The following is a 47,527-nucleotide window of genomic DNA, read 5'->3' as shown; positions in this document are numbered from 1 at the left end:
GGCCAGCATCGCCGACACCCGCTCGGCCGGGTAGGACGGGTCCAGCGGAACGTAGGCCGCGCCCGCCTTCCACACACCCAGCAACACCGCCACCAAGTCCGGGCCACGGTCGAGCTGGACACCCACCGCCGACTCCGGCCCCACACCCAAACTCTGGAGATGACGCGCGAAACGATTCGCCCGCCCATCCAACTCCGCATAAGTGAGGCAACCTTCGTCCCAGACGACGGCGGTCGCGTCGGGAGTACGTGACACCTGCTCCTCGAACAGGTCGCGCACCGACACCGGCGGCACCGCCGCCGACGTCCGGTTCCACTCCGCCACGAGCAGTTCGCGCTCGCCCTCGGGCAGGTAGACGGCCTGGGCGTCGCCGTCCGGGTCGGCGGCCATCGACTCCAGGACCGCCCGGTACATGGCCGCGAGGCGGTCGGCGTTCTCGCGGGTGAGGTTCGGGGTGTTGCAGGACAGGATGAGGTACCCGACCCGCGCGGAGACCGCGAACGCGAACTCGGTGGGGCTCTCGTCGATGCTGGCGAGGTAGTCGATGAGGTCGGTATCGACCTGGTGGAAGTCCTGGTAGCTGAAGCTGGTCTCGATGAGCCGGTCACCGCCGGCGAGCCGCTGGATCTCGGGCATGGGGAAGCGGCGGTGCGGCCACAGCTCGACCTCGCGGGCGAACACCTGCCGCAGCAGGTCCCGCCAGGTGCGGGCGCCGCGCTCGTGCGCGAACGGCAGCGTGTTGAGGTACATCCCGTACACGCGGTCGGCGCCGGTGACCTCCGGGCGCGCGTTGCAGACGAGACCGGTGAAGAACGAGTCCTCGGCGGTCAGCGTGCTCAGCACCTTCAGGTGCGCCGAGAGCAGGACGCTCTTGAGCGACACCTCCGTCCGGCGGGCGAGGGCGCGCAGGTCCTCCACGAGGTCGTAGAACATGACGGGGACGACGTAGCCGTCGCGGGGCGCGTCCGGGCCCTCACCCCAGTTCCGGGGCCAGGGGAACGCGGCGTGGTCGCGGACGATGTCCCTCCAGTAGGAGCGGTCCTCGTCCGACTGGAGCGCCTGCCGTTCGGCGGCGATGAAGTCGGCGTACCGCACCGGCGGTGCGTCGTGCGGCTCGGGTTCGCCACCGTCGCGGATCCGCCGGTAGGCGTCCAGGAGTTCCATCAGCAGCGTGTGATGGCTCCAGCCCTCCAGGATCGGGTGGCACTCGGTGGTCGAGAGCCACCACACGTCGTTGTCACAGACGTAGGCGAACAGCCGCAGCAGCGGCGGCGCGCCGAGGTCGAACAGGTCGGCGCGGTTGCGGGCGGTGTAGTCGTGCAGCGCCTCCCGCTGCTCCTCCTCGTCCCGGCCGCGCAGGTCCGCCATGCCGACCGGCATCTCGGCCTCGGCGTGGACGAGCTGGAGGGGTTCGGAGTAGGAGTCCAGGTCGAACGAGGTCCGCAGCACCTCGTGCCGGTCCACGACGAGGGCGACGGCCCGCCGGAAGGCGTCCAGGTCGAACGGCGCGTCGTCGCGGATCCGGAAGGACGTCACGTTGTGGTACTTGTTCGCGCCGTCCCCGGCCAGCATCTCGACGATCATGCCGAGCTGCACGCGCGACAGCGGGTAGGCGTCGGCGACGCCGTCCGGGAGGGCCGCCCGGTCCGCCGCGGAGATCTGCTCGAACGGCGCGACCGCGGCCGCGGGCGCGGCGCCGCCGGCCGCGTCCTCGGGCAGGTCGGCGAGGGCCTCGCACAGCGCGGCGACGGTGCGGTGGTCGAAGACGTCGCGGACGGTGACGGCGAAACCGGCCTCCTTCAGCGCGCCGACGAGCGCGACCGCGCGGATCGAGTCTCCGCCGAGGTCGAAGAACCCGTCGTGCACCCCGACGCCGTCCACGCCGAGCACGTCCGCCCAGATCGCGGCGACCCGCTCCTCGACCGGGGTGCGCGGCGCCGCGAACTCCCGCCCCGATCCGAGCGCGGCGCGGTCCGGTGCGGGCAGCGCCGCACGGTCCACCTTCCCGTTGGACGTCAGCGGGACCGCGCCGATCGGCACGTAGGCGGCGGGCACCATGTAGTCGGGCAGCGCCGCCCCGCAGTGCGCGTCGAGGTCGGCGCGGGACGGCAGGTCGCCGGCGGCCGGCACGCAGTAGGCGACCAGCCGGGCGCCGCCGTCGCCCGCACCGCCGCCTCCGCCCTCACCCGCGCCGTCGACCAGGACGACCGCGTCCCGCAGTCCGGGGTGGCGGGCCAGCACCGAGCGGATCTCGCCCGGCTCGATCCGGTAGCCGCGGATCTTGACCTGGTCGTCGACGCGGCCGGCGAACTCCACGTCGCCGGCGGCCGTGGCGCGGCCGAGGTCGCCGGTGCGGTACAGCCGCGCGCCGGGCGGCCCGAACGGGTCGGGGACGTAGCGGTCGGCGGTCAGGTCCGGGCGGTTCACGTAGCCGCGGGTGACGCCGGCGCCGCCGATGTAGATCTCGCCGACCACCCCGGCGGGCACCGGCTGCATCAGCGCGTCCAGCACGTACATCGTCGTCCCGGGGATGGGGACGCCGATCGAGACCAGTTCGGCGCGGGTGCCGCCGGCGACCTCCAGCCCAGAGTTGCCGACGGTGATCTCGGTCGGGCCGTACTCGGCGGCGAGCCGGGTGCCGTCCGGGCCCGCCAGCTCCCGCCACCGGTCGGCGAGCCGGGCGGTGAACGCGTCGCCCGCCGCGATCGCCAGGCCCGCGAGCCCCGCCAGCCGCCCGGCGTCCAGCTGCTCGGCGAGCAGCGCGAGGTGGCCGGGGGTGACCTTGACGAACGCGTACGGGGCCCGCTCCGCGAGCAGGTCCCCCAGGTCGGTGATCTCGAACTCCTGCGGCAGCAGGTGCACGGGCTGCCCGGCCATGAGCGGCGTGTAGAGGTCGGGGACGCCGAGGTCGAACGCGATCGAGGAGAACAGCGGTGCCCCGCCCGTCCCCGCCGACGCGTACGCGGTGAGCGTCCAGTCGAGGTAGCCCGCGAGGCCGCGGTGCGGGACGAGCACGCCCTTGGGGCGGCCGGTGGAGCCCGAGGTGTAGATGACGTAGGCGAGGGTGTCGAGGTCGGCCGCGGGCTCGACCGGCTCGTCGGCGGACGCGCCGTCCAGTCCGCCGCCGTCCACCAGGAGGCGGTCGCCGCTGTAGGCGGCGTCCAGGAGGGGTTCGTGCCGGGTCTCGGTCACGACCAGGCGCACGCCGGTGTCGCCGAGGATGTAGCCGAGCCGCTCGGCCGGGTAGGACGGGTCGAGCGGCACGTAGGCGCCGCCGGCCCGCCAGATCCCGAGCAGGCAGGCCACCAGGTCCGGGCCGCGGTCCAGCAGGACCCCGACGAGGGTCTCGGCGCCCACGCCGAGGCTCCGCAGCCGCCGCGCGAACAGGTCGGCCCGCGCGTCCAGCTCCGCGAACGACGTCTCGGCGCCCCGGGTCGTGACGGCGACGGCGTCCGGGGTCCGGGCCGCCCATTCGGCGATCACCTGCTGGACGGGACGCGGCGGCGCGGCCGGCTCCGGCCCGGCACCGGCGGCGAGCAGCCCGTCGCGCTCGGCGGCCGGCAGCAGGTCGACGGCCGAGGCCCGCGCGTCCGGGTCGGCGACGACGTTCTCCAGCAGCCGGACCAGGTGCCCGGTGAGCCGCCGCGCGGTCGCCGCGTCGAACAGCGCCGTCGCGTACTCCAGGCGGCCGCTCATGCCGCCGTCCGGCCCCGCCTCGATCTGCAGCGTCAGGTCGAAGCGGGCGGTGCGGGACGCCGCCTCGACCGGCACGGCCTCGACCCCCGGCAGGTCGAGCAGCGCGGCGCGCGGCTCCACCAGGTCGAACACGACCTGGAACAGCGGGGTGCGGGACTGGTCGCGGTCCGGACGCAGCTCGTCCACCAGGCGGGCGAAGGGGACGTCCCGGTGGTCGAAGGCGTCCAGCGTCAGCGCGCGGCCCCGCGCCAGCAGCTCGGCGAACGTCGGATCGTCGTCCCAGCGGGCCCGCAGCACCAGGCTGTTGATGCCGTAGCCGATGAGCCGCTGCAGCTCGGGCCGCTCGCGCCCGGACACGGCCGTGCCGACGGCGACGTCCGTCGTCCCGCTGTAGCGGGCGAGCAGGAGCTGGAAGCCGGTGAGCAGCACCACGAACGGGGTCACGCCGTGCCGCGCCGCCAGCTCGCACACCCCTTCGGCGAGGCCCGCCGGGAGGTCGAACGCGACGAGCGCGCCCGCGCGGTCCCGGACGGCCGAACGCGGCCGGTCGGTCGGCAGTTCGAGGGGGTTCAGGCCCGCCAGCCGGTCCCGCCAGTACCCGAGGTGCCGCTCCAGCGTCTGCCCCGACATCCGGCCCCGCTCCCACGCGGCGAAGTCGGCGTACTGGACGGGGAGCGGTTCGAACGACGGCTCGCGGCCCGCGGTGAACGCCCGGTACGCCGTGCTCAGCTCCGCGCCGAGCACGCCGGTCGACCAGGCGTCGCAGGCGATGTGGTGGAACACCAGGACCAGCAGGTGGTCGTCGGCGGCGAGCCGCACCAGCCGGGCGCGGGCCGGCCACTGGCGCTCCAAGTCGAACCCGGTGGCCGCCTCCCGCTCGGCCAGCGCGAACGCCTCGTCCCACCGCGCGTCCGCGGGGACGGAGGCGAGGTCGGTCAGCGGCACGTCGGCGGGCCCGGCCGGATCGATCACCTGGACGGGCTCGTCACCGGCCATGGCGTAGCGGGTGCGCAGCACCTCGTGCCGCCCGACGACCGTGTTCCAGGCGCGGGCGAACGCCGGGACGTCCAGCGGGCCGCGCAGCCGCAGCACCATCGGGACGAGGTATTCGGTGCCGTCCGGATCGAGCCGGTCGAGGAACCACATCTGCTGCTGCCCGAACGACAGCGGCAGCCGCCCCGAGCGGTCCGCCGGCGGGATCGCCCGGCGGCCGCCGCCCCGCCCCCGGCCTTCGAGCCGCCTGCGCAGCTCCGCCCGGCGCTGCGCGGAGTCCGACGTCACGATCTCGCCCGTGCTCATGCCTCTCCCTCGATGTCGGCCCTGACCTGCTCCTCGATCGCCGCGGCCTGGCCGGCGACGGTCGGCCGCTCGAAGATCGTCCGGACCCGCAGCTCGACCTCGAACGCCTCCTGCAGCGCGGAGATCAACCGGATGGCCAGGATCGAGTTCCCGCCGATCTTGAAGAAGTCGTGGTGGACGCCCACCCGGGCGCCCAGCACTTCCGTCCACAGCTCCGCGACCCGCTCCTCGACGACGTTGCGCGGCTCCGCGAACCCGGCCCCGGCCGGGTCCGCCTCCGGGTCGGGCAGCGCGGTGCGGTCGAGCTTGCCGTTGGCGTTGAGCGGGATTTCTTGCAGCCGGATGAAGACGGCGGGGACCATGTAGTCCGGGAGGTGCCGCGCGCAGTACGCGGCGAGGTCGGGGACGTCCTGGACGGCGGTGTAGTACCCGACCAGCCGTTCATCGCCGGCGACGACGGCCGCGTCGTGGACGGCGTCGTGCCCGGCCAGCACGGCGCGGACCTCGCCCGGCTCGACCCGGTACCCGCGGATCTTGACCTGGTCATCGACCCGCCCGACGAACTCCACATTCCCGTCCGGCGCGCGGCGCACCAGATCACCCGTGCGGTACAGGCGCGCCCCGGGCGGGCCGAACGGGTCGGGGACGAACCGGTCGGCGGTCAGATCCGGGCGCCCCGCATACCCGCGCGCCACCCCCGCACCACCGACGTACAGCTCACCGACCACACCCAGCGGGGCAGGACGCATGGTCGCGTCCAGCACGTACATGGTCATGTTCGGCAGCGGCAACCCGATCGGCACCACCTCCCCCTCGCCGTCACGCGGAACCGGGAAGGTACAGGTGCCCACGGTCGCCTCGGTCGGCCCGTACTCGTTGACCACCGGACCGGTGAACCCCAGCCCACGGACCCGCTCCACCGTCCGCCAGTGCAGCGGCTCCCCCGCCACCAGCAGCATCCCGGCCAGCCCCGACGCATCGGCCAACCGCTCGGTCACCACATCCAGCTGACCCGGCGTCAACTTCAAGAAACTGAACGGGCCCGCCTGGGCCAGCGCCCCACCGAGGTCGGCCAGATCCAGATCCTGCGGAAAGATCCGCACCGGCTGACCGCAGACCAACGGGGCCCACAGGTTCGGCACCGGCAGGTCGAACGCGACCGACGAGAACAACGCCCCGCCACCAGACCCGCGCGAGACCAGCTCATCGGCCGCCCACCGCACATGGTTCACCAAACCCCGGTGAGTCACCTGGACGCCCTTGGGACGACCGGTCGAACCAGAAGTGAAGATGACATACGCCAAGCCGTCGAGGTCCACCGCCACATCCAGCGGGCCATCATCAAGCCCGGCCAGTGACTCCCAATCCACCGACGTCACCATCGACTCGGCGCCGGCATCGGCCAGCATCACCGATACCCGCCCCGCCGGATACGACGGGTCCAAGGGAACGTAGGCCGCGCCCGCCTTCCACACACCCAGCAACACCACCACCAGATCCGGGCCACGGTCCAACTGCACACCCACCGCCGACTCCGGCCCCACACCCAAGCTCTGGAGATGACGCGCGAAACGATTCGCCCGCCCATCCAACTCCGCATAGGTGAGGCAACCTTCGTCCCAGACGACGGCGGTCGCGTCGGGAGTACGTGACACCTGCTCCTCGAACAACCCGCACACCGACACCGGCGGCACCACCGCCGACGTCCGGTTCCAACCCGACACCAGCAGTTCGCGCTCGTCGGCGGTGAGGAAATCGACGTCGTCCACCCCGGCGTCGGGGTCGGTGGTGACGGCGTCGAGCAGGCGCACGAAGTGCCGAGCGAGCCGCTCCACCGTGGCGGCGTCGAACAGCGCGGTGGCGTACTCGAAGGCGCCGACCATGGAGCCGTCCGGGCGGCGCCGCATGAAGAGGGTGACGTCGGTCTTCGCGACGTGCCAGCTCTGCTGGTAGGTGTCGAGGTCGGTCAGGTCGGCGCCGCCGCTGGTCAGCCGCTCGTCGTGCAGGTCGAAGGCGACCTGGTAGAGCGGCGTGCGGGACAGGTCGCGCTCGGGCTGCAGCTCGTCCACCAGGTGTTCGAACGGGAGTTCCTGGTGGGTGAAGGCGGCCAGGCAGGTGGCTCGGGTGCGGGCCAGGACGTCGCGGAAGGACGGGCCGCCCGCCAGGTCGCAGCGCAGCACCAGCGAGTTGAGGAAGAACCCGGCGACGTCCTGTACCTCGGGCACGCTCCGCCCGGCGACGGGCGTGCCGATCGTGACGTCCCGCTGCCCCGCGTACCGGCCCATCAGGACGGAGAAGGCCGCCAGCAGCGTCATGAACGGCGTGGTTCCGGCGGACCGGCCGAGCGAGTCGAGGGCGCCGGCGAGCGGCGCCGGCACGGTGAAGGACACGACGGCGCCGTGCGCGTCGCGCTCGGCGGGGCGCGGCCGGTCGGTCGGGAGCCGCAGCGGCGTGAGACCGGCGAGCGCCGTCCGCCAGAACGCCAGCGCGCGTTCGAGCCGTCCGGGTGTCAGCCAGTCGCGCTGCCAGGCGGCGAAGTCCGCGTACTGCACGGCGGGCTGGGCCGGTTCCGGGGTGCGTCCCGCCGCGCGGGCGGCGCACAGTTCCCGCACGTCGCGTTCCAGCAGCGCCGCCGACCAGCCGTCGCAGGCGATGTGGTGGATCGTCAGCAGCAGCAGCGGCGGTTCCCCGTCGGGCCGTGCCAGCACCGCGCGCCACACCGGGCCCGCCTCCAGGTCGAGGCCCCGCTCGAACTCGGTCCGGAAGATCTTGGCGAGGCCGGCCCGGTCGGTGTCGAGGACGGTCAGGTCGGGGTCGACGCGCGCGTCGACGATCTGCCGCGGTTCGCCCGCCTCCTCGGTGTAGCGGGTCCGCAGGATCTCGTGCCGGTCGGCGAGGTCGGCCAGGGCCCGGCGGACGGTGTCCGGGCCGGTGCCCCGGTCGAGCCGGACGAAGACCGGGGCGAGCCATTCGGCGCTGCCGGGCCGCATCCGGTCCAGGAACCACAGCCTGCGCTGCCCGAACGAGACGGGCAGGGTGCCCGCGGCGGGGCGCGGCACGGGCCGCACCGGCGGCGGCTGCTCCCCGGCGCCGCCGAGCAGCCGGGCCTGCTCGGCGACGGTCGGGGCGCCGAACAGGCCGCGCAGCCGGTCCCGGCCGCCGAGCGCGGTCCGCAGCCGGCCGGCGAGCCGGGTGAGCATCAGGGAGGTGCCGCCGAGCTGGAAGAAGTCGTCGTGCGCGCCGACCCGGTCGACCTTCAGCAGCTCGGCCCACAGCTGCGCGATCAGTTCCTCGACGGGATCGCGGGGAGCGGTGTAGGGCGGGCGGCCGGGGTGGCCGGCCAGGTCGGGGACGGGCAGCGCGGCCCGGTCCACCTTGCCGTTCGCGGTCAGCGGGAGCGCGTCCATCCGGACGAGCACCGACGGGACGAACGGCTCGGGCAGGCGATCGCGCAGATACCCGCGCAGCATGTCCGCGGACGTGCCGTCCGCGCCGGCGACGTAGCCGACGAGGCGGTCGGTGCCGTCGGGCGCGGGCGCCGTGTCCACCACAGCGCCCCGCACCCCCGGATGGGCCAGCAGCGCCGACTCGACCTCGCCGGGCTCGATCCGGACACCGTTGATCTTGACTTGGCGGTCGAGGCGGCCGAGGTACTCCAGCGTCCCGCCGGGACTCCACCGCACCCGGTCGCCGGTCCGGTAGAGGCGGGACCCCGGCGGCCCGTACGGGTCGGGCACGAAGCGCGCGGCCGTCAGGTCGGCCCGGCCGAGGTAGCCGCGGGCGAGGCCGGGGCCGCCCGCGCACAGCTCGCCGGGCAGGCCGGGCGGCACGGGCGAGCCGTCCGGGTCGAGCACCACGACGCGGGTGCCGTCGATCGGGCGGCCGATCGGCACCGGCCCGGTCTCCTGCGCGGGATCGAACCGGTGCGCGGTCACGTCGATCGAGCATTCGGTGGGGCCGTAGGTGTTCCAGATCTCCACGTCCGGGACGAGCCGGCGGAACTCCTGGCACAGCTCGGCGTGCAGGGGCTCCCCGGCGGAGAACAGCAGCCGCAGCGAGCGGCACTCCGCCCAGCCCGGTTCGCGGACGAGCATCCGCAGCACAGACGGGACGACCTGCAGCACGGTGATCCCGTGCCGCGCGACCGCCTCGACCATGGCGGCCGTGTCGCGCTCGGCGCCGACGGGCGCCATGACGACGGTTCCGCCGCCGGTCAGCGGGCCGAAGAACTCCCAGCAGGCCGCGTCGAAGCCGAGCGACGTCTTCTGCAGCACCCGGTCCCGCTCGCCCAGGCCGTGGGTGCGGACCGTCCAGGCCACCCGGTTCGCGATGCCCTCGTGGGTGATCACGACGCCCTTGGGGGTGCCGGTCGAGCCCGAGGTGAACACGACGTACGCGGCGTCGGCGGGGCCCGGTCCGCCGTCCGGCGGGGTGCCGGGCTGCTCCGCGAGCATCGGCTCGGCGTCGGCGCACACCGCCTCGGCGCCGGTCCCGGCGAGGTCGCCGGCGAGCGCCCGCTGCGTCACGACCGGCGGGCCGCCGGTCGCGGCGAGGATCCGGCGCAGCCGCTCGGCGGGGTGCCCGGGGTCGAGCGGGACGTACGCGGCGCCCGCCCGCCACACGCCGAGCAGCGCGACGGCCAGCTCGGTGCCGCGGTGCATGCGGACGCCGACCAGGGATCCGGGTCCGGCGCCGCGGGCGCGCAGCAGGTGCGCGAGCCGGTTGGCGCGGCGGTCGAGGTCGGCGTAGCCGAGGCGGTCGCGGCCGGCGACGACCGCGACCGCCTCCGGCGACCGCTCGGCCCGCCGGGCGACCATGTCGGGAAGCAGGCGCTCGGTCATGGGTCAGCCCGCGCTCTGCCCGGCCATGCGGCGGCGCAGGCTCAGCGGGCGCAGGTCCGTCCAGATCCCGGCGATGTGCGCCAGGCACTCCTCGCGGGTCCCCTCGGTGCCCTCGGCGTGCCAGCCCGCGGGCAGCGGCCGGTCGGCCCACCACACCGAGTACTGCTCCTCGTCGTTGCGCACCACGCGGTGGCGGACGTCGTTCTGCTGCTGGTCAGCCACGTGAGCTCCAGTCGTTCGTCGCGGTCTGCCGCGGCCGGTGCCGGTCCGCGGGGGCGGCGGCCCCGTCCACGGGGTCGTCCTTCCAGAGGTGGAACACCTCGCCGAAACGGGCGCGCACCCAGTCGTCGGAGTAGACGGTGCCGAGGTAGCGGTCACCGCCGTCGGGGAAGATCAGGACGCAGGTGGCGCCCGGTTCCAGTTCGGGGGCGAGCCTGGCCAGGGCGGCGACGGTCGCGCCGGACGAGCCGCCCGCGAGGATCGCCTCCCGGCCGATGAGCCGCCGGCAGCCCGCGACGCACTCCAGGTCCGCCACGTGCACGACCCGGTCCGCGAGCTCGGGCGCGGCGAGCGCGGGCCGGATCGAGGCGCCGTGCCCGGGGATCAGCCGGGGCGCGGGCGCGCCGCCGAACAGGACGCTGCCGACGGCGTCCACGCCGACGACGGTGGTGTCCATGCCGTGCGCCCGGATGTAGGCGGCGCAGCCGCGCAGCGTCCCGAAGGTGCTGGTGGCGCAGAACAGGTAGTCGACCCCGCCGTCCAGCGCGTCGGCGATCTCGCCCATGGTGCGCTCGTGCGCCCGGGGGTTCAGCGGGTTGGAGTACTGGTCCGGCCAGAACGCGTGCGGGGTGCCTTCGACGATCTCGCGGACCCGCGCCAGGCGGACGGGCAGGTACTCGCCGGACTCGGGGTCGGGTTCGGTGACGACCTCGACCTCGGCCTGGTAGGCGCGCAGGATCGCCAGGTTCTGCTCGGTGGTCTTCGCGTCCACCACGCAGATGAACCGCAGCCCGAGGTACCGGCAGATCTGCGCGATGCCGATCGCCAGGTTCCCCGAGCTGGACTCCACCACCACCGACCGGCCCGGCACCAGCTCGCCGGAGCGGAGCCCGCCGAGCAGCAGGCTGAGCGCGGACCGGTCCTTGATGCTGCCGCCCGGGTTGAACCGTTCGAGCTTGGCGAAGACCCGTCCGGGGAAGCCGGGCAGCAGCTTCGCCAGCTCGACGAGCGGCGTGCCGCCGATCGTCGAGAGCACTCCCGCCGCCGTCATGTCGTCCACGACATCCCTTTCCGGTATTTCCGCGCGTTCGAACATCCGATTCGCGTGCCCTGTTCTTCCATGGTGCGAAGTCCCGCTATACGGCAGCTATATGTGCGCCTATACGAGCGTCAGGCCAGGACGTTGCCGTTCCCGGCGCGCAGGGCGCGGGAGCGCCGGTGGTCGAGGTGGACGAACGTGCGGTACAGCCACCGGTCGTTGCCGTCGTAGCGGGGCGTGAAGGCGGTCCGGCCGTGGATCGTCAGCCGGTTGTCGAGCAGCGCCAGCTCGCCCGTCCGCAGCACGAGCGTCCGCGTGACCTCGGCGAACGCGTCCTGCAGCGCCCGCATCGCCGCGCGTGCGCCCTCGTCCTGCGGGTGGGTGCTGAGGAAGTCCACCCGCACGTCCGGGTCGTCCCAGGCGCCGGTCAGCACCGCGTGCGGGACGGCCGCCCCCGCCATGTCCCCGAACGAGGGGGGCGGCTCGGTCACGAACCGCTCCTCCGACAGCACCTTCCGGTCGTCGTCGGACAGCAGCGCCGCCGCCCGGCGGATGGAGCCGACCTGGAGGCCGGCCTGGTCCTCGTGGTCGTTGCGCAGGCAGAACAGCGCGACGAAGTCGGGCCGGTGCGGGTGGAAGGCGTTCTCGATGTGCATCTCCAGCACCTCGGCGCCGGAGTTGCTCTGCGACGCCTCCCGGCCCGGCACCGGCACCACGTTCTGCACCAGCGCGCCGGCCTTCTCGTTCCGGAACGCGATGATCTCCCCGAGGTGCAGGGTGAGCAGCGCCTGCACGGCGGCGGCCGCGGTCGCGGTCCGCTCCACCGACTCCGGGACGGTCGGGGTCGGCGGCAGCGCCGCCGGGTCCACCGGAAGCCCCGACACCAGCAGCAGCCCGTCGGTGCCCGGATCGTTGCGGAAGGCGCGCAGCCGCTCGCGCAGCCGCCGCGGCACCGCGCAGGACAGCGCCCGCGCCCGGTCCACCCACGGACGCTCGTCCACGCGCTGCGGCTCCGTCCCCGCCAGCCGGTCGGCGAGGCCGCGCAGCTCGTCCCGTTCGGCGACGGTGAGCGTCAGCCTTTCCATGTCCCTCGGTGTCATGCCTGGTCCCCGTTCCTTCCATGGCTGTGGTCGCCCGACGGTGCTGTGATCACGGTGCCGTCGCGCCCTGGCCGAGCCGGAGCAGCCCGCGCAGCTCGTCCTCGGTCATCAGGGGGACGGCGCCGATCCGGGCACCGGGATCTTCTGCGGCGGCCCGCGACAGCAGCACGAAATGCTCGCCGAGCCGCTCGATGGTCGTGCTCTCGAACAAGTCGGTGTTGTAGCGCAGCACGGCGGTCAGTGAGTTCGGGCTCTGCCGCAGTTCCACGTTCAGGTCGAGCTGGCCCTCCATGTGCGCGACGTCCACGATCGACAGCCGCAGGCCGCCGTACTCCAGCTCCGCCGACGCGTCGTCCGCCAGCAGGTCCAGCAGCGGTTCCCGGTTGCCGGCGGCCACCATCGTGACGGCGATCTGGAAGACCGGCGGCCGGTCCTCCGCACGCGGGAGGTCCAGGGCCTTCGGCACCAGCGGGAACGGGTAGCGCGCGGCGCCGAGCGCGTCCCGCAGCTGCCGCCGCGCGGACGCCACCGCCTGCGCGAACGTCGTGCCGGGCGGAAACGCGGCGCGCAGCGCGACCGTGTTGACGAGGTAGCCGACGACGTCGCGCATCGCGCCGCCGAACCGGGTGGCGACCGGGCAGCCGAGCACGAACTCCGGCTGCCCCCCGTACCGGTGGAGCAGCGCCTCGAAGATCCCGAGGAGCTGGACGAACGGGGTGACGCCCGCCTGCTCGGCGCGCTCGCGCAGCCGCCGGTCGAGGCCGGCCGGGAAGGTCACCCGGTGGGTCGCGCCGCCGAAGGTCTGCCGGGCGGGCCGCGGCCGGTCGGCGGGCAGCTCGGCGGCCGGCACCCCGGCGCACAGCCGCGCCCAGCGCGCCTCCAGCTCCGCTCGGCGCGGCGAGGCCAGCATCCGCCGCTCGGCCGCCACATGGTCGTCGAACGAGGCCGCGAGCGGCCGCCAGGCCGGGCCTCCGGACCCGGCCAGCCCCCGGTAGGCGTCCAGGAGGTCGCGCATGATCAGCCACTGGGAGGTGCGGTCGGACACGATGTGGTGCGCGACGACGGCCAGCACCGCGTCGTCCGGGGCGCGGCGCAGCAGCACCACCCGCAGCGGCGCCTGCGCGGTCAGCCGGAACGGCTCGGCGCCGGCCCGGCGGACCAGGTCGTGCAGCCGCGCGTCGCCGGCGTCCGGGACCTCGCGGACCTCCAGGCCGACCAGGTCCGGCGGGCCGACGACGCGGACCGGCCCCTGCTCCCCCTCGGCGAACGTCGAGTGCAGCACCTCGTGCCGGGCGGCCAGCTCGGCCACCGCCCGCCGCAGGACGGGCACGTCCAGCGGCGCCGACGCGGACGTGCGCACCCGGAAGGCGAGCGTGATGTTGTAGGCGGCGCTGCCGGGTGCCATCCGGTGGACGAACCACATGGCCTCCTGCCCGGCCGAGAGCCCGCGCCGCGTCCCCTCCGGCGGCGTCCCCTCTGCCGGTGTCCGCTCTGCCGGTGTCCCCTCTGCCGGTGTCCCGTCCATCAGCGGTGCCCCAGCTCCCCGAGCAGGAAGGCGGTGATGGCGTTCACCGTGGGGTGGTCCCAGCCGAGCGTGGGCTCGACTTCGAGGCCGAACTCGTCCTCGACGTCCCCGCACAGGTTCAGCGCGTAGACGGAGTCGAGCCCGAGCTCCACGATCTGGGCGTCGGGGTCGACGGTGTCGGGGGCGCGCTCGGCGTAGAAGGCGACCCGCTCGATCAGCCATTCGCGGATGGCCCGCTCCGAGGGGACGGTGCTTGCGTCCGGCATTGCCGCTGCTCCTCTCACCCGGCGAGGCGCCGGGCGTACAGGTCGAAGGTCAGGTGGTCGTCGAACCGGGCGGACAGCTCGGCGGTCAGCCGCGCCTCGATGTCCGCGGGGACCCGCTCGCGGCGGCCGAGGCGCGCCTCCAGCCGGGCGAGCGCGCCGACGAGCCAGTCCGGTTCGGCGCGGAAACCGGTGCCGTTGCGCCGCACGCCGATGCACGCCGCGGCGGCGAGCAGCACGATGTAGCGCTCGCAGAGGTCGAAGGCGGCGCGGCTCGCGAGGACGGTCCGGTCCCGCGCGGGCAGGTCCCGGCAGCGCCGCCGCAGCCGGGCCAGCTCGGCGGCCAGGCGGGCGGCGGACGCGGCGACGCGCGGATCGGCGTCGTCCGCCGCGACCGCGAGCATCGCCGACAGCCCGTCCGCGCCCCGCGCGTTGATCGCGAGCCGGCCGAAGTCCAGCGGCGGCAGCCCGGCGCCGAGGTCGAACAGCGCGTCCGGCGGCGGCTCGGCGCGCGGCCAGCCGCGCGCCGCCAGCCGCGGCAGCTGCGGGATGATCGTCGCCTGGCAGACCGCCGCGTTGGCGTGCGCGAACGTCACCAGCGGCAGGTCCCGCATCATCTTCTCGAAGATCGCGTAGGGGCCCTCGCGCAGGTAGGAGCGGGCGCCCACCAGCACCGACAGGTCGTAGGACGCCTCCCGCAGGATCTTGGGCACCAGGTACTTCACCGCCGCCGTCAGCACGCTGGTCTCCGCCGGGCACAGGTGCAGCGCGCGGGCCCCGACGGTCGACAGGGCGTCGCAGACCAGCAGGTCGAGGAAGGCGCCCGCGAGCGCCGACCGCGCGTTCGGCAGGTCGGCCACCGTCCCCCCGTACAGGACGCGGCGCCCGGCGAAGGACAGGGCCGTGCGGAGCTGGGTGTCCAGCGCGCCGACGACCACCCCGGGCAGCACCGCCCGCGTGACCTGGAACGCCTTGAGGACGGTCTCCATGGCCCCGCCGCGCTCGCCGAGCAGGGCGTCGCCGGGCACCGGGCAGCCGGCGAACTCGATCCCGCCGAGCAGGCAGCCGCGCACGCCCGCGGTCGGGAAGCGCGGCAGGTACCTCCGGCGGCCGGCGGGCAGCGCGGTCATGTCCACCAGCAGGTGGGAGTGGCTGCGGCTGCCCGGCCCGTCGCCGGTGCGGGCGAACAGCACGACGGCGTCGGCGCGTTCGGCGTTGTTGACGAGTTCCTTGCGCCCGTCCACCACGAATCCCGGCGCGGCCGGGAGCGCGGTCAGTTCGTTGCGGGTGAAGTCGTTGCCGTGCCGGAGTTCGGTGTAGGCGGCCGCCGCCCGGCGGTTGCCCAGCAGCAGGCGGGCGAGCCACGCGCGCTGCCCCGCGTCCCCGGACGCCCAGACGGGCGCGGCGGCGACGAAGTTGGTGATGCCGTAGCCCAGCCCGAGCGTGACGTCGCGGCGGAACACGGCGCGGACGGTCTCGGCCAGCCGGTCGGCCCGCTCGAACCGCCCGCCGAGCGAACGCGGCACGAACTCGGCGTTCAGGCCGCAGGCGTCGAGCATCTCCTCGCCCGCGGCGAGGATCTCGCCCCGCTCGTCGGCGGCCACGACCGCCGCGTGGCCCAGCGGGTTCGCCGGGTCGAGCGGATCGCCGAGGCGGGCCTCGAGCCCGGCCGGGCCGGTCTGGTCGGCCCGGTCGGCTCGGTCGGCCGGGGCCGCGATCGCGTGCGTCATGGCCGCTCCTCGGGCAGTCGGCAGGGCAGCGGGGAGAACAGGAACCCGCCGCGGTACTGGGCCAGCAGTTCGGGCAGCAGCCGGTCGTAGACCGCGCCGCCGTCGCCGCCGTCGCCGCCGTCCTCGCCCGGCGGGCCGGGACGCAGCGCGCCGAGCACGCGGGTCAGGCAGGCCTCCAGCCAGAGGGCGCCGTCCCACAGCCCGGCCGTCCGCTCCGCGCCGCCCGCCCGCTCCCGGTTGTGCAGCCAGAACCGCACGCACGCGGCGCCGGTGACGCACAGCACGTACTCGCGGGCCAGGTCGAACGCCGCCGCCGGGACGGCACGGGCGGTGGGGCGGTGAGCGGCCATCCGCGCGTGCACGTCGGCGGCCGCCGCGCAGAGCCGCCGTGCCGCGTCCGCCACGGCCGGGGGCGTGCCGGCGGGCAGCGCGGCGACCACCGCCGGCAGGCCCTGCAGGAGCGAGCACCCGGTGCGGGAGAGGAGCCCGAGGCGGTCCGGGTCGAACTCCGGGGGCGGCTGCGCCACGTCCGCCGCGGCGGCCACGGCGGTCTCGTCCGCGCGGCCCTCGGCGAACATGCGCGCCAGCACCGGGAAATGGTTGATCACCGCGTTGAGGTTGACGAGCGTGTTGCCGTCGAAGATGCCGACGATGCGGTGGTCCCGTTCGACCTTCTGGAACAGGCCGTGGACGTCGTCGGTCGCGAGGAACGCCCGCGCGCCCATGGTCTGCCCCAGGTTCGCGATCAGCGCGTCGACGCTCGTCGGCACGTGGTATTTGACGACCGCCGACAGCACGCTCAGCTCACCGGGAAGGGCGTGGATCGCGCGCGTCGCCACCAGGCTCAGCACTTCCGCGATCAGCAGGTCGGTGTAGGCCGTCGTGAGGGTGCGCGCCGCATGCGGGAGGTCGACCAGGCGGCGCCCGTACAACGCGTGCCCGAGGGCGAAGCCGGTGCACAGCCGCAGCGCGCGGTCGGCGGCGCCGAGCGACAGCGCGGCGACCAGGGTCCGGGTGAGCTGGAGCCCCTTCAGGACGGTCTCGACGCCGCCGCCGGGCGCGCCGAGCAGGTCCCCGGCGCCCGCCGCCGCGCCGTCGAAGCCGATGCCGCTGATGTCGGCGCCGCGCACCCCGTGCGTCCGGACCTTCGGCAGGCACCGGTAGCCGTCCGGGCCGAGCCTGCGCTTGTCCATCAGCAGCAGGCTGAAGCCGCGCGGCCCGCCGGCCGGGTCGGTGCGGGCGAGCAGGCACACGACGTCGGACCGGGTGGCGTTGTTGATCAGCCATTTCTCGCCGGTGACCCGGTAGCCGCCGTCCGCCGGGACGGCGGTGACCTCGCCCGCCAGCAGGTCGCTGCCGTGCGCCCGCTCGGTCAGCGCCCAGGACACGACGCCGCCGCCGAGCACCTCGGCGGCGACCCGCCGGGCCTGGTCCGGCCCGGCGCCGACCCAGGCCGAGACACCGCCGAGGAACGTCTTGCCGTGCCCGATCGCGACGGTCAGGTCGCGGCGCGCCATCAGCCGGACGACCTGGAGCGTGTCCTCGAACGTGCGGACGGCGCCGCCGAACCTGGCGGGCACGTAGTAGGCGGCGACCCCCGCCTCGTCCAGCTCCCGGCAGATCGCGGCGGGGAACTCGGCGCGCCGGTCGAGCTCGGCGCAGCGGGCGAGGGAGAAGGCGCGCGCCGCGTCGCCGGGGTCGCCGAAGCGCCGCTCCAGACGCTCGGTCAGCGCGTAGGGCGCGTAGGGCGGATGGCTCATGCCGGGTTCCTCACGGGCTCGGGGGCGCGGTACCGGTCGCGGACCGCGCCGTCCAGCTCCTCGTGGACGGTGCGCAGCGCGCCGCCGAGGAACCGCTCCCGGACGGCCAGCCGCCGGATCTTCCCGCTGGTGGTCCGGCTCACCTGGCCCACGCGGACGAGCACGAAGCCCGCGACGCGGACGCCCAGCCGGGTCGACAGCGCGGTCCTGGCCCTGCGCGCCAGCGCGGGGAGCTCCGCCGCGTCCCGTCCCCGGGCCCGGACCTCCTGCACGACGACGATCTCCTCGTGCGGCGCGGGCACCGCGAACGCGCAGCCGGGCAGGCCGGCGAACGCCTCGTCCAGGGCCCCGGCCTCCCGCTCGATGTCGTGCGGGTACAGGTTGCGGCCGTGCACGATGAGCATCTCCTTGAGCCGGCCGGTGATGTACAGCTCCGGTCCCTGCCGGACGCCCAGGTCGCCGGTGCGCAGGAAGCCGCGCTCGCCGGCGGCCGTGGCGGCGCCGAAGACGCGGGCGGTCTCCCCGGGCCGCTTCCAGTAGCCCAGTGCGACGCTCTCCCCGCGGATCCAGACTTCGCCGACCCGCCCGTCGGGCAGCACCCGTGCGGTGGCCGGGTCGACGATCCGCACGTCCAGGACCCGGACGTGGCCGCTGCTCACCAGGCTCGTACCGCCGGGAGCCGGCACGAACTCGTCCCGGGCGAGCGCCTCGGCGTCGACCCGGGTGACGACGGGGGCCTCCGCCGCGGGCGCCCCGCAGACGTAGAGGGTCGCCTCGGCCAGCCCGTAGCCGGGCAGGAACGCCTCGGGCGCGAACCCGGACGGGGCGAAGCGCTCGGTGAACCGGCGCAGCGTCTCGGCGGCGACGGGCTCGGCCCCGTCGCAGGCGTAGCGCCAGCGGGACAGGTCCAGCCCGGCCGCCTCCTCCGCCGTGACGCGGCGCGCGCACAGCTCGTAGGCGAAGTCGGGTGCGCAGCTGACCTGCGCCCCGGTGTCGTCCACGAGCTGCGGCCAGGTCCGGGGGCGTTTGAGGAAGTCGGTCGGCGGCATCAGCGCCGCCGTGCCGCCGAGGTAGAGCGGCATCAGCAGCATGGCGATGAGGCCCATGTCGTGGTAGACGGGCAGCCAGCTGCAGAAGCCGGTGTCCCGGTCCCAGCCGTGGCTGCGCCGCATGAGCTCCAGGTTGTGGACGAGGTTGGCCCGCGACACCATCACGCCCTTGGGCTCGCTGGTCGAACCGGACGTGTACTGGAGGAACGCCAGGTCGCCTCGGCCGTTCGCCGGGGGGTGCCACTCGTCCGGATCCGCCGCCCGCGCGGTCTCGATCGCGAGCGCGTCCAGCCGGGCGAGACCCCCGTCGGCGAGGCGTGCGCGGACGTCGGGCAGCGCGGACGCCTCGGTGAGGACCAGCGACGGCCGGGCGTCGGCCGCGACCACTCCGGTCCGGTCGATCTGGTGCGCGGACCGGGCGGGGGCGGGCACCGGCACCGGGACGAGCCCCGCGTACTGGCAGCCGAGGAACGCCGCCGCGAAGCCGGTCCCCGGCGGGAAGGGCAGCAGCACCCGGTCCCCCGGAAGGCAGTGCTCCCGGAGCGCGACGGCGGTGGCCCGCGCCGAGCGGTCCAGATCCCCGTAGGACAGGACCTCCTCCGTCCGGCGCTCGCCGGCGCCCCGGAAGAAGCGGACGGCGGCCGCCGCCGGGTCCCGGTCGGCGTGGCGCGAGACCACGGTCATCAGATCAGCGGAATCAGGCACGCCGGACCCGGGCCTCCCAACGGTCTCTGGCTCGTCTCGATGAGCGATTCGGTGAGCGTTTCGATGGTCCGATCGTCACGGCCGCCGCTATACCTGGGCTATATGCGGCCTATGTCAGCCGCAGCCTCCGGCGTGGCCGTCGTCGAACGCGGCGGGACGCACGGACGCGGCACACGGCGCGGCGATCGGCGCGGCGACCGGCCCGGCGACCGGCGCGGCAGCCGACGCGGCGACCGACGCGGCGAAGGCGGCCAGCCGGTCCACGCCCCAGAACTTCTCGAACCCGTTGACGAAGAACGGCACCCCGAAGACGCCGTCCTCGTAGATCTCCAGCAGCGCCCGCGCGCCCTCGGCGCGCACGTCCGGGTCGTCCACCGCGCCCGTCAGCTCGGCCGGGTCCAGCCCGAGACCGTCGCCGATGCGCGCGACGGTCGCCGGGTCGCAGATGTCGCGGCCCTCCTCCCAGCGCGCCCGGTAGGCGGCCGCGACGAACTCCGCGCCCCGGCCACGCCGGCGGGCGACGAGGTGGGCCAGGTGCGGCACCTCCCACCAGGGCTCCCGGTCCACCGGCCAGCCGATCGCGAGCCCGCGCTCGGCCGCCAGGCGCCGGACGTCCTGGAGGATGTAGAGGTGCTTGGCCCGCGACATCGGCGTGTAGGGGAACTCCCCGCCCGCCTCGGCGAGCAGCTTCAGGCTCGGCTCGTCCGGCTCCCAGAACGGCGCCCACTCCACCCGCGCGGCCAGGTCCGCGTACCGGCCGAGCAGGTCGCGGTAGGCCAGCCACGAGTAGGGGCTGCGCAGGTTGAAGTAGAAGCGCGGCGGACGGTCCCGGCGGCTCACAGCGCCATCCCCCCGTCGGCCTGGAACACCTGGCCGGTGATGTAGGAGGCGCGGTCGGAGACGAGGAACGCGACGAGGTCCGCGACCTCGCCGGCCCGCCCGAACCTGCCGAGCGAGATCCGGCCGAGCATCTCCGCCGTCAGCTTCTCCGGGAGCCCGGCGGTCATGTCGGTCTCGATGAAGCCGGGGGCCACGGTGTTCGCCCGGATCCCGTGCGGGCCGGCCTCCTTGGCGAGCGCCTTGGTGAACCCGATGATGCCCGCCTTGGCGGCCGAGTAGTTCGTCTGCCCCGCGTTGCCCGCCACGCCCGCGACCGACGAGACGGTGACGACGGCGCCGGCCTTGCGCTTCAGCATCGGGAAGAGCGCCGCCCGGCACACGTTGTAGGTGCCGCCGAGGTTGGTGCGCAGCACCGCGTCCCAGTCCTCGTCGCGCATCAGCACGAGCGGCCGGTCGGCGGTGATCCCGGCGACGCCGACCAGCGCGGCGACCGGGCCGAGTTCGTCCTCCACGGCGCCGGTGAACGCCTTCACCGCTGGACGGTCGGTGACGTCGACCCGGCGGGCGAGCACCCGGGCGCCCTGCTCGCGCGCCTCCTTCGCGACCAGCTCGGCCGCCTCCCGGCTGCTGTGGTAGCAGAACGCGACGTCGTACCCGGCCTCGGCCAGCCGGTGCACGACCGCGCGGCCGATGCCCCGGGAGCCGCCGGTGACCAGTGCGACGGGGCGTGCCGTGTCCGTCACGGCGTCCTCCTTCACTTGGGGTTCCCCTTTCACGCGACCGGCTCGGGCGCCGGCCCGAGCACGTCGATGGGGCGCAGCGCGACCACGAAGTGGCCGACGGACATGGCGGGGGCGCCGTCCACGGTGGTCGCGCCCGCGAGGATGGCGGTGTCCGCGACCGCCCTGACCATCCGCACCTCGTGCCGCAGCACGTCGCCCGGATGGACGGGACGCTCGAAGCGGACGTCGTTGATCGCCCCGGCCAGCTCGACCTTCCCGGCGAGCACGTCCGGGTTGGGCTGCTCCCAGACCGACAGCAGCACGGCCGCCTGCGCCCACGACTCGATCAGCAGGGACGCGGGGTAGGCGTGGTCGGCGTCGTCCGCGACGGCGGCGTAGCAGGGCTCCGCCGCCGTCACCGCCTTCAGCGCGGTGAGCCGGGCGCCGGGTTCGACCGACAGCACCCGGTCCACCAGCAGGATCGGGTGGCGGTGCGGGATGATCCGCTTGATCGCGGCGACGCCGATCATCCGGCCGTCCCCCTCCGGTAGCGGAGGGTGATGTCGGCGGCGGGACCGCGGCCGGTGGCCGCCTTGGCCGTGCACCGCAGGCCCGCCCCGGTGCCGTCGGCGGCCGGGTCGACCGCGACGTCGGCGGAGACGGTGACGGTGACGGTGTCCCCCGGGTACACCGGGGCGAGGAAGCGGCACCGCTCGACCGCCGCCAGCCGCACCGGCGGCCCGTCCGCGCGCAGCGCGGGCAGGGCGCGCGCGGCGCGGTCGGCGTACTCGATCAGCCGGACGCCCGGCAGCACCGGGTAGCCCGGGTAGTGCCCGGGGAACACCGGGTCGCCGGGGTCGACCGGAAACGACGCGGTCGTCACGACACCGCCTTCAGCCGGTCGTCCAGCAGGCCGTAGGTCGCGTCGAGGGTGGTGATGGACTCCAGTTCGGACTCCTCCAGGCGGAGTCCGTACCGCTTCTCCAGCCGGACCATGATCTCCAGCGCCATCAGCGAGTCCACTTCCAGGTCCTTCAGGAAGTGCGCCTCGTCGGTCACCTCGGCGACGGGCAGGTCCAGCACCTCGGCGATCAGGACCCGCAGCTCCTCCTTGTCGAGCCGGTCGGCCATGTCACTCTCCCTTCTCTCGGCCGCCGCCGTCGGCGGCGGGCAGGTCGAACAGCGCGCAGCCGGCCGTGCCCTCGGCACGGTCGACCGAGGTCACCAGGACGGCCCCGGGACGCTCCGGCGCGGCGGCGAGCACGGCGGCGAGCTGGAAGGCGGCGGACGCGGCGCCGGTGTCGCCGATCGCCTCGCGGCAGTGGACGGCGGCGACGCCGCCGCCGAGGACCTCGTCCAGGGCGGCCCGCTCCTCCTTGCCCTCCGGGCCCTCGGCGTCGGACGGCGCGACGAGCCGCACGTCGGCGGCGGTGCGCCCGGCGCGGTCCAGTGCCCGGCGCACGCACCGGACCATCGCGTCCCGCAGCGGCAGGTCCGGGCCGGCGGCGGCGAACCCGAAGCCGAGCACGGCCGCCAGCGGCGTCCGGCCGCCGCGCGCGGCGTCGGCGGCGCGTTCCAGCAGGAACATCGCGCAGCCCTCGCCGGGCGGCGGGGCCTCGCCGCCGGTCGCGCGCCACTCCAGCCAGGCCCGGCGCGGGGTGAGCTCCTCGGCGGCGCCGCACAGCATGGTCTCGGCGTGCCCGCAGCGCTGCAGCCGGGCGGTGTAGTTGAGCGCCGACAGCCCGGTCAGCGCGCCGGCGGCGACGGTCGCGTTGGGGCCGCGCAGCCCGTGCCAGATGGCGCTCTGCCCGGCCATCCGGTTCATCACGGTGTTGGGGAACAGCGCGGGGTCGACGTGGTAGGGCTTGTCGCCCGTCAGTCCGTCGCGGGTGAAGTCCATGATGCTCTGGACGCTGCCGGAGCCGGTGCCGAGCACCAGCCCGACCCGGTCGGGATCGCCGGTCGGCCCGGGGCCCGCCGACTCCAGCAGGAGCCCGGTGGCGGCGACGGTGAGGGCGGTGACCCGGTCCATGGAGCGGGTGCCCTTCTTGCCGAGGACGTCCGCGGCGGTGAAGTCCGGGACCGTCCCGCCGCACTCGAACGGCCCGATCCCGGCGCCGGCGGCGAACGGCCGCACGCCCGCGCGTCCGCCGCGCAGCCCGGCGGCGAACGCGTCCGCGCCCAGGCCGAAGGCCGAGATCGCCGACCACCCGGAGATCACCAAAGCATCGGCATCCATCGGTGTGCCCTCCTCACTTGTCGTCCGGGGGCCCGGCGGCCCATGCCGTGCCGGGCGCGTACAGCTCCCCGCCGTCGATCCCGATGGTGTTGGCGGTGATCCACGAGGAGTCGGTGCGCGACAGCAGCACCACCGCCTCGGCCACGTCCTCCGGTGTGGTGAGCCGGCCGTGCGGGTTGGCCAGGGCGGCCTCGTCGACGAACTGGGCGTGCTCGGGGATGCGCCGCAGCGCGGGCGTCACGGTCGTCCCGGCGCGCAGCGCGTTGACCGCGATCCGGCGGGGCGCCAGTTCGAGGGCGAGCTGCCGGACGTGCGACTCCAGCGCCGCCTTGGCCGCGCTGACCGCGCCGTAGCTGGGCAGCGCGAGCGTGGTGCCCGAGCTGGTCATCGCGTAGACCTTGGATCCGGGCGGCAGCAGGCCGGCGGCGACGAGGTCCTGCACCCAGTAGACGAGGCTGTGCGCCATGACGTCGAGGGTCATGGCCATCTGCCGCCTGCTGAGGCCCTCGGGGCGGCCGTCCCGCGGCAGGAACGGCACGAGGGAGCCGAACGCCAGCGAGTGGACCAGGACGCGCAGGCCGGCCCCGGCGGTGAGGTCGGCGATGCGGGCCGTCATCTCGGTGCGGGTCCGCTCGGCGGCGGCGTTGACGTTGAAGAAGTGCGCCTCCACACCGTGGCCGCGCAGCTCGTCCACCAGTGCCTCGACCTTGTCCGAATGCGCCGCCGTGTCGAAGTGGACGCCGATGACGTTGCCGCCCTCGCGGGCCAGGCCCAGCGCGATGGCCCGGCCGATGCCGCTGGACGCGCCCAGCACGAGGCACCAGGCGCCCTTGATCGGTATCAGCACGACCGGCTCCCCTCGACACGCGCCAGCGCGAGGTTCCCCTCGGCCGCGGCGGCCACGATGAGCCGCTCCCCGGGCGGCCCGGCCAGCGCTCCGGCCAGCCGCGCCATCGGGGTGAGGCATCCGTTGCCCGCCGGTGTCCGGTGCACGCCGGCCGCGGTCTCGGCCAGCACGCGGCACACCAGGTCGGCGACGGCGGAACCGTCGTCCACGACCTCGGCCGGCAGCGCCGCGCCGTGGCCCAGGTCCTTCACCGCCGCGCGGACGGCCGCGCCGACGCGGTCCCGGCCCTCGGCGTCGCCGAGCAGGCGGGGCGGGGCGAACAGGGTCCGGACCCGGCACGCGCCGCGGCGGCGGGCACCGCGCGCCTCGGCCGCCGGGCGCGGCTCGAAGACCAGGGCGGCGGAGCCCTGCTCGGGCGAGCGGTCCGGCAGGCCGTCCTCGGCCGCCGCCACGAGCAGCGCGTCGCACCGGCCGGCAGCCATGGCCCGCAGCCCCGACTGCACGGCCTCCAGCCCGGCCACGCGGGGCGAGGTGACGGTGAGCGCGAACCCCTTCATGCCGTGGTCGGACGCCAGGCGGTTGCCCAGCACGTTGATCGCGAAGAAGGGGGCGCGGGCCGGGCTCAGGCCGTCGGCGCCCTGGCCGGCGACCGCGCGGTCCATCGCGTCCAGCGTCGGCGCCAGGCCGTTGTTGGTGGCCAGCACGGCGCCCCGGCGCTCCTGCGGGACGGCCGCCGGCCCGGCGCCCGCGCCCGCGTCGGCGTCGGCGAGCGCGTCCCGGGCGGCCGCCAGCAGGTACTGGGCCGTGCGCGGCAGGTACTTGTGGCCGCGGCCGCCGAGCCGGGCCCGGACGTCGAACCAGGTCGCGGGGTCGTCGCCCGCCGCCGGGACGACCACGCCGATCCCGGTCACGACGGCGTCCATGGAGGGGATCACGCCGCCTCCAGCACGATCGAGCAGTTGTTGCCGCCGAAGCCGTAGCCGTTCACCAGGACCCGCCGGCCGGGCCCGGTGAGCCGTTCGGGGCCGGACTGCGGCAGCCACACCGCGCAGTCGGGGTCCTGGTCGTCCAGCGGCACGTTCGGCGGGACCGTCCCGTCCCGCAGCATCAGCACCGCCGCGCACGCCGCGATGGCCGCGGACGCCCCGCCGGTGTGGCCGATCAGCGCCTTCAGGCTGTAGAGCGGGACGCGGTCCAGGCCGGGGCCGATCACCGCCCGCAGCGCGCCCGCCTCCTGGACGTCGTTCAGCCGGGTGCCGGTGCCGTGCGGGATGACGCAGCCCGGCGGGCCGCCGTCCCCGAGCGCCTCCCGCGCGGCCCGCGCGACCTGCGCGCCGCCCGGTTCGGGCGCCGTCGGATGGTGGGCGTCGCAGCTCCAGCCCGCGCCGCCGACCCGCGCGAGCACGGCGGCGCCCCGGGCCTCGGCGCGCGCCCTGGACTCCAGGACGAGCATCCCGGCCCCCTCCCCGAAGATCGTCCCGGCGCGGTGCCGGTCGAACGGCCGGCAGCGGACCGGGTCCACCGCCCCGAGGCGGTTGAAGCAGCCGAGCGCGACGCGGGAGTAGCCGTCGGAGCCGCCCGCGACCGCCAGCTCGGCCTCCCCGGCCCGGATCAGGTCGGCGGCGGCGCTCACCGCGAACGTGCCCGCCGCGCAGGCGTTGGCGACGCTCAGGTTCGGCCCGGTGGCGCCGAGCCGGTCGCCGACCGCCGCCGCCAGCCGGAAGGCGGGATCCCACCCGGCCCCGGTGGCGCCGCGGCCGCGTTCGGCGACCGCCACCTCGCCCATGCAGCTGCCGACCACCACGGCGGCGTCCGGCGCCTCGGCGAGGCCGGCGTCGCGCAGCGCCTCGCCGGCGGCGGCCAGCGCGAACCCGGCCGCACGCCCGGCCGCGCCGCCGCCGTCGCCGTTGTCGTCGCCGTTGTCGTCGCCGGGGACGAGGTGGATGAGCGGCAGCTCCATGCGCGCCAGCGGGTCGGCGGGGCGGTCCGGCGGCCGCGCGGTGGCGGCCGCCATCGCGTCCCACAGTGTCCCGGCCCCGTAGCCGAAGCAGGTCACGGCGCCGACGCCGGTCACCACCGGCTCGCGCCCGGGATCCCCCGTCATCGGCTCATCCCCGCCCCGTGCCGTGCCCCTGCCCGCCGGTGCCCGCCAGGGCGCCGGTGAGGCGGTCGTCGAAGGTGACCAGGCTCCAGTCGCGACGGTTCTCGATCACCGCGTAGCCGTGCGTGATGTGCCCGGTCGCGGTGGGCGTCAGGACGCCGTCGCGCAGCACGTAGCAGTCCATCCGCGCGGTGTAGGTGAACCGCTTGAAGACGTTCTCGACGGTGAAGACGGTGTAGAGGTCCTCCTCCATGCGCGCCTCGTCCAGCAGGGTGATGCGCGAGTGCGGGACGACCGGGATCCAGTCCTGCTCGTCCAGCAGCCGCTTGATCGACACACCCCGGTCGGCGAGGAACAGGTCGACGACCTCCTCCATGAGCCGCAGGTAGCCCGACATCTGCACGCGCTCGGTGAAGTGGCAGTAGAAGTACGGCATCGGCCACTTCCACACGAAGGAGTCGCCGCCGCCGAGCGCCGCGACCGGGTCGCCGTCCCCGACCGGGACGGCGGGTGTCTCGCGGGGGGCGGGCAGCCCGGCCCCCGCCGCGGCGAACGGCGCCAGATGCGCGGGCACGTCCTCGGCGGCGAAGCCGTGCGGGTCGTGCCGCAGGACGACGCGCACCTTGGCCGACACCGCCAGGTTGCCCGGATCGGCCCGCCGGTGCAGCCGGACCGCGAACGCCAGTTCGTCATCGGCCGCGCGCTCCAGCGGGGCGACCTCGGCGACCGCGAGGTCGTCGATGTGGAAGGCGTGCAGGATGCGGGTGTCGATGTCGGCGATGTCCACGCAGAGGCCGTACCGCTCGTACAGCTCGCCGGCCGGTGCCCCGCGCCGCCGCAGGTGTTCGAGGACGGCCTCCTCGACCATGTAGTTGACGTGCTTGAACCCGATCCAGGTACAGATGTTCGACCCCTCGTAGCGGGGGCGGATCTCCAGTTCGGTGGGCCGCGCGAGGGGCCCGGCCGGGCGGGCGGCGCCTCCGGCTGCTTCGGTGATGGTCATATCGGCTCCGGTTGCTCGCGGATCGGGGTCGTGGTCGGGATCGGCAGGAAGCGGGACAGGAACTCGCGCACCACCGCGGCGAAGCGGTCGGGGTGCTCGATCATGGCGTTGTGGCCGCACCCGTCCAGCAGTTCGAGGCGGCAGTCGGGCAGGGCGGCCGCCAGCGCCCGCGCGTCCTGCGGGCGGGCCGCCGGGTCCTGCTCGCCGCCGACGATCAGCACCGGCAGGTCGACGGCCGCGGTGTCGAGGAACGGCGTGCGCAGGTAGGCGTCGAAGAAGCGGATCCAGCCGTAGGGGCCGAGCCGGTCGCGCACCCGCAGCGCCATGCTCTCCCGCACCTCGGGGGTCAGCCGGCCGGCGGAGCCGACCCGCAGGCCCTCGTCGATCAGCGGCAGGAACCCGGCCATGTAGCGGGTCATCGTCGCCCACTCGAAGTCCTGTTCCGACGCCCGGTAGAACGGCGCGACGAGGACGACGGCGGAGGGGCGCGGGCGCGCCCGGTCCGCGAGGAGCGACAGCAGGACGTTGGCCGCGTAGGAGTGCGCGACGACGGCGTCCGGCACGCCGCCGGGGACCGCCGCCATCGCGGCGGCGGCGACGCGGAGCGGATCGGCCCGGTGGTCCCAGCGGGGCGCCGCCGCCGACCAGGGCAGTTCGGGCGCCCGCACCGGCAGGCCCGCGGGCAGCCGTTCCCGCAGCGGTCTCCAGGCGAGCCGGCCGCCGGCCAGCCCGTGCAGCAGGAGCAGGCCGCCGCTCACCGCGCGGCCCGCAGGATCAGCGCGGCCGACGCGTCCGCGCCGCCGTCCCGTCCGGTCCCGGCCGTGGCCAGGACGTCGGCGGAACCGCCGCCGTGCAGCCACGCGGTCCCGGCGACCGCCTGGAGCACGCCGAGGGCCCCCGAGCACTCCCCCAGCGTCGCGGTGAGGTCGCAGGTCTGAGCCGGGTCCAGCGCGTGCGGCGGGACGGTGCCGCCGGGCGCGCACCACAGCCCGACCGGCTCCGCGCCGGGACCGCGCACGGCGGCGACCGCCTCGTGCCACGTGCCCTTCCGCGCGTAGGGGCCGATGGCGGCGAGCGCGGGCGCGCCGCGTTCCCGGGCGGACCCGGCCGTCTCCACGACGAGGGCCGCCGCGCCGTCCAGCAGCCTGGCATCGGTGCCCGTCCCGCCGGTCGCCAGGTGGCGGACGGGCGGGTTCACCGGCTCGACGCCGATGACCAGCACCCAGCCGACGCGGCCCGCGGCCACCAGCTGCCGGGCCCAGTGCACGGCGTCCAGCCCCGAGGTCTCCCCGTTGCACAGCGTCAGGTTGGCGCCGTGCAGGCCGTGGGTGATCGCGACCCAGGACGCCACGACGTTGCTCGCGGTCGCCGGGAGCGCCATGGGGCTGGTGCCCGTGTAGGTCTCCTTGGCGATGGTCGTGACCGTGTCGCAGACGGTGTCGACGTTGCCGTAGTTGGTGCTGGCCACAACGCCGGCCCGGTGCGCCGGCACCGTCAGATCGCCCGGCGTCCCCGGCGGGCGGACGAGCCCGGCGGCGGCCAGCGCGTCCCGCGCGGCGCACATCGCGAGCCGGGTCGCCCGGTCGCGGTAGCGCAGCCCGCGCCCGGTGAGCCGGGCGACGGGGTCGTCACCGTCGCCGGGCGGCGGGTGCGGCGCGAGCAGCCGGCGGGGTTCGCCGACGCCCCGCAGCGCGAGACCGGTGCCCGTGACCACCAGGTCGTCGGCCGGTACGTCCATGGCCGGCGCGTTCATGACCGGACCGCCCTCTCCACGATGGCGACGGCGTTGAGGCCGCCGAACCCGAACGAGTCGACCTGGGCGACCGACAGCCCCGTGGTGTGCGCGGCGGCGCCCCGCACCAGGCGGAACCCCGCCACCTCGTCGATCGGGTCGTCCAGATGCACGGTCGGCGGGACGGTGCCGGTCCGCATCGCCTCCACCCCGGCGACCAGGCTGTGCAGCCCGGACGCCCCCGCCGTGTGCCCGGTCATGGACTTCACGGCCGTCATGTGGGGGCGGCCCGCGGCCGTCCCGAACACCTCGGCCAGCGCACCCGCCTCGGCCTCGTCGTTCAGCGGCGTGCCGGTGCCGTGCAGCATGACCAGGTCTATGTCCGCGGGCCGCACCCCGGACCGCTCGTGCGCCTCGCGGATCGCGGCGCCGATGCTCCCGGCGTCCGGCGCGGACGGGTGCGCGGCGTCGCAGTTGACCGCGACCCCGCGGACGGTGGCGTGCCGCCGCCCGGCCGGGCCGGGGCCGTCGGCGGCGCGGCGCAGCACGACGGCGGCGGCGCCCTCGCCCTGCAGCATCCCGCGGCGGTCCCGGTCGAACGGGCGGATCCGGTCCGGCGCCTCGGGGTAGCAGCGGTCCAGCAGCCCGTAGGTGCTCTCGGTGATCGTGTCGACTCCGGCGACCACGACCGTGTCGCACTCGCCCAGCTCCAGCAGGTCGGTGCCGAGGCCGAGCGCGTAGAGCGACGCCGCGCACGCGTTGGCCACGGTGTAGGTGCGGGTCGCGCCGAACCGGCGTCCGAGGACGGCGCCGAAGTGCAGGTCCGCCGGGTCGAACGGGACGCCGTCGCGCCAGCTCAGCTCGACCGAGCGCAGTTCCCGCAGGGTGGTGCCGACCAGCACCGGGACGTCGCCGAGCCGCTCGCCCATCCCGGCGTCGCGCAGCGCGGCGGCCACCGCCCGCTCCAGCCACCGGCTCGCCCGCAGCGGGACGTCCCCGGACGCCGGGCGGTCGTCGATCTCGTAGGCGTTCCGGGCCCGGTAGCGGGTCGGGTCGAAGCCGCGCAGCGGGGCGTGCGCGCTGCGGCCGGCGCACAGCGCGCCGAAGAACCCGGCCACGTCGCCGCCGGTCGCGGCGACGGCGCCCATGCCCGTGATGATCCAGCCCATCAGGCGGCTCCGGCGGCGGGGGCCCGGCCGAGGACGAGCACGGCGTTGTTCCCGCCGAACGCGAGCGCGTTGTTCTGCGCGATCCGCAGGTCCGCCGGGCGCGCCCGGTTCGGGACGCAGTCGATGCCGCACTCGGGGTCGGTCTCGACGTGGTTGATGGTCGGCGGGATGAACCCCTCGCGCAGCGCCAGCGCGCACGCCACCGCCGCGATGGCGCTGGCCCCGCCCATCGTGTGCCCGATCATCGCCTTGATCGACACGGTCGGCGGGGGCCGGTCACCGAACACCTGCCGGATCGCGCCGGTCTCGGTGACGTCGTTGGCCTTCGTCCCGGTGCCGTGCGCCGAGATGAAGTCCACGTCCGCCGGGTCGATCCCGGCGTTGCGGTGGGCCAGCTCGATGCAGCGGGTGATCCCGTCGCGGTCCGGGGCGACCGGGTGGCGGGCGTCGCACGACAGCCCGTAGCCCAGCACCTCGGCGTGGATCCGCGCACCCCGGGCGAGCGCGGACTCCAGGCTCTCCAGGACCAGGACGCCCGCGCCCTCCCCAGTGAGGATGCCCTTGCGGTCCTTGTCGAACGGCCGGCAGACCTCCGGGGCGATGGTGCCGAGCCGGTAGAACCCGGTGAAGGTCTTGCGGCAGACCGCGTCCGCCCCGCCGACCAGGGCGATCTCGGCGTCCCCGCAGCGGATGGCGTCGAACCCGCTCCCCACGGCGTAGTTGCCCGCCGCGCACGCCGTGGGCAGCGTCGCGGCCTCGACATCGGTGAGCCCGAGCTCGGCCGTGATCGCCGACGACAGCCGCACCGCGCCGACCCGCCGCGCGATCACCGGATCGAACGCGCCGGTCTCCCCGTCGAGCTCGCTCTCCACCAGGTGGTCGAGGTCGCGGGACTCGCCGTCGGTGGTCCCCATCGACACCAGGACCCGCCGGGCCCGCAGCTCCGCCGGCCCGAGGCCGGCGTCCGCGACCGCCATCCGCGCCGCCGCGACGGAGAACCGGGCGGCCCTGCCCAGCTCGTCCAGCCGGGTCTCGGTGATCCAGTCGCCGGGCCGGAAGTCGTCGATCTCGCATCCGCCGGCGTGCGCGAACCCGGCGGTGTCGAACGCGGTGATCGGCTTGGCGCCGCTGCGCCCGGCGCGCAGGCCGGCGGCGAACTCCGCGACGCCGGTGCCGATGCTGGTCACCGGCCCGAGACCGGTGACCACCACACGCTCCATCGCCCGGCCCATCGCCCGGCTCATTCCCGGGCGGCGTCGGCCACGACGGAGTAGACCCCGTCGAGGTTCACCATCTGGTCCAGCGCCGCCTGGTCGATGGTCACCCGGAACGTGCGCTCCAGCGCGGCCAGGATCTCGATGGCGCGCAGCGAGTCGGCGCCGTGGTCCTCCTTGAAAAGGCTCCCGTCGGTGATCTCGTTCGGATCTATCTCAAGGATCTCGCACACGATCTCCTTGATCTGACCCTTTCCCTCGCCGTCCAGGACCGCCGTGAAATTCGAGCCGGACATGTCACCTCCGCCATTTCCCGCACCGGTTCATCAGTCCCGCAGAGCGTGCGATCCGCCGCTATACGTTTCCTATACGGCCGAGCCGGCCGGGGCCCCGGCCGCAGGGTCCGCCCGGCGGTCCGGGGCGGTCGCGGGACGGTGGCCGGGCGGCGGCCGGGCGGTCGCGGGGGGCGGTGCGGCGGGCCGCTCCGCGAGGGGGCCGCAGGGCCCTGCGGCAGGGGGTTTCCCGCGGTTCGGGAGGCGCCTGAGCTGCGGGTTTGATTTTGCGGGGGTTTGCCTTCTCTTGGTGATGTGAGTAGCTTGGCCCCCGCCAAGGCGCCCACCAGGCGCTCTTGTCCCACCCGGCACAGCCGGTGGGCGACAACAGCAACGCCGCTCCGCACAGCGCAGCGGCAACCGCCGAGTCCGCCGTCGCGCGGAGCCGGGGACCCACCCTCACTGGGGTGAATCGGCCGTTCCAGGCCGTAGGGCGACTTCCACGTCCGAACCCGTCAGCTAACCCGGTAGGCGGCTTATGGAAGAAGGAGCCCCCCTTGAAAGGCAAGCACAGCAAACGCCCGGGTCCGTTCGGGCTGAGCCCCCGCGCCAACGGCGCACTGATCGGTCTCGCCGTGTTCGGCGTGGCCGCCACGACCGTCCAGGCGGCGAAGTCACCAGAGGAGACCGGCACATCGGTCACCGCCGTCCACACCGTCCCGAAGCCGCGGGCGGCCGACCCCAGCGAATCCAGAAAGTCCGACAAGCCAGACTCCGCCAAGTCCGACCCGGACGAACGGTCGCAGGTCATCTCGCGGGCCAAGACCTGGAACCCGCACAGCGACCAGCGGGTGCGCTACAGCCAGTCCGACTACCACGAGGGCTACCGGACCGACTGCTCCGGCTTCGTCGCCATGACGCTGGGGCTGCCGAAGCCGGGACCGAACACGGTCGGGCTGACGTCCTCGCGGTTCACCGAGCGCATCTCGATGTCCGAGTTGAAGAAGGGCGACCTCGTCATGGACGCCGAGGGCACCAACACGACGAGGCACGTCGTCATCTTCGAGAAGTGGGCCAACAGCCGGCACACGTCGTACTGGGCGTACGAGCAGCGGGGCCGCTACGGCACCGACTACCGGACGCGCGACTACGGCCTGTCGTCCGGCAGCGAGTACAAGGCCTACCGGCCGGTCAAGCTCAGCGACGCCTGAGGGCGATCCCGGCCACTCCCAGCTGCTCGCCCGGAGCGAGGTCGTCCGGGTCGACGGGAGTGTCGGGACGCCACAGGGCCGTGTACGTCACGCCGGGGTCGACCAGTTCGAAGTCACCGAACTGGGCCTCGACCTCGGCGGGCGTGCGCGCCCACCCCTCTTCGAGGTTCTCACGTGTGATGCGGGCCAGCTCCTGCTGCTGGGGCAGGCCCGTGTCCACGAGGGACGTCATGAAGAGGTGGCTGCCCGGGACCAGGACGTCGCGGTAGGCGGAGACGACGCCGTCGACGACGTCCGGGGAGAGGTAGTGCAGCATCCCGACCATCATGACCACGGCCGGGCGGGAGAAGTCGAGGAAGCCCTCGACGGCGGGGTCCGCCAGCACGGCCGCCGGGTCGCGGACGTCGCCGGTCATCACCCTCGTGGCGTCGTTGCTGGCCAGCAGCGCGCGGCCGTGGACGGCGACCAGAGGGTCGATGTCGACGTAGACGACCCGGGCCCCGGGGTTCTCGCGCTGGGCCACCTCATGGGTGTTCTCCAGGGTGGGCAGCCCGCTGCCGAGGTCGAGGAACTGGTCCATGCCGGCCTCGCGCGCCAGGTAGCGGACGCCGCGGACGAGGACCTTGCGGTTCTCGACCGCGGATTCGCGCAGGCCGGGGATCAGCTCGGCCGTCTGGTCGGCCAGGGCGCGGTCGGCGGCGAAGTTGTCCTTGCCGCCGAGGAGCGCGTCGTAGGCGCGCGCGATGGTGGGCTTGTCGAAGTCAAGTTCGGCCGGGGGCCACTCGTCCGCCATGACCGGATGGTAGATCATCGGCGCCCGGAGAGTGGGTGAAAACCCGACTCTCCGGGCGTTCCGGTCAGGTGTCGCGCATGGCCCGCAGGGACTCCTTCAGCGAGCCGACCGTGGCCATGACCGCCGTGGGCTCGTAGCCGCAGTGCGCCATGCAGTTCGCGCAGCGCGGGTCGCGGCCCCGGCCGTAGGACTCCCAGTCGGTCTCCTCCAGGAGTTCCTTGTAGGACTGGGTGTAGCCGTCCGACATCAGGTAGCAGGGACGCTGCCACCCGAACAGCGAGTAGGACGGGATCGCCCACGCCGTGCAGGGGAAGTCGACCTTGCCCTCCAGGAAGTCCAGGAACAGCGGCGAGTGGTTGAGGCGCCACCGCTTGCGGTTCCCGTCCGCGAACGCCTTGCTGAACAGTTCGCGGGTCTCCTGGACGCCGAGGAAGTGCTCCTGGTCGGGCGCCTTGTCGTAGGCGTACCCCGGCGAGATCATCATCTCGTCGACCCGCAGATCGTCATTGAGGTAGTTCATGACGTCGATGACGCTCTGCGGGGTGTCCGTATTGAAGATCGTCGTGTTGGTGGTGACCCGGAAGCCGCGCCGCTTGCACTCCTTGACGGCGGCGACCGCGTCGTCGAAGACGCCCTCCTTGCAGACCGACTCGTCGTGCCGTTCCCGGAGGCCGTCGATGTGCACGGCCCACGCGAAGTACGGCGACGGCTTGAACTTGTCGATATGCCGCGGAATGAGCACCGCGTTCGTGCACAGGAAGACGAACTTCTTGCGCTTCACGAGCTCGTTCACGATCTCGTGGATCTTCGGGTGCATAAGCGGCTCGCCGCCCGCGATGGAGACCATCGGCGCGCCGCATTCCTCGATCGCGGCGACGGCCTGCTCGACGGGCATGCGCCTTTTCAGCGTGTCGGCGGGGTGCTGGATCTTTCCGCAGCCCGCGCAGGACAGATTGCACGCGAAAAGCGGCTCCAGTTCCACGATCAGAGGGAACTTCTCCCTGCCGCGCATCTTGTTGCGGAGGATATAGCTCCCGATACGAAGGCTCTGGCGAAGGGGCATGCTCATTGTGTTCGGACCTCCTCTGACAGGGTGAATACGGTGGGCCGCGTCATGCGGCACCTTCCAGGTAGCGGCCCAGGGCGCTGATCGGGAACACCAGCCGGTACAGGTGGTAGTTGATGTAGAAGTCGCCGGGGAACCCGGTGCCGGTGAACTGGTCCTCGTCCCAGTTCCCGTCCGGGCGCTGGTTCTCCACCAGCCACCGGACGCCGGCGTCGACGGAGGCGGACCGCTCACCGGCGGCCAGCAGCGCCAGCAGCGCCCACGCCGTCTGCGACGGGGTCGACTCGCCCCGCCCGATCCAGGCCGGGTCGTCGTAGGAGCGCAGGTCCTCGCCCCAGCCGCCGTCGGAGTTCTGGTGCTCCTCCAGCCACGCCACGGCGCGCCGGATCGCCGGCTTCTCCGGACGGACCCCGGCGGCGATCAGCGCCGGCACCACGCCGCCCGTCCCGTACACGTGGTTGGCTCCCCAGCGCCCGAACCAGGAGCCGTCCGCCTCCTGCGCCTTCAGCAGCCACACGACGGCCCGCTTCACCACCGTCGACTCGGCGAGGCCCTCCTTGGACAGCGCCTCGACGACGTGCGCGGTGACGTCCGCGGACGGCGGGTCGATGACGGCGCCGAAGTCGCAGAACGGCAGCTTGGTGCACAGTTCGCGGGTGTTGTCGGCGTCGAACGCGCCGAAGCCGCCGTCCCGCGACGCCATGCCGTTCAGCCACCGGATCGCCCGCTCGATCGGCGCCTCCGCCTCCGGCAGCGCCACCTTGCGCAGCGCCAGGATCGCCTCGGCGGTGTCGTCGGTGTCGGGGTAGACGTCGTTGTCGAACTCGAACGCCCACCCGCCCGGCGGCAGGTCCGGCCGGCGCACCGCCCAGTCCCCGAGGCCCGTGACCTCCTCGCCGACGATCCAGTGCGCCGCGCGCAGCAGCGCGGGGTCGTCGGGGGCGGAGCCGGCGTCGCCGAGGGCGTTCATGGCGAGGACGGTGTCCCAGACCGGCGACTGGCACGCCTCCAGCCGGCGGCCCTTCTCGTCCCGGATCGTGAACCGCTCCAATCCGTCCAGGCCGCGCTTGATGACCGGGTGGTCGAGGCCGTAGCCGAGGACGTGCAGCGCCATCAGCGAGTACACCCAGGGCGGCTGGATCCCGCCCCAGCAGCCGTCGGCCTCCTGCCGGGCGATGATCCAGTCGGCGGCGCGGCGCAGCGCGGCCCGGCGCAGCGGCCGCACCGGCGCCCGCTCGTACACGTGCAGGGCGCGGTCGAGCGCGTTGAAGGCCCGCCCCCAGCCCCTGGCACCGTCCGGCGGGACGGCGCCGGCGCGCAGTTCGGCCAGGTCGACCGGCAGCGACCGGGCCGGGCGCAACGACCCGAGGATCGTCAGCGGAACGATCGTCTGCCGCGCCCAGCACGCCCAGTCGTACACGTTCAGCGGCACCCGGCTCGGCAGGAACATCAGCTCCGGCGGCATCACCGGCAGGTCGTCCCACGACCACTGCCCGAACAGCGCCAGCCAGATCCGGGTGAACACCCGGCTGCCCTCGATGCCGCCCGCGTCCCGCGCGTACTTGGCGGCGGCGAGCATGTGGCCGGCGTCCGCGGGGTCGCCGGCGAGCCGCAGCGCGACGTACGCCTCGATCGTGGTGGACAGGTCGGCGGGGCCGCCGTGGAAGTTCGCCCACGTCCCGTCGGGGCGCTGCTGCGCGCGGATCCAGCGCGCCGCCTCCGCCGTCTCCTCCTCGGTGCGGATGCCGAGGAACTGGCGGAGCAGCAGGTCCTCGGCGTCCATGGTGACGTTGGTCTCCAGCTCGGCCTTCCACCAGCCCTCCGGCGACTGGCGGCCGAGCAGATGGGCGCGGGCCGCGTCGAGCGCGCCGGCCGCCGCGCCGGTGAGCCCCGGCGCCTCTTCCGTCGTGGTCATGCAGCGGTCTCCTTCTCGCGCGTGGCCGGGTCAGTGGTCCCGGGAGGTGACGAACAGGGCGATGTCCCGGAACTCGGCGGCCACGAGGCCGTCCATCCCGGACCGGTCGAGGTGCCGCTCGGCGGTCTCGATGCGGCGGTCGGCCTCGGCGGCGGCCCAGTCCCTGCCGCCGGCCGCGTCGACGAGCCGCGCCATCTCGCGCAGGACGTCCTCGGACGGCGGGTCCGGCGCGCGGTACAGCTCGGCGAGGCGCGCGGAGTCCGCGGTCCCCGCGTTCAGCGCGTACACCACGGGCAGCGACTTCTTCCGGGCCCGCAGGTCGGACAGGACGGGCTTGCCGGTGACGTCCGGGCTGCCCCAGATGCCGAGCAGGTCGTCCACGAGCTGGAACGCGAGGCCCATCTCGGCGCCGAACCCGGTCAGCTCGGTGACGAGCTCGGTCGGCCCCTCGCCGAGCATCGCGCCGATCGAGCAGGCGCAGGCCAGGAGTGCGCCGGTCTTGTCGGCGGCCATCGCGACGCACTCGTCGAGGGACACCTCGGCGAGCTGCTCGAACCCGAGGTCGGACGCCTGCCCGGAGATGAGCCGCTGCGTGGCGGCGGCCAGGGCGCGGGCCGCCCAGTGCGCGCCCCGGGTGTGCTGGTCGAGCAGCAGCTCCTCCGACAGCGCGAGCAGCGCGTCGCCGCCGAGGATGGCGGCGGACGGGCCGAACACCGTCCACGCGGCGGGCCGGTGCCGGCGGGTCCGGTCGCCGTCCATGATGTCGTCGTGCAGCAGCGAGAACGCGTGTACGAACTCGACGGCGACCGCGCCGGGCAGCGCCGTCTCGTAGGACGCGCCGGCGGCGCGGGCCGACAGCAGCGCCAGCGCGGGCCGCAGCGCCTTCCCGCCCGCCTTCGCCGGCAGGCCGTGCTCGTCGGTCCAGCCGAGGTGGTAGGCGACGACGCGGCGGGTCCACGGGTCGAGCCGGTCCGCGGACGTGCGCATCGCCTCGTCGACGAGCGCGCGCCCGTCGGTCATCGAGTGCGGAATGGTGGTCATCGGCCGCTCACCCCGTCGGTCCGCACCTGCTGCAGGTGCCGCCGGACGAGGCGGGCGGCGGTGAGGCCGCTTCGCACGGCTCCCTCCATCGTGTCGGGCCAGCCCGTGTCCGTCCACGCGCCGGCGAGGAACAGCCACGGCAGCCGGGTCGCGGACGCGGGGCGCAGCGCGCCGCTGCCGGGGCTCTGACGGAATGTGGCGTGCCGTTCCCGCGTCACGAAGAAGTCGGTGACGCGGGCGCGGCGGGCGGCCGGGAACAGCCGCTCCAGTTCGGCGAGGTACACCTCGCGCAGCTCGGCGGACGGCGTGTCGATCCAGCGGTCGGCCGCCGACACCGACACCGCGAGGTACTGGCCGCCGCCGGACAGGCCGCTGACCTCGGTGCGGTCGAACACCCACTGCACGGGCGAGTCGACCGCCGCGACGAACGGCTCGTCCCTGCCGTCGACGCGCAGGACGGGCCGGTCGTAGACGACGTGGACGTTGACGATGGGGCTGGACCCGAGGCCGTCCCATCTCTCCCGGTCCGGGGACGCCTCCGCGGGGACGAGCGACGACGCCTGCCGGTGCGGCACCGCGACCACGACGGCGTCCGCGCTCACCGGGGAGCCGTTGACGACGAGCTTCGGCCCGGCGTCGATCGCCGAGACCTTCGCGCCGAGTTCGATCCGCCCGCCGCCCCGCTCGATCTCCGCGGCGGCGATCGTGCCGTGCAGGTCGCCGAGCGGGATCGCGGGCACGCCGATGTCGGCGGCGTCGGAGCGGCCGAGGAGCGCGGTCTGGCAGACCATCGCGGCCGGGCCGAGTGCCGCCTCGTCCAGCCGCATGTTGAGCGCGGCGGTGACGAACAGGTCCCACAGCGCGTCGCGGGCCTGCGGCCGCTGGCCGTGGCCGGCGAGCCAGCCGCCCATGCTGGACCGGTCGAGCGCCGGGTCGTCCGGGTCGAGCCGGTCGAGCGCGAGCGACGCGCGGACGGCCCGCAGCCGGTCGGCGGGCGACAGCAGCCGGTAGCCGGCGAGCGCGGGCAGCAGGTGCAGCGGGCCGGGGGCCTTGGCGCGGCGCAGCCGCCCGCCGGGCCCGTGCGGGGTGAGGACGCGGACGTCGAAGCGGTCCTGGACGCGGACCCGGTCCGCCGCGCCCAGCCTGCCGAGCAGCCCCCGGTACGCCGCGCAGCACTTCAGGAAGATGTGCTGCCCGTTGTCGACGGTCAGCCCGCCGCGGGTGAAGGAGTGCGTGGCGCCGCCGAGCCGCGGGCGCGCCTCGTAGACCGTCGCCCGTATCCCGGTCTCCTGGAGCGCCAGCGCCGTCGTGATGCCGGCGAGGCCGCCGCCGACGACGGCGACCTCCCCCGAAGGCCGGGCCGCGCTCGTCATCGGCGGACTCCCGACATCGCCATCGCCGACACGGCCGCCTTCTCCCAGGCCGGGAGGGACGTGCGGGTGTCGAGCGCGGTGAGCGGGTCGGCCTTGATGCGCTTCAGCAGCTGCCGGTAGATGCCCGCCATCGCCCCGGCGCACGCGGCGCTGCGCCGGTCCAGCATGGGCAGCAGCCGCAGCCCCGTCCCGTACCACTCCTCGGCCCGGTCCGCCTCGAACCGGATGAGGCCCGCCAGCCGCTCCGGATCGTCGAGCAGCCGGCCGGAGCCGTCGCGCTTCAGCGTGACGCCGAACTTCACGAGGTCCTTGGCGGGCAGGTACGCGCGGCCGCTCAGGCCGTCCTCCCGGACGTCCCGCAGGATGTTGGTCAGCTGGAGCGCGACGCCGAGCGCGTCCGCGCGGGGGACGGCCGTGTCCGGGTCGGAGGTACCGAACACCCCGAGCGACAGCCGGCCGATCGCGCCGGCGACGCACCGGCAGTACCAGAGCAGGTCATCGAAGGTGTCGTAGGTCGCGCCGCGGACGTCGGCCTCGCAGCCGTCGATCAGCTCGCCGAACGCCTCCAGCGGGATCGGGTAGCGGTGCGCGGCGTCCGACAGCGCGACGAGCACCGGGTCGGACGGGTGCGCGCCGGCCTCGGCGAGGCGCTCGCGCTCGTCCCCGAGCCTGGCCAACCGGGTCGCGGGCGGCGCGCCGTGGTCGTCGCCGATGTCGTCGATGCGGCGGGCGAACGCGTAGACGGCGCTGAGCGCGCGCCGCTTCGGTGCGGGAAGCAGCCTGATCCCGTACGAGAAGTTGCGCGCCTGCGAGCGCACGATGTCCTCGCAGTGCCGGTAGGCGCTGGGAGCGTCCATCCCCTCATCTCCTTCCCAGAGTCCGCGACCACTCGGCGAGCAGTCGCGCCTTCCTCGGCCGTGGCGGGGTCCCGAGGACGTCGTAGGCGCCGCGGTCCAGTGCGGCGAGGGCGGCCAGGCCGCCCGCGACGTACCCGGCGACGGCGACGCGGGCGAATCCGCGGAGCCGGCCGGTGAGGGCGGCGCCCTCCGCCAGCAGCCCTCCCGCCCGCTTGGCCTGGAGGGCGACGACGCCGCGCAGCCGGGTCGGCGTGGTCGTCGCGGCCAGGTCGTCCTCGGTGCAGCCGAACCGCCTGAGGTCGTCCCCCGGCAGGTAGATCCGGCCGTTGCGGTGGTCCTCCCCGACGTCCTGGCAGTGCTCGATGATCTGCAGCGCGGTGCACACCCGGTCCGACAGCCGGAGCCGGTCGGGCGTGGCGGCGCCGAACACGTGCAGGACGATGTGCCCGACCGGGTCGGCGGAGTAGGCGCAGTAGCCGAGCAGGTCGTCGAAGGTCGCGTACCGGGTGACCTCCTGGTCGCGGCGGTTGGCCTCCAGGAGGCGGCGGAACGGCTCCGCCGGGATCCGGCACGCGGTGATGGTGCGGGACAGGTCGCGCAGGACGGGCAGTTCCGGCCGGTCCCCGGCGTAGACGCGGTCGAGGTCGCCCTCCACCAGGTCGAGCAGCCCGGCGCGCTGGTCCGGCGGTGCCTCGTCACCGATGTCGTCCACGAGCCGGGCGTAGCCGTAGACGTTCAGCAAATGCTCGCGGTGGCGGGCGGGGAGAAGGCGGGTCGCGACGGGGAAGTTCTCCCCGGACTGGAGTTCGAGCCGGGTGCGGCGTTCCTCGGCCTCGTTCCACAATCGCTCGCTGACGGACATGGCATTCCTTCGGGGCGGCGGCGGCGCGGGGTGTCATCGATGCCCGATATCCGGGCGAAGGCCCGGTAAACATGGCCCATCGTGAGGCCCCTGTGACGTACCTCCCCGAAACCGCGCCGACGACCCTCCTGGATAACCCAGATTTGCCGAGACAGGCCGGAAGCGGTCAGCCGGGAATATGTGATCGTCCCGCCCGCGGATGACCGCTGGTCAGGAAATTTTCCCATTTCGTTATATGGGACTCGTGGTGAGTCTTGCGTCTAACCCGGAGGCTCATTTATCTGAGACCCGGGTCTCATCCCGGTGGGCGCCCGGCGGAAATCGGGCGAAAGGCCGCGCAGGTCGACCGCGCAGGTCGGCAGCGCGGGTCGACCGCCGGGCCGGCCGCGCGGGTCAGAACGTCGCGAGCATCCGGGCGAGCAGCCGCGGGGTGCGCTCGGGCGGCGCGGCCTCGGTCACCAGCGTGTTGAAGACGTGCCAGTGCCGCTCGATCTCCGCGCGCCGGACCGGGTACTCCGCGGTGTCGGCGCGCTCGAGGTACACCATGTCGGGCAGCCCCTGCTGCGGGAACCGGACGAGGGTGAGCGGCCCGTCCCCCGCGACCCGGCCGCAGATGCCGAACGGCGCGATCTGGACGGTGACGTTCGGCCGCCGGCACATCTCGACGATGTGCCGGAGCTGGCCGCGCATCGTCGCGGCGTCGCCGATCGGGCGCCACAGCGCCTGCTCGTCGAGCACGACCCACAGGTTGACCGGGCGCGGCCGGCGGCGCAGCACCCGCTGGCGCCGCATCCGGAACTCCACCCGCCGCTCGACCTCGTCCTCGGGGTTGACGCGCCGGATCAGTGCGCGGGCGTAGTCCTCGGTCTGGAGCAGGCCGGGCACGAACTGGGCCTCGAAGGTGCGGACGAGCTTGGCGGCCTGCTCGGCGCTCAGGTACGGCCGCACCCAGGGCGCGACGATGTCGCCGTCGTCGTGCCACCAGGCGCGGGCGGTCGTCTGCTCGGCGAGGGCGAGCAGGGTGCTGCGCTCGTCGCCGTCGGCGCCGTAGCGGTCCAGCAGCCGGGCGACCTCGCGCGGCCTGCTGCCGACCCGGCCCTGCTCCAGCCTGGCGATCTTGGACTCGGAGCCGTGCACGATCCGCCCGGCGTCCCGCCGGGACAGCGCGGCCCGCTCCCGCAGCTCGCGCAGCCGCCGGGCGAGCAGCATCCGGGGGACGAGCGGGTCCCCGTGCGGGCGCGCGTCGCCGCCGCGCCGGGCGCGGGCGGGCCGGCTGCGCGCCGGCCGCCCGCCGTCGATGCTCGTGGCGCCGCTGGTCGTGACGCCGCTACTCGTGACGGAGGCCAAGGGGACCCCTCGTCGGGGGGATCGCTGGACGACCGTCCTCACTATAGCTTCACGTAGCGCGGCGGGAAGGAGACGCTGCGCGACCTCGCCTTCGCGTCAGGGTTTCCGCGCCACCGCGCACAGGGTCGGAAGATCTTCGGCGTCCATCCCCTCGACCTCGGGCCGCCACGCGCCGCTGGTGACGAGTCCGGGCTCCTCGATCTGCAGCCCGTCGAAGTACTCCCGGATGAACGCGGGGCTCCGCAGCCGGAACGGGATGGCGCCGGTCGCGTCGTAGGCGGCCTGCGCCGCGTTGAACGCCTCGTTCTGGTCCGTGGAGTCGTGCAGGATCAGGAAGCTCCCGGACGCCAGCGGCTCCAGCAGCCCGCGCACGACGCCGTACGCCTCGCCGGGCTCGGTGATGTGCCCGAGGACCCCGATCAGCAGCAGCCCGACCGGCTGCGACAGGTCGAGGATCTCCGACGCCCTCGCCATGATCGTCTTGGGGTCGTGCAGGTCGCAGTCGATGTAGGACGTCCGGCCCTCGGCGGTGCCCGTCATGAGGGCGCGCGCGTGGGCGAGGACGAGCGGGTCGTTGTCGACGTAGACGACCCGTGCGCCGGGCGCGGCCCGCTGCGCCATCTCGTGGGTGTTGTCGACGGTGGGGAGGCCGGTGCCGCAGTCCATGAACTGGCGGATGCCGCGTTCGAGAACGAGGTATTTGATCGCGCGGTCCATGAAGTAGCGTCCCGCGCGCGCGATCGGCACGATTCCGGGATAGAGCGAAACGTACTGGTCGCCGGCGATCCGGTCGATCTCGTAGTTGTCGGTGCCGCCGAGCCAGTAGTTCCAGATCCGGGCGGACTGCGGAACATCGGTGTTGATCTTCGCTTCCGGCCCTCGGTCCTGGCCGCCGCTGGCATCCGTCATCGGTGGGGGGCTCCTTCCGGGATACGGCTCCGGCATGTCTCCCGCAAACCTAGACCCGCCGCCGTCCAGACGCCTAGAAACGCGAAATTCGGTCTTGCCCGCATTACCGTTCGGGACATTATTCGCGACACGGGCCGAGTACACGGCTGTACACGGCTGTACACGGCTGTGATTACGGCGCCGGAAGTGATCGAAGAGGCTATTGCGCGTCCCGCTCGGGGAGCGGGCTCAGCGGGTGGTCCAGACGGCTATGGCCAGGGCCACGCGGTCCTCGAACTGGAGGGGGTCGCGGCCGGTGAGGGCCTCGATGCGGGCGAGGCGGTGCCGGAGGGTGTTCGGGTGCAGGTACAGGGCGCGGGACGTGGCGCCGACCGCGCCGCCCATGTCGAGGAAGGTGCGGAGCGTCTCGGCCAGCCGGGTGCCGTGCGCCTTGTCGTACTCGTTCAGCGGGCGGGCGATCTGGTCGGCGAACGGGGCCAGCTGCTCGGTGTCGAGCCGGCCGAGCAGCGCCTCGAAGGTGGCGAGGTCGGAGGCGTGCACGACCCCGCCGCCGCGGCGCGCGGAGTCCAGCGCGGAGAGGCTCTCGGTGAGCGACACCGGCAGGTGGTCGAGCGGCCCGGGGCTGCCGACGCCGGCGGGCTCGCTCCAGGCGTGCGCGTCGTTGGTGATGAGCAGCGCGATGTCGCCGTCCAGGCCGAGGACGCCCGGCAGGTCCTCCTCCACGCCGTCCATCGCGATGACCAGCAGGGCCGCCGGGTCGAGCCCGGCGTCGTCGATCCGCTCGCGGACCGCCTCGGGGGACGCCAGGCCCTGCTGCACCATGCGCAGCAGCCGCCCGGTCTCCTCCCGCTCGTGCCGCTCGTCGGCGGTGGAGGCGAGCCGCTCGGCGAACCACTCGGTGAAGCCGAGGAACGGCACCTCGGACGGCACCTCCAGCAGCGGCAGGCCGAGGCGCTCGCACGCCTCCACCAGCTCCACCGGGACCTCGGCGGTCACGTCGCCGACGCCGTAGCCGATCGCGCTCGCCCGGCCGGCCTTCACCGACTCGGCGAACGCGGCGCAGGCGCCCGGGTCGCCCAGGGACGCGCCGACCGTCAGGATGATCTCGTGGCCGCGCAGGTGGGGCGAGGGATCGGGCAGCTCGCTGGAGTGCGCCCAGCGGAGCGGCCGGTCGAGGCCGGCCTCGCCCGCGACCAGGCGCAGCCTGAAGCGCGCCACCTCCAGGAGCTGCCGGACGGTGTGCTGCGGCACCGCGGGATCGCTGCTCACAGCTTCACCCTCTCACTCCGGCGCGGCGGTCCCACTGCCCGTGACCGTGTTTTGGGAGAACCATGCTTTGGAGAAGGGCACCACGGTCCGGGCGTGGCGCGGTGCATTCGGACAACAGAACGCCGAACCCCTTGCTGGCTGCGCTTATGTCGGGTTTGTCTGGAACTTCGGATCGATTTTCGGGGTGATCGGATGCGCGAGCGAGTCGCACTCGTCACCGGCGCGGCCGGCGGGATCGGCGGCGCGACGGTGCGCGAGCTGGCCGGGCGCGGCTGGACGACGGCGGGCCTGGATCTCGTCCCGGCGCCGGACGCCGACCACTCGGTGGGCGTGGACGTGGCCGTCCCGGAGCAGGTGCACGCGGCCGTCCGGCGGATCGAGCGGGAGATGGGCCCGATCGAGGCGGCGCTGTGCGCGGCCGGGCACTACACGATCGTCCCGGTGTCCGACATCGCCTGGCCGGACTGGCTGCGGATGCTGCGGGTACACCTCGGCGGCGTGCTGAACGTGTGCCGGGCCGTCACGCCGGGCATGGTGGAGCGGGGCGGCGGCACCGTGGTCGCCGTCTCGTCCGACCTGGCCATCGGCGGCGGGGACGGCGAGGCGCACTATGTGGCGGCCAAGGGCGCGGTGCTCGGGCTCGTCCGGTCGCTGGCGGCCGAGCTGGCGCCCTCCGGCGTGCGGGTGAACGCGGTGGCGCCCGGCCCGACCGACACGCCGATGCTGCCACCGGACTCGCCGTGGCGCCGGCCCGCCTTCCTGCAGACGCTGCCGACGGGGCGGCTCACCTCCGCGGAGGAGGTGGCGTTCGCCGCCGCCTACCTGGTGGAGGAGGCGACGTTCTGCACCGGCGAGGTCCTCTCGCCCAACTCCGGGATGGTGATCTGATGGCGATCGCGCTGGTCACCGGGGCGGGCGGCGGCCTCGGCTCCGCGGTCGCGCGGCGGCTGGCCGCCGACGGTCACCGGGTCGCCGTGAACGACCGCCCGAGCCGGGACCTGTCCGACTTCGCCCGCGAGCTGGACGGCGTCGCCGCGCCCGCGGACGTCGCCGATCCGGAGGCCGTGGCGACGATGGTCGCGGAGGTCGAGCAGCGCGCGGGCGGGAACGTCGGGATCCTCGTCGCCGGCGCCACCCGGCTGGCGACGGCCCCGTTCGCCGAGCACGACCTGGACGACTGGTGGCGGGTCATCGACATCGACCTCGGCGGGGCGTTCGCGTGCGCGCAGGCCGTCATGCCGGGGATGGTGGAGCGCGGCGGCGGCCGGATGGTGCTGATCGCGTCGGAGGGCGGCCTGACCGGCCTCCAGGGCGCCACCGCCACCTCGGCGGCCAAGGCCGGGATCGTCGCGCTGACCAAGTCGCTCGGCCGGGAGCTCGGGCCGCTCGGCATCGCGGTGAACGCGATCGCGCCGAGCGTGATCGACACCAAGCGGCTGGCGGAGCGCGCGCAGGCCGCCGGGATGACGGCCGAGGAGTTCCGCGCCCGGCAGACCGCCCGGGTCCCGCTCGGCCGCATCGCGACGCCCGCGGAGATCGCGGCGACGGTGGCGTTCCTCGCCGACGAGCGGATGCCGACGCTCGTCGGGCAGGTCCTGCACGCCGACGGCGGGACGAACCGGACCCGCGCCTGACCCGCGCCCGAGCCGCCCGCGCCCGAGCCGTCCGCGCCCGAGCCGTCCGCGCCTGACCCGCGCCCGAGCCGTCCGCGACTCAGCCGGGCAGGGCCGCGATCGAGCGTCCGACGTCCGCTTCGAGGACGGCGAACAGGTGCGCCGGCAGGTCCATCGGCGGCCCGTCCAGCAGTTCGGGACGGGTCGCGGCCGCCTCGACGGCGGCGCGGGCCTCGCCCTTGGTGAGCGTCCGCCCGGCGGCCTTCCGCAGCGCGATGAGCCCTTCCCGCCACCCGTTGCCGAGCTTCCCGTGCGACCGCCCGTACATGAACCCGAGGACCCGGTCGGTGGCGGACAGATCGTCCGGCCGCGTCCGCTCCGCGAGGACCACGGCCTGGCCGGGGCCGGGCGTGCCGCGCAGGAACCGGTCGATCCGGTACTTGGGCCCGATGAGGCGGGCGAACTCCCGCTGCCCCTCCGCGTCCCTGAGGAACGGCAGGTCGTTGCGGCACACGAGGACGGCCCGCGGCGCGTTCGCGGCGAGCAGCGCCCGGACCGCCGACGCCCCGAAACCCGGGTACAGGTCGACCAGGACGGTGTCGTGGTCCTGCAGGTTGCGGGGCAGCGGCGCGCCCAGGAAGGCGGGCAGCCCGATCCGCCGGCCGGGGGCGTCCGCGGGCCAGCCGTCGCCCACCAGCAGCGGCTTCTCCCCCGCGCCGATGCCGAGGACCCGGGCGGCGGCCTCGCCGTCCAGGCCGCCGGCGGCCTCCACCGACTGGGCGCCGTGGGTGTACAGGGCGGTCCGGGCGTCGTCCGCTGCGGCGCGGGCGGCGGCGGACGTCCGCCGGGTGGGGCGCAGCACGTACAGCGCCGCCGCGCTGCCGACGGCCTGCGCGCCCACGTACCGGTTGAAGCCGGGCAGCATCGCCTCGTAGGCGAGATGCAGCGGGTTGAGCGCCTTCTGGACGGCGAGCCCGAGCGCCGGCTGCCGCTCGCCGAACCCGTAGGCCAGCAGGACCCGCCCGTTGTGCTGGTCGGCCATCCCCTGCAGCCCGCGCGCGACGAACAACTGGACGCCCTCCGGCGTGTACGGCGGGTCGGTGAGCACCAGATCGGCGGACTCCCGGAGCGCGGCGGGCAGCCCGAGCCGCAGGTCGGCGAAGTGGCAGCGCACGTCCCAGCCCCGCCGCGCCGCCTCGCCGTCGATGAACTCCAGCAGCCGCTCGTCGACGTCCACCACGCTCGCCCGCAGCCCGGGAGCCCCGCCGGCCGCGAACAGGCCCAGCGACGTGAGGTCGTGGTCGCCGACGAAGAGCACGTGCGCGCCCGCCAGATCGAAGCCGTCGAGCATGAACCGGGCCCGCTTGACCACGGTCTCGGCGGTGGCGGGCACATGGTCGAGCGCCTGGACGGGCGGCGGCGCCGCGCCGATCAGCCCGGCCACCGCCGCGAGGACGGCCGGGTCGCGGCGCGCCGCCTGCGTCCACACGTCCCGGGCGCCGAAGGGCTCCCGCTCATCGAACACGTCGCCGTATTTACCGGCGGCCCACTCCGCGATGCGCCTGCCGTCCCCGGACGATTCGAGGTCCGGCTCCAGGGCCCGGAAGACGGCTTCGACCGTCCGCCGCGACGTCCCTGTGGCGGCGACGACCTCCTCGACGGTCCGGAATGCGCCGCCAAGCAGAAGACGGCCGATCTGGTCGACGCGCCGGGCATCGATGCCGAACTCGGCCCGCAGCACACGAACGTCCACCAGCGGATCCTGCTCGGCATTCGTCATGGGTCGCCTTGCTCCGCAGGATCGAAAACGCTCGGCCCCCGATCCTACGACCCGCACAGAGCCCCCCGCCCCCCACCTCGTTGATCTGCGGCGTGTTGTTGTTTTGAGCGCGTCGAAAACAACAAC

39 protein-coding genes and 1 riboswitch are annotated in these 47,527 nt (G+C 74.6%); of the genes, 3 read left to right on the top strand and 36 right to left on the bottom strand.

Translation table 11 applies throughout. The features are described 5' to 3' along the window. The 25 genes from ABZ806_RS32045 to ABZ806_RS31925 form a co-directional block, all read right to left on the bottom strand. On the bottom strand, positions 1 to 4,995 hold a 4,995-nt coding region (locus tag ABZ806_RS32045; RefSeq protein WP_500221178.1), incomplete at its 3' end, for an amino acid adenylation domain-containing protein. Then, positions 4,992 to 9,836, bottom strand: coding sequence for an amino acid adenylation domain-containing protein (locus ABZ806_RS32040; RefSeq protein WP_500221177.1), 4,845 nt, complete (start codon positions 9,834 to 9,836; stop codon positions 4,992 to 4,994). The genes ABZ806_RS32040 and ABZ806_RS32045, both read right to left, overlap by 4 nt. A gap of 3 nt (positions 9,837 to 9,839) precedes the next feature. After that, the gene (locus tag ABZ806_RS32035; RefSeq protein ID WP_500221176.1) at positions 9,840 to 10,058 is read right to left on the bottom strand and encodes an MbtH family protein; all 219 of its coding nucleotides are present in this window, start codon (positions 10,056 to 10,058) and stop codon (positions 9,840 to 9,842) included. Beyond that, the gene (gene sbnA, locus ABZ806_RS32030; RefSeq protein ID WP_500221179.1) at positions 10,051 to 11,106 is read right to left on the bottom strand and encodes a 2,3-diaminopropionate biosynthesis protein SbnA; all 1,056 of its coding nucleotides are present in this window, start codon (positions 11,104 to 11,106) and stop codon (positions 10,051 to 10,053) included. The genes ABZ806_RS32035 and sbnA overlap by 8 nt, the downstream gene beginning before the upstream one ends. Positions 11,107 to 11,225: 119 nt before the next feature. Beyond that, positions 11,226 to 12,194: a TauD/TfdA family dioxygenase gene (locus ABZ806_RS32025; protein WP_500221175.1), complete on the bottom strand. Its 969-nt coding sequence runs from the start codon at positions 12,192 to 12,194 to the stop codon at positions 11,226 to 11,228. Between the two features lie 49 nt (positions 12,195 to 12,243). Continuing rightward, positions 12,244 to 13,719, bottom strand: coding sequence for a condensation domain-containing protein (locus ABZ806_RS32020; protein ID WP_500221174.1), 1,476 nt, complete (start codon positions 13,717 to 13,719; stop codon positions 12,244 to 12,246). After that, positions 13,719 to 13,985 carry an acyl carrier protein gene (locus ABZ806_RS32015; RefSeq protein ID WP_500221173.1) on the bottom strand — a complete coding sequence of 89 codons (267 nt, stop codon included), beginning with the start codon at positions 13,983 to 13,985 and terminating at the stop codon, positions 13,719 to 13,721. Before ABZ806_RS32015 ends, ABZ806_RS32020 begins: the two co-directional genes overlap by 1 nt. Before the next feature lie 14 nt (positions 13,986 to 13,999). Further along, the gene (locus ABZ806_RS32010; RefSeq protein WP_500221172.1) at positions 14,000 to 15,712 is read right to left on the bottom strand and encodes an acyl-CoA dehydrogenase family protein; all 1,713 of its coding nucleotides are present in this window, start codon (positions 15,710 to 15,712) and stop codon (positions 14,000 to 14,002) included. Then, complete coding sequence (locus tag ABZ806_RS32005) at positions 15,709 to 17,472, bottom strand: acyl-CoA dehydrogenase family protein (RefSeq protein ID WP_500221171.1); 1,764 nt, start codon at positions 17,470 to 17,472, stop codon at positions 15,709 to 15,711. The genes ABZ806_RS32010 and ABZ806_RS32005 overlap by 4 nt, the downstream gene beginning before the upstream one ends. Next, a complete protein-coding gene (locus tag ABZ806_RS32000) occupies positions 17,469 to 19,205 on the bottom strand; it encodes a fatty acyl-AMP ligase (protein WP_500221170.1) in 1,737 nt (578 codons plus the stop codon). Before ABZ806_RS32000 ends, ABZ806_RS32005 begins: the two co-directional genes overlap by 4 nt. 135 nt (positions 19,206 to 19,340) lie before the next feature. Continuing rightward, entirely contained in the window at positions 19,341 to 20,066 is a 726-nt protein-coding gene (locus ABZ806_RS31995; protein WP_500221169.1) for a 2-hydroxychromene-2-carboxylate isomerase, read from the bottom strand. After that, positions 20,063 to 20,809, bottom strand: a complete 747-nt coding sequence (gene fabG, locus ABZ806_RS31990) for a 3-oxoacyl-[acyl-carrier-protein] reductase (protein WP_500221168.1) — start codon at positions 20,807 to 20,809, stop codon at positions 20,063 to 20,065. The genes ABZ806_RS31995 and fabG overlap by 4 nt, the downstream gene beginning before the upstream one ends. A 29-nt stretch (positions 20,810 to 20,838) precedes the next feature. Beyond that, the gene (locus ABZ806_RS31985; protein ID WP_500221167.1) at positions 20,839 to 21,318 is read right to left on the bottom strand and encodes a 3-hydroxyacyl-ACP dehydratase FabZ family protein; all 480 of its coding nucleotides are present in this window, start codon (positions 21,316 to 21,318) and stop codon (positions 20,839 to 20,841) included. Further along, on the bottom strand, positions 21,315 to 21,671 hold the full coding sequence (locus ABZ806_RS31980; protein ID WP_500221166.1) for a 3-hydroxyacyl-ACP dehydratase FabZ family protein: 357 nt from the start codon (positions 21,669 to 21,671) through the stop codon (positions 21,315 to 21,317). Before ABZ806_RS31980 ends, ABZ806_RS31985 begins: the two co-directional genes overlap by 4 nt. Beyond that, positions 21,668 to 21,919, bottom strand: coding sequence for an acyl carrier protein (locus ABZ806_RS31975; protein WP_500221165.1), 252 nt, complete (start codon positions 21,917 to 21,919; stop codon positions 21,668 to 21,670). Before ABZ806_RS31975 ends, ABZ806_RS31980 begins: the two co-directional genes overlap by 4 nt. A 1-nt stretch (position 21,920) precedes the next feature. Continuing rightward, a complete protein-coding gene (locus ABZ806_RS31970; protein ID WP_500221164.1) occupies positions 21,921 to 23,027 on the bottom strand; it encodes a beta-ketoacyl synthase N-terminal-like domain-containing protein in 1,107 nt (368 codons plus the stop codon). A 13-nt stretch (positions 23,028 to 23,040) separates the two neighbouring features. Then, the gene (locus ABZ806_RS31965) at positions 23,041 to 23,874 is read right to left on the bottom strand and encodes an SDR family oxidoreductase (RefSeq protein WP_500221163.1); all 834 of its coding nucleotides are present in this window, start codon (positions 23,872 to 23,874) and stop codon (positions 23,041 to 23,043) included. Further along, entirely contained in the window at positions 23,868 to 24,809 is a 942-nt protein-coding gene (locus tag ABZ806_RS31960) for a beta-ketoacyl synthase N-terminal-like domain-containing protein (RefSeq protein ID WP_500221162.1), read from the bottom strand. Before ABZ806_RS31960 ends, ABZ806_RS31965 begins: the two co-directional genes overlap by 7 nt. Further along, positions 24,806 to 25,978, bottom strand: a complete 1,173-nt coding sequence (locus tag ABZ806_RS31955) for a beta-ketoacyl-[acyl-carrier-protein] synthase family protein (RefSeq protein ID WP_500221161.1) — start codon at positions 25,976 to 25,978, stop codon at positions 24,806 to 24,808. Before ABZ806_RS31955 ends, ABZ806_RS31960 begins: the two co-directional genes overlap by 4 nt. 4 nt (positions 25,979 to 25,982) lie before the next feature. Continuing rightward, the gene (locus ABZ806_RS31950) at positions 25,983 to 26,978 is read right to left on the bottom strand and encodes a thioesterase family protein (protein WP_500221160.1); all 996 of its coding nucleotides are present in this window, start codon (positions 26,976 to 26,978) and stop codon (positions 25,983 to 25,985) included. Continuing rightward, positions 26,975 to 27,736: an alpha/beta fold hydrolase gene (locus ABZ806_RS31945; RefSeq protein ID WP_500221159.1), complete on the bottom strand. Its 762-nt coding sequence runs from the start codon at positions 27,734 to 27,736 to the stop codon at positions 26,975 to 26,977. The genes ABZ806_RS31950 and ABZ806_RS31945 overlap by 4 nt, the downstream gene beginning before the upstream one ends. Next, positions 27,733 to 28,731 carry a beta-ketoacyl synthase N-terminal-like domain-containing protein gene (locus ABZ806_RS31940; RefSeq protein ID WP_500221158.1) on the bottom strand — a complete coding sequence of 333 codons (999 nt, stop codon included), beginning with the start codon at positions 28,729 to 28,731 and terminating at the stop codon, positions 27,733 to 27,735. Before ABZ806_RS31940 ends, ABZ806_RS31945 begins: the two co-directional genes overlap by 4 nt. Then, positions 28,728 to 29,879, bottom strand: coding sequence for a beta-ketoacyl-[acyl-carrier-protein] synthase family protein (locus tag ABZ806_RS31935; RefSeq protein ID WP_500221157.1), 1,152 nt, complete (start codon positions 29,877 to 29,879; stop codon positions 28,728 to 28,730). The genes ABZ806_RS31940 and ABZ806_RS31935 overlap by 4 nt, the downstream gene beginning before the upstream one ends. Further along, positions 29,879 to 31,099, bottom strand: coding sequence for a beta-ketoacyl-[acyl-carrier-protein] synthase family protein (locus tag ABZ806_RS31930; protein ID WP_500221156.1), 1,221 nt, complete (start codon positions 31,097 to 31,099; stop codon positions 29,879 to 29,881). Before ABZ806_RS31930 ends, ABZ806_RS31935 begins: the two co-directional genes overlap by 1 nt. Positions 31,100 to 31,119: 20 nt before the next feature. Continuing rightward, a complete protein-coding gene (locus ABZ806_RS31925; protein WP_500221154.1) occupies positions 31,120 to 31,389 on the bottom strand; it encodes an acyl carrier protein in 270 nt (89 codons plus the stop codon). Positions 31,390 to 31,776: 387 nt separating this feature from the next. Beyond that, a riboswitch (cyclic di-AMP (ydaO/yuaA leader) is annotated at positions 31,777 to 31,915 on the top strand. A 7-nt stretch (positions 31,916 to 31,922) separates the two neighbouring features. Between ABZ806_RS31925 and ABZ806_RS31920 the strand changes: the two genes are divergently transcribed. Further along, entirely contained in the window at positions 31,923 to 32,576 is a 654-nt protein-coding gene (locus tag ABZ806_RS31920) for an NlpC/P60 family protein (protein WP_500221153.1), read from the top strand. On the opposite strand, the gene ABZ806_RS31915 is transcribed toward ABZ806_RS31920, so the two are convergent. The 10 genes from ABZ806_RS31915 to ABZ806_RS31870 form a co-directional block, all read right to left on the bottom strand. Next, positions 32,563 to 33,369 carry an SAM-dependent methyltransferase gene (locus tag ABZ806_RS31915; protein WP_500221152.1) on the bottom strand — a complete coding sequence of 269 codons (807 nt, stop codon included), beginning with the start codon at positions 33,367 to 33,369 and terminating at the stop codon, positions 32,563 to 32,565. The genes ABZ806_RS31920 and ABZ806_RS31915 overlap by 14 nt on opposite strands. Before the next feature lie 64 nt (positions 33,370 to 33,433). Then, positions 33,434 to 34,438, bottom strand: a complete 1,005-nt coding sequence (gene hpnH, locus ABZ806_RS31910; RefSeq protein ID WP_500221151.1) for an adenosyl-hopene transferase HpnH — start codon at positions 34,436 to 34,438, stop codon at positions 33,434 to 33,436. Positions 34,439 to 34,481: 43 nt separating this feature from the next. Further along, positions 34,482 to 36,350 carry a squalene--hopene cyclase gene (gene shc, locus ABZ806_RS31905; protein ID WP_500221150.1) on the bottom strand — a complete coding sequence of 623 codons (1,869 nt, stop codon included), beginning with the start codon at positions 36,348 to 36,350 and terminating at the stop codon, positions 34,482 to 34,484. A gap of 30 nt (positions 36,351 to 36,380) precedes the next feature. After that, entirely contained in the window at positions 36,381 to 37,391 is a 1,011-nt protein-coding gene (locus ABZ806_RS31900) for a polyprenyl synthetase family protein (protein WP_500221149.1), read from the bottom strand. After that, positions 37,388 to 38,764: a hydroxysqualene dehydroxylase HpnE gene (hpnE, locus tag ABZ806_RS31895; RefSeq protein WP_500221148.1), complete on the bottom strand. Its 1,377-nt coding sequence runs from the start codon at positions 38,762 to 38,764 to the stop codon at positions 37,388 to 37,390. The genes ABZ806_RS31900 and hpnE overlap by 4 nt, the downstream gene beginning before the upstream one ends. After that, positions 38,761 to 39,621, bottom strand: coding sequence for a presqualene diphosphate synthase HpnD (hpnD, locus tag ABZ806_RS31890; protein ID WP_500221147.1), 861 nt, complete (start codon positions 39,619 to 39,621; stop codon positions 38,761 to 38,763). Before hpnD ends, hpnE begins: the two co-directional genes overlap by 4 nt. Positions 39,622 to 39,625: 4 nt before the next feature. Continuing rightward, a complete protein-coding gene (gene hpnC / locus ABZ806_RS31885) occupies positions 39,626 to 40,483 on the bottom strand; it encodes a squalene synthase HpnC (RefSeq protein ID WP_500221146.1) in 858 nt (285 codons plus the stop codon). 393 nt (positions 40,484 to 40,876) lie between these two features. Continuing rightward, positions 40,877 to 41,830: a helix-turn-helix domain-containing protein gene (locus ABZ806_RS31880; RefSeq protein ID WP_500221145.1), complete on the bottom strand. Its 954-nt coding sequence runs from the start codon at positions 41,828 to 41,830 to the stop codon at positions 40,877 to 40,879. 96 nt (positions 41,831 to 41,926) lie between these two features. Next, on the bottom strand, positions 41,927 to 42,739 hold the full coding sequence (locus tag ABZ806_RS31875; RefSeq protein ID WP_500221144.1) for an SAM-dependent methyltransferase: 813 nt from the start codon (positions 42,737 to 42,739) through the stop codon (positions 41,927 to 41,929). A gap of 228 nt (positions 42,740 to 42,967) precedes the next feature. Beyond that, entirely contained in the window at positions 42,968 to 44,008 is a 1,041-nt protein-coding gene (locus ABZ806_RS31870) for a PucR family transcriptional regulator (RefSeq protein ID WP_500221143.1), read from the bottom strand. A gap of 192 nt (positions 44,009 to 44,200) precedes the next feature. Between ABZ806_RS31870 and ABZ806_RS31865 the strand changes: the two genes are divergently transcribed. Next, positions 44,201 to 44,896 carry an SDR family NAD(P)-dependent oxidoreductase gene (locus ABZ806_RS31865; RefSeq protein ID WP_500221142.1) on the top strand — a complete coding sequence of 232 codons (696 nt, stop codon included), beginning with the start codon at positions 44,201 to 44,203 and terminating at the stop codon, positions 44,894 to 44,896. After that, entirely contained in the window at positions 44,896 to 45,642 is a 747-nt protein-coding gene (locus ABZ806_RS31860; RefSeq protein ID WP_500221141.1) for an SDR family NAD(P)-dependent oxidoreductase, read from the top strand. Before ABZ806_RS31865 ends, ABZ806_RS31860 begins: the two co-directional genes overlap by 1 nt. Before the next feature lie 79 nt (positions 45,643 to 45,721). Here the strand turns inward: ABZ806_RS31860 and ABZ806_RS31855 are convergent, their stop codons facing one another. After that, a complete protein-coding gene (locus ABZ806_RS31855) occupies positions 45,722 to 47,401 on the bottom strand; it encodes a bis-aminopropyl spermidine synthase family protein (RefSeq protein WP_500221140.1) in 1,680 nt (559 codons plus the stop codon). Positions 47,402 to 47,527 lie beyond the last annotated feature (126 nt).

Origin of the sequence: Spirillospora sp. NPDC047418 (genome assembly GCF_040643275.1) — a bacterium.
GTDB lineage: Bacteria > Actinomycetota > Actinomycetes > Streptosporangiales > Streptosporangiaceae > Spirillospora.
The sequence above is the reverse complement of the archived record's forward strand: the minus strand, read 5'-3'. Positions and strand labels throughout refer to the sequence as shown.

Excerpts from the sequence above, each read along its gene's own strand:
- ABZ806_RS31975 (WP_500221165.1), bottom strand. The coding sequence starts at position 21,919 with ATGGCCGACCGGCTCGACAAGGAGGAGCTGCGGGTCCTGATCGCCGAG.
- ABZ806_RS32025 (WP_500221175.1), bottom strand. The coding sequence starts at position 12,194 with ATGACACCGAGGGACATGGAAAGGCTGACGCTCACCGTCGCCGAACGG.
- shc (WP_500221150.1), bottom strand. The coding sequence starts at position 36,350 with ATGACCACGACGGAAGAGGCGCCGGGGCTCACCGGCGCGGCGGCCGGC.
- ABZ806_RS31985 (WP_500221167.1), bottom strand. The coding sequence starts at position 21,318 with ATGATCGGCGTCGCCGCGATCAAGCGGATCATCCCGCACCGCCACCCG.
- ABZ806_RS31940 (WP_500221158.1), bottom strand. The coding sequence starts at position 28,731 with ATGAACGCGCCGGCCATGGACGTACCGGCCGACGACCTGGTGGTCACG.
- ABZ806_RS31925 (WP_500221154.1), bottom strand. The coding sequence starts at position 31,389 with ATGTCCGGCTCGAATTTCACGGCGGTCCTGGACGGCGAGGGAAAGGGT.
- ABZ806_RS32005 (WP_500221171.1), bottom strand. The coding sequence starts at position 17,472 with ATGAGCCATCCGCCCTACGCGCCCTACGCGCTGACCGAGCGTCTGGAG.
- hpnE (WP_500221148.1), bottom strand. The coding sequence starts at position 38,764 with ATGACGAGCGCGGCCCGGCCTTCGGGGGAGGTCGCCGTCGTCGGCGGC.
- sbnA (WP_500221179.1), bottom strand. The coding sequence starts at position 11,106 with ATGACGGCGGCGGGAGTGCTCTCGACGATCGGCGGCACGCCGCTCGTC.
- hpnC (WP_500221146.1), bottom strand. The coding sequence starts at position 40,483 with ATGTCCGTCAGCGAGCGATTGTGGAACGAGGCCGAGGAACGCCGCACC.
- ABZ806_RS31855 (WP_500221140.1), bottom strand. The coding sequence starts at position 47,401 with ATGACGAATGCCGAGCAGGATCCGCTGGTGGACGTTCGTGTGCTGCGG.
- ABZ806_RS31915 (WP_500221152.1), bottom strand. The coding sequence starts at position 33,369 with ATGGCGGACGAGTGGCCCCCGGCCGAACTTGACTTCGACAAGCCCACC.
- ABZ806_RS32040 (WP_500221177.1), bottom strand. The coding sequence starts at position 9,836 with ATGACCGAGCGCCTGCTTCCCGACATGGTCGCCCGGCGGGCCGAGCGG.
- ABZ806_RS32000 (WP_500221170.1), bottom strand. The coding sequence starts at position 19,205 with ATGACCGTGGTCTCGCGCCACGCCGACCGGGACCCGGCGGCGGCCGCC.
- ABZ806_RS31950 (WP_500221160.1), bottom strand. The coding sequence starts at position 26,978 with ATGACCATCACCGAAGCAGCCGGAGGCGCCGCCCGCCCGGCCGGGCCC.
- ABZ806_RS31930 (WP_500221156.1), bottom strand. The coding sequence starts at position 31,099 with ATGGAGCGTGTGGTGGTCACCGGTCTCGGGCCGGTGACCAGCATCGGC.
- ABZ806_RS31875 (WP_500221144.1), bottom strand. The coding sequence starts at position 42,739 with ATGACGGATGCCAGCGGCGGCCAGGACCGAGGGCCGGAAGCGAAGATC.
- hpnH (WP_500221151.1), bottom strand. The coding sequence starts at position 34,438 with ATGAGCATGCCCCTTCGCCAGAGCCTTCGTATCGGGAGCTATATCCTC.
- ABZ806_RS31860 (WP_500221141.1), top strand. The coding sequence starts at position 44,896 with ATGGCGATCGCGCTGGTCACCGGGGCGGGCGGCGGCCTCGGCTCCGCG.
- ABZ806_RS31900 (WP_500221149.1), bottom strand. The coding sequence starts at position 37,391 with ATGACCACCATTCCGCACTCGATGACCGACGGGCGCGCGCTCGTCGAC.
- ABZ806_RS31865 (WP_500221142.1), top strand. The coding sequence starts at position 44,201 with ATGCGCGAGCGAGTCGCACTCGTCACCGGCGCGGCCGGCGGGATCGGC.
- ABZ806_RS31955 (WP_500221161.1), bottom strand. The coding sequence starts at position 25,978 with ATGACGGGGGATCCCGGGCGCGAGCCGGTGGTGACCGGCGTCGGCGCC.
- ABZ806_RS32010 (WP_500221172.1), bottom strand. The coding sequence starts at position 15,712 with ATGACGCACGCGATCGCGGCCCCGGCCGACCGAGCCGACCGGGCCGAC.
- hpnD (WP_500221147.1), bottom strand. The coding sequence starts at position 39,621 with ATGGACGCTCCCAGCGCCTACCGGCACTGCGAGGACATCGTGCGCTCG.
- ABZ806_RS31970 (WP_500221164.1), bottom strand. The coding sequence starts at position 23,027 with ATGGATGCCGATGCTTTGGTGATCTCCGGGTGGTCGGCGATCTCGGCC.
- ABZ806_RS31935 (WP_500221157.1), bottom strand. The coding sequence starts at position 29,879 with ATGGGCTGGATCATCACGGGCATGGGCGCCGTCGCCGCGACCGGCGGC.
- ABZ806_RS32020 (WP_500221174.1), bottom strand. The coding sequence starts at position 13,719 with ATGGACGGGACACCGGCAGAGGGGACACCGGCAGAGCGGACACCGGCA.
- ABZ806_RS32015 (WP_500221173.1), bottom strand. The coding sequence starts at position 13,985 with ATGCCGGACGCAAGCACCGTCCCCTCGGAGCGGGCCATCCGCGAATGG.